Raw genomic sequence first — 54,514 nt, forward strand, 5'->3', positions numbered from 1 at the left:
GGCACGCCGAGCTTCGCCGCGAGCGGCTTGGCGGCGCCGCAATGATCGATATGGCCGTGCGTGACGAGGATCTTCTCCACCGTCACGCCGGCGCGTGCGATCGCCGCCTCGATCCGCTCGATATCGCCGCCCGGATCGACGACGGCGGCCCGCATCGTCGCGGTACACCATAGCAGCGTGCAATTCTGCTGGAGCGGCGTGACGGGAATGATGGCGGCGCGAAGCGGAGGCTCTGACATGCGGTGGGAATAGGCGGTGCGCAGGAACGGCACAACCGCCCGGCTTGCCCTGAAGCGCGCATGGCGTCAGTGCTGGAGCCGATGTCCTTCACCGCTCCTTTCGTGCTGCTCGACGATGCCCGGCCGGGGGGGGCGCCGCCGCGCTTGTATCGCGATCCTGTGCGCGTGCTTGCCGCGACACATATCGAGGAAGTGCCGCCGCTGCTCGATGAATTGCGCGGCGCGACGCGTGCCGGCCTGCATGCGGCGGGCTATCTCGCCTATGACGCTGCCGCCGCGTTCGAGGCCAAGGCCCCCCTACCGCCCGAGGACGGCGCGCCGCTCGCTTGGTTCGGCCTGTTCGAACGACACGAGCCTTTCGATCCCGCCACATTGCCCGATCCGCGCGGCGCGTGGATCGGCGCGCTTGCGCCCGACATCGCCTATCCCGCCTATGCCGCGCAGCTTGCCGAGGTGCAGGCGCTGATCGCCGCGGGCGACCTGTATCAGGCCAATCTCACTTTCGGCGCGCGCGTGCGCGTGGCGGGCGATCCGCTGGCGCTCTATGCGCGGCTGCGCGCGGCATCAGGCGCCGGCTGGGGTGCGGTAGTGGCCGACGGGCGCACTGTGCACCTGTCGCTGTCGCCCGAACTGTTCTTCGCGCTCGAAGGCGGGCGTATCACCGCCAGGCCGATGAAGGGGACCGCCCCGCGCGAGGCCGATGCCGCGGCTGACGATGCCGCCGCCCGCGCGCTCGCCGCCGACCCCAAGCAGCGCGCCGAGAATCTGATGATCGTCGATCTGCTGCGCAACGATCTGTCGCGCGTCGCGGCGCCCGGCAGCGTGCGCGTGCCCGCGCTGTTCGAGGTCGAGCGCTATCCGACGGTGCAGCAGATGACCTCGACCGTCATCGCCGATCTGGCGCCGGGCCGCGACGCGGTGAATTTGCTTGAGGCGGCGTTTCCGTGCGGGTCGATTACCGGTGCGCCCAAGGTGCGCGCGATGCAGGCGATCGCCGCGATCGAGGCGCGGCCGCGCCGGCTTTATACCGGATCGGTGGGCGTGATCGAACCGAATGGCGACGCGCAGTTCAACGTGGCGATCCGCACGCTGACGCTGAACGGGCAAGGCGAGGCTGTACTGGGTCTGGGATCGGGCATCGTCGCCGATTCGCAGGCACCGGCCGAATGGCAGGAATGCCTCGACAAGGGCGCCTTCCTCGCAAGCGGCGCCCGCGCGTTCGACCTGATCGAGACGATGCGCTTCGATCCGCGCGAGGGCGTGCTGTTGCTCGAGCGCCATCTCGACCGGATGAAGGCGACTGCCACGACCTTCGGCTTCCCGTTCGACCGGCACGCGCTGCGCAACGAATTGCAGGCCGCGACCTTCCGCCTGCGCGTGCCCTCGCGCGTGCGGCTGGTGCTCGGGGCCGGGGGCGCGATCGCCATCGAGACGGCACCCTTGCCCCCCGCCCTGCCCGCGCCGCTACGCGTGGCGCTCGTGGCGCATCAAGTCGTGCCGGGCGACTTCCGCCTTGCGCACAAGACCAGCGATCGCGCCTTCTACGACGAACCCCGCCGCGCCTCGGGCGCCGACGAGGTAGTGTTTATCGATCGCGAAGGCGGCATCACCGAAGGCAGCTTCACGAATGTGTTCGTCGAGCGCGACGGCATGCTCCTGACGCCGCCGCTCGCGCGCGGGCTGCTGCCCGGCGTGCTGCGTGCCGAGCTGCTCGCCACCGGCCGCGCGATCGAGCACGCGCTGACGCCCGACGACCTAAAGCAGGGCTTTATGCTCGGAAACGCATTGCGCGGGCTGATGCCTGCCGTGCTGGTTGCCCAAGCCGAAGCGCGCGGCGTATAGCGCCGCATCCCGCCGCCTTCGAGGACCCGAAGATGACGCCTTCCGACGCGCTCGGCCGCATCCAGCCTTCCGCCACGCTCGCGATGACCACGCGCGTGCTGAACCTCAAGCGGCAGGGCGTTGACGTGATCGGGCTGGGCGCGGGCGAGCCCGATTTCGACACGCCCGATTTCATCAAGGATGCCGGGATCAAGGCGATCCTCGACGGACGCACCAAATACACCAATGTCGACGGCACCGCCGAGCTGAAGGAAGCCGTTGCCGCCAAGTTCGCGCGCGACAACGGCCTTGCCTACACGCCCGACCAGATCACGGTGAATGTCGGCGGCAAGCACACGCTGTTCAATGCCATCGTCGCGACGGTGAACCCCGGCGACGAGGTCATCATCCCCGCGCCCTATTGGGTGAGCTACCCCGATGTCGTGCAGTTCGCCGGCGGCAAGCCGGTGTTCGTGGCCGCCGGCGCCGACCAGAACTACAAGGTGACGCCCGATCAGATCGAGGCGGCGATCAACCAGAACACCAAATGGCTGATCCTCAACAGCCCGTCGAACCCCACCGGCGCGGGCTATACCGCCGACGAGCTGCGCGCGATCGGCGCGGTGCTCGATCGCCATCCGCATGTGTGGGTGTTCGCCGACGATATGTACGAGCATATCGTCTATGACGGGTTCGAGTTCGCGACGATCGCGCAGGTCTGCCCATCGCTGTACGAGCGCACGCTCACCGTGAACGGCTGCTCGAAGGCCTATTCGATGACGGGCTGGCGCATCGGTTTTGCCGGCGGCGCTGCCTGGCTAGTGAAAGCGATCGCCAAGCTGCAATCGCAATCGACCTCGAACCCATGTTCGATCGCGCAGGCCGCCGCCACCGCGGCGCTGACCGGCGACCAGTCGTTCCTGAAGGAGCGCGCGGCAGCGTTCCAGCGCCGCCGCGACCTGGTGGTCGGGCGGCTGAACGCGATTTCGGGTATCACCTGCCCCACGCCCGAGGGCGCCTTCTATGTCTATCCCGATTGCAGCGGCCTGATCGGCCGGACGATGCCCGACGGCCAGACGATCGACAGCGACGAGACGCTGGTGAGCTATCTGCTCGACGAAGCGAAGGTAGCAGCGGTGCATGGCGCGGCGTTCGGCGTGTCGCCGGCGATGCGCATCAGCTACGCCACCAGCGATGAGTTACTCACCGAAGCGTGCGACCGGATCGCCGCCGCGGTCGACCGGCTTCGATAACGCTGCGATGAACGGCGGCTCCAGCCGTCGTTCAGTCGCCATCCCTATAATCGTCACCGTCATGCCGGCGCCGCCGGCCTGACCGGGTTTGTCAGTGGATGGTTCCGATGCCTGCGCGCATCGCGGATATCCGAACAGCAAGCGAGAATGGCGATGTTCAAGTTCCTTCGCGCCGGCTTCGTCCGGCACTTCCTCAGCGGCTTCGCGATCGGCGCGGTCGGCCTCGTGACCTTCCAGGCCAACCAGCCTGCCGATCCGCCGCTGTTTCCCGATAGTGCCGCTGTAACCGCAAGCCGGGGCTGATCGAACCTGTCGTCGACCCTATATCGGGGTCATGCGCCGTTTGATCGAGGAATGCCCATGTGGAAACTGCTGATCCCCGCCGGCCTTGCCGCCGGTGCGGCGCTGATCGTCGCCGCGCCCGGCCATGCCGAGCGCGCGGTGCCCATCCCTGCCCCCGCGCTCGACGTGCGACCGCAGGGCAGCGAGGCGGTGGCGGTATTCGCCGGCGGCTGCTTCTGGGGTACCGAGGCGGTGTTCGAGCAGGTGAAGGGCGTGAAGGCAGTGACCAGCGGCTATGCTGGCGGCACCGCCGATACCGCCAACTACGCCGCGGTATCGCGCGAGACGACGCGCCACGCCGAGGCGATCCGCATCGTCTATGATCCGCGCGTGGTGAGCTACGGCACGCTGCTGCGCGTGTTCTTCTCGGTCGCGCACGATCCGACACAGCTCAACCGGCAGGGGCCCGACACCGGCCCCAGCTATCGCTCGGCGATCTTCCCCCAATCGCCGCAGCAGAAGCTCGCCGCCGCGCGCTACATCGCGCAGCTCGGCAAGGCCGGCGCCTGGGATCGCCCGATCGTGACCCGCATCGAAAGCGGGCGGTTCTTTCCGGCCGAGGCCTATCATCAGGATTTCTACCGGCGAAACCCGACGCACCCCTATATCGTGCGCTGGGACAAGCCCAAGGTCGCTGCCTTCCGCGCGGCTTTTCCCGCGCTCGCGCGGAGCTGAGGCAACCAAGCACGCTGCCTGCGCGTATCTGCCGCAAGCACCGTCCGCCGCTCCCAAGCCGGCGGGCGGTGCGTCCGTTTGGCAGCAGGAGTATATGCCGTGAACCGCAACATCATCGAAGGCACCGGCCGCGACATCGGCGGGGCGATCAAGGCCGCGACGGGCGATCTCATCGAGGATCGCGAGCTTCAGGCCGAAGGCAACAGCGATCGCGTCGCCGGCCGCACGCAAAAGGCCGCAGGCCATCTGGAGGAGTCGATCGAGCAGTTCGCCGGCCCCGTGCTCGATTTCGTGCGCCGCCAGCCGCTGCTCGCCGCCGGCATCGCCGGGCTTGCCGGGTTCCTGCTGTTCCGCGGCGGCCGCAACGGCTGATTTCGAAGCCGTTTCAGCGTAGCTTGAAACAACCCTAAAGCAGCGCCAGCGCGCTCAGCCGCCCGACGAGTTCGGGCGGCATCGCGGCGGTCGCCAGCCCCGCCTCGCCCAGATCGGGCGGGGCGTCGGCGGCTTCGAGATAGCGCCAGCCCTGATGCGCACGCCGCGGCCGGCCCTGGACGAGGATCAGCCGCGGCGACACCTCAATCGCGACGCGGCCGTTCTCTGCCTCGCCGAACCCCAGGATCGGCGATCGCGCTACCAGCGTGTGGCGGTGGATCCAGTATAATGAGCCCTGCCCGGCAATCTCGTCGTGCCGTTTGGGCATGTAGCGCGTGGTGACGCGCGGCGTGCCTTCGGCAAACCAGCGTTGCAGCTCGTCGAGACTGTCGGCGCCGTACGCGACCTTGGTGATGTGAAGCGCCATCGCCCCCGAATTGGGCAGCGCCGCCGCGCCGATCAAGCCGCCGCGACGAGTCCGCTCACCACTGCCAGTCCCAGAAACGCCAGAAAGCCCATCGAATCGGTCACCATCGTCACGAACACCGACGATGCGACCGCCGGATCCTGCCCCAGCCGTTCGAGCGCCACGGGCACCAGCACGCCCGCCAGCCCCGCCACCAGAATGTTGACGAGGATCGCGGCGGCGATCACCCAACCGAGCAGCGGCGTCGCGAAGATGAGCGCCGCGCCGATGCCCAAAAGCGCCGCGATCGTCGCGCCGTTTAGCAATGCGACGACGATCTCGCGGCGGATCGTGCGGATCGTGTTCGATCGCGTCAGCTGGTTGGTGGCGAGCGCGCGCACCGCGATCGCCATCGTCTGCGTGCCGGCATTGCCGCCGATCGAGGCGACGATCGGCATCAGCACGGCAAGTGCCACCATCTGCTCGATCGCGCCGCCGAACGCCGCGATGATCGCCGAGGCGACGAGCGCGGTGAACAGGTTGGCGACCAGCCAGCGTACGCGCGCGCGGTAGCTGTCGATGATCGGTTCGTTGATGTCGCCGTCGCCCGCGCCCGACAGCAAAAGCGCGTCCTCGCCGGCTTCCTCCTGGATGATGTGCACCACGTCGTCGACGGTAATCATGCCCACCAGCCGCCCCGACCCATCGACCACCGCGGCCGAGATCAGCGCATATTTCTGGAAGCGCAGCGCGACTTCCTCCTGATCCATGTCGACGGGGATCAGCGTCTGCTCGCGCGCCATCACGTCGCTCATCTTGACGACGCGGGGGCTGCGCAGCACCCAGGAGAGGTTGCAGGTGCCGATCGGCTTGTGCTGCGGATCGACGACGAAGATTTCCCAGAAGTCGGTCGTCAGCCGGTCGTCGGCGCGCAGATAGTCGAGCACGTCGCCGACCGACCAGTGCTCGGGCACCGCGATCAGCTCGCGCTGCATCAGCCGGCCCGCGGTTTCCTCGGGATAGCTCAGCGCTTCCTCGATCGCGGCACGATCGTCGGGGTCGAGCGCGCGCAGCACCGCGCGCTGGTCGGCCTCGTCGAGATCCTCGATGATCGCGACCGCATCGTCGGTATCGAGATCGCCCGCTAGATCGGCGAGCTGGCGCGGCTCGAGCGCGTCGATCAGCGCCTCGCGCACCCAGTCGTTCATCTCGGCGAGCACGTCGCCGTCGATGCGCTCGCCGATCGCCGCGACCAGCGGCTTGCGCTGCTCGGCGGGCGCCAGCTCGATCAGGTCGGCGATGTCGGCGGGATGCAGCGGCTCGACCAGCGCGCGCGCTTCCTCGTCGTCGCCGCGATCGACGGCGTCGAGCACGGCGCGGACATATTCGGGCTTGAGCCGGTCGTCGGCATCGAGATTGGTCTCGGCGGGCGCCGCCTCGCCGTCGCGCAATTCGGTCTCGCTCATGGTCCGACCTCCGTTGCAGGCTTTAGGCGTTGCGGGCTTCAGGCGCCTTGCCTTAGCGGCCGCGGCGCTGCCTGCCAATCGGCAGGCTGACGGGCATTGTCAGCAGCGCCGCGGCGCCCGCGCTGCTACTCCTGAGGCGGTCCTCGCTACGGGCCGGACGGAGGGGCGTATCCGCGACCCGCGCTCCTCCGTCCAACCCGGCCGAGGTTGCGCCGCCGCCATCGGCGGACTAGGCCCCGGGCATCCCCCCTCCCCCAGGAGCAATTTGATGTCCGAAGCCCCGTCCACGCTCGTCCTGTCGCTCGATGGCGGCGACGTGCGCATCCGCCTGCGCCCCGATCTGGCGCCCCAGCATGTCGAACGCATCGCGACGCTCGCCGATCGCGGCTTCTACGACGGCGTGGTGTTCCACCGCGTGATCGACGGGTTCATGGCGCAGGGCGGCGATCCCTCGGGCACCGGCACCGGCGGTTCGGACGAGCCCGACCTGCCCGCCGAGTTTAGCCGCGAGCCGCATGTGCGCGGCGTGTGCTCGATGGCGCGGACGATGAACCCCAATTCGGCGAACAGCCAGTTCTTCATCTGCCTCGACGACGCGACCTTCCTCGACGGGCAATATACCGTCTGGGGCGAAGTGACCGAGGGCATGGAACATGTCGACGCGCTGCCCAAGGGCGAGCCGCCGCGCAGCCCCGGCAAGATCGTCAAGGCGCGTACCGAATAATCATTCCGGACGGCGGCGGGGCGGAAGGTCCGCCTCGCCGCCGGTCATTCCCCGCTCTGGGGCAGCGCGGCGATCAGCCAGTCGTGGAACAGCTTCACCGCTGGCATCGACAGCGCGCGCGGGCGGCAGACGAACCAGTAGCTGTAATCGCTGTCGACGGGCGGAAACAGCCGCACTAGCCGCGGATCGGCGGCGCTTTCGTAATGCGATTCGAGCATGAAGGCGACGCCGAGCCCCTGCGCGGCGGCTTCGAGCATCAGCGGCCCCGAATCGAAATAGTCCATCGCCAGCGGCTCGAGCTCGGGCAGCGCCATCGCGCGGCGCCACTCGAGAAAGGTGTCGGGCATGTCGCGATGGACCAGCGCGGTGAGCTGCGCGAGCTGCTCGGGCCGCATCACCGGATCGTCGCCTTCGATCAGCTCGCGCCGCCCGATGACGTAGACGCGGTTGCGATCGAGCCGCCGGGCGTAGAAATCGGCGTCGATACCGTGCGCCAGCGCGATCGCGGCATCGAGCGTATCCCCCAGCCGCGCCAGCCGTTGGCCGGCGGTATCGATGTCGATATGCAGCTCGGGATGCGCGCGCTTGAGCTCGCCGAGCCGCGGCATCAGCCGTTGCGAGGCGAACAGCGCCAGCACGCCAAGCCGCAGCCGCAGCAGCCCCGGCCCGCTGGTCATCGCCTCGACCGCGTCGCTCATCGCATCGAGCGCGGGGGCGATCTGCGCGAGCATCCGCTCGCCCTCGGCATTGAGCACGATCGCCTGGTGCCGCCGCTCGAACAGCGGCTTGCCGATGAAGCGCTCAAGCGACTGCACGCGGCGACTCAACGCGGGCGACGATAGTGCCAGCTCGGCCGCCGCGGCCTTGATCGATCCCAGCCGCGCGACCTGCACAAAGGCTTCGATTGCCGAAAGAGGAGGAAGACGCCGCATTGCAGCACCGATTGTGCATCGCGGCAGCGCCGAAATCCACGATTTTCAGCCGGCGGAAGTTGAATGGTCACTCAGGTTGCAGCTTTTGCAACCGGTGGCGCGCTTTTCGCACTTGCAGCAAATCATGCCGCACTGCACATAGAGCAGGCCTTTCAGGCATCCTCTCCTAAAACTTTCACGGCCGGTCCTTCGGGATCGGCCTTTTTTTTCGCCTCGCCGGTATCGCCCTCGCAGCGGCGCGGACCCATGCCTATGTCGCCCCCTCAGGAAATGAGGAAGCCCGATGGCCGACGAGGAACCCAACAACGCCCGCAAGCTCCAGGTCGCGAATTCACGCGCCGAGGACAGTGGCCGCGGTGTCGCGCATGTGCCGCGCGCGATGATGACCGCGCTCGGCTTGCAGGAAGGCGACGTGATCGAGATCGTCGGCAAGCGCACCACGCCCGCGCGCGCGGTGTTGCCCTATGCCGAGGACGAAGGCCTCGAGATTCTGCGGATCGACGGATTGCAGCGCGCCAATGCCGGCGTCGGATCGGGCGATTTCGTCGAGGTCCGCAAGGCCGAATCGAAACCCGCGACGCGTGTGGTGCTGGCGCCCGCCGCGCAGAATCTGCGCCTCCAGGGCTCGGCGCTCGCGCTCAAGCGCACCTTTCTCCAGCGGCCGCTATGCCAAGGCGATATCGTGTCGACCGTCGGCCAGCAGCGCGTCTCGAACATTCCGCCCAGCGTCGCCCAGCATCTGCGCGCGCCCGCCTATGCCTTGCAGGAAATCCGCCTCGCGGTGATCTCGACCACGCCGCGTGGCGTGGTGCACATCGACGAGGGCACCGAGATCGAGCTTCGGCCCGATTACGAGGAGCCCAAGGAATCGCGCCGCGCCGACGTCACCTATGACGATATCGGTGGCATGCACCAGACGATCGACCAGTTGCGCGAGATGGTCGAGCTGCCGCTGCGCTACCCCGAACTGTTCCAGCGCCTGGGCGTCGATCCGCCCAAGGGCGTGCTGCTGCACGGCCCCCCCGGCACCGGCAAGACGCGCCTCGCGCGCGCCGTCGCCAACGAGAGCGATGCCGAATTCTTCCTCATCAATGGTCCCGAGATCATGGGATCGGCCTATGGCGAGAGCGAGAAGCGGCTGCGCGAGGTGTTCGAGGCGGCGAGCAAGTCGGCACCCTCGATCGTCTTCATCGACGAGATCGATTCGATCGCCCCCAAGCGCGATCGCGTGCAGGGCGAAGCCGAAAAGCGCCTCGTCGCGCAGCTGCTCACGCTGATGGACGGGCTTGAGGCACGCGCCAATCTGGTGGTCATCGCCGCCACGAATCGGCCAGAGGCGATCGACGAGGCGCTGCGCCGGCCCGGCCGCTTCGACCGCGAGATCATCGTCGGCGTGCCCGACGAGCGCGGGCGCCGCGAAATCCTCGGCATCCACACGCGCGGCATGCCGCTCGCCGAGGATGTCGACCTCAAGGAATTGTCGCGCACCACCTATGGTTTCGTCGGTGCCGATCTGGCCGCGCTCACGCGTGAGGCGGCGATCGATGCGGTGCGGCGGATCATGCCCAGGCTCAACCTTGGCGAACAGACGATCCCTGCCGAGGTGCTCGACACATTGTCGGTGACGCGCGACGACTTCGTCGAGGCGTTGAAGCGCGTGCAGCCATCGGCGATGCGCGAGGTGATGGTGCAGGTGCCGCAGGTGCGCTGGAGCGACATCGGCGGCATCGACGAGGCGCAGGAGCGGCTGCGCGAAGGCGTCGAGCTGCCGATGAAGGAGCCGATGGCGTTCCGCCGCATGGGCATCCGCCCCGCGCGCGGTTTTCTGCTCTACGGCCCGCCGGGCACGGGCAAGACGTTGCTGGCCAAGGCGGTGGCGCGCGAATCGGAGGCGAACTTCATCGCCACCAAGTCGAGCGACCTCCTGTCCAAATGGTATGGCGAGAGCGAGCAGCAGATCGCCAAGCTGTTCGCCCGCGCGCGCCAGGTGGCGCCGTGCGTCATCTTCATCGACGAGCTCGATTCGCTGGTGCCCGCGCGCGGCGGCGGCATGGGCGAGCCGCAGGTGACCGAGCGCGTGGTCAACACCATCCTCGCCGAGATGGACGGGCTGGAGGAATTGCAGTCGGTCGTCGTCATTGGCGCCACCAACCGGCCCAATCTAGTCGACCCCGCGCTGCTGCGCCCCGGCCGCTTCGACGAGCTGATTTACGTGCCGGTGCCCAATGCCGAGGGTCGTCGCCGCATCCTCGAGATCCAGACGCAGCGGATGCCGCTGGCCGACGATGTCGACCTCGCGGCGATCGCCGAGCGCGCCGAGCGGTTCACTGGTGCCGACCTTGAAGACATCGTGCGGCGCGCCGGCCTGATGGCGCTGCGCGAATCGCTCGACAGCACGCGCGTCGAGATGCGGCATTTCGAGCGTGCGCTCGGCGAATCGCGCGCCACCGTGACGCCCGAGATGGAGCAGGAATATGAGCAGATGGCGGCACGGCTGAAGCAGGATGCCGTGGCGCTCCAGCCCATCGGCTTCATCGCGCCGGGCATGCTCGAAGGACGAGGCCCCAAGGGGTGAGCATGGTTGCGGGAACGGTCAGCGCCGTTCCCGCAATGCCCAAAGCGCATAGCCGAGCAGCAGCGCCAGCGCCGCGCCGGCGGCCAGATAGGGCAGCGGCCGCCACAATTCGTACATGCCGACGCCGATCGACGGGCCGAGCACGAAGGCGGCGCCGTTGACCGACGTCACCTTGCCCGCGACCGATCCCTGCGCTTCGGGCCCTACCGCAAGCGAGGCGCCCGCCGTGAATCCCGGCCGCAGGAAGCCGAAGCCGAGCGACGCGAGCGCGAAGCCCGTGGCGATGCCGTAGAGCGACGTTGCCGATGCGGTGGCGATGCAGCCTGCCGCACCGATCGCGCAGCCCGTCAGCACCAGCGGGCGCGGCGTCAGGTTGAGCAGCGGAATCAGGCCCCATTGCACGAGCAGCGAGGCGCCCGCCCCCATCATCAGCACGATGCCCGTGGGCGCCAGCGCCTCGACCGGCGGCACGGCGAGCCGGTCGATGACAAGGAAGCCGATCGCTTGCCCGATCATCGCCTGCGCATGCCCCATCACCAGCCCGATGACGATCCAGTGGCGGATGCGCGCGTCGAAATAGCCGACCGGCGCGCTCAGGCGCGGCATCGTCGCGGCGGTGACGCTGGCGCCCGATGCCTGCCCGCCGATCGACGGATAGCTCTGTGCCGCGCCGTGCGTGCCGGCGCCGGGCGCGGCATCGGGCAGCACGCGCGCCACCACGATGGTGATCGCAAGGCCGAACAGCGTGAAGATGAACGCCGGGCCCGCCAGTCCCACCTCGATGCCGCCGATCGTGCCGAGCAGCAGATAGGGGGCAAGCGCGGGGCCGATGATCGTCCCCAGCCCGAACGCCGACCCCAGCAGCGCCAGCGCGCGCGTGCGCTGCTCGCGCGTGGTGGTTCCGGCCACCATCGCCTGCACCGCCGGCGGCGCCGCCGAGCCCATACTGCCATAGATCAGCCGCCCGCCGATGAACGCGACGAACGCGGCCGTGGGCGCGATCCAGCCGTTGATGCCGGCCAGCAGGAACACCGCGCAGACCGCGAGCGAGGCGGTGAAGCCCGTCATCCCCAGCATCACCATCGCCTTGTGGCCGCTGCGATCAGAGCGGTTCGCCCAGATCGGTGCCGCGATCACCCACAAGAGCGCCGACGCCGAAAAGGCGGCGGCGACCGCGCTGTCGGCGACGCCGAGCGAACGCCCGAGCGCCGGCAGCACCGATTGCAGCCCGGTATTGCCCGCCGCGATGGTGAACATCACGAGGAACAGCAGCGAAAAGGTGCGATCGGGCCGGCTCACCCGACGGGATTAGGCCCGGTACGCGCAAATACAATGTGCAACCCGGCAGCCGCGCCGACCGTTACAACTTTACGACGCGGCAATGACACGCCATGGTCACCGCCTTTTCCCCGATATGAGTGTTCGATGACGCCTGTTTCGACGACGCAACGCCGCCGCGCCGCCCGCCTCGGGGCCAAGGACGCCGCGCCATCGCCATGGGGCATGTTCCTGCGCGGGTTCCTGAAGCACCCGGTGATGGTGGGGTCGATCGTCCCGTCGTCGCAGAAGCTGATGAACCGCATGCTGGCGCCCGTCGACTGGGCGAACTGCCGGCTGTTCGTCGAATACGGGCCGGGCGTGGGCAATTTCTGCCGGCCCATCCTCGAACGCATGGCGCCCGACGCGACCTTCGTGGCGATCGACACCAACGACGATTTCGTGCGCTATCTGCGCCGCACGATCCGCGACCCGCGCTTCCACGCCGTGCACGGCTCGGCGGCCGATGTGCGCCAGATCGTCGCCGATCATGGCCATTCGCATGCCGATTACGTGCTCTCGGGCCTGCCCTTCTCGACGCTGCCCGCCGGTGTCGGCGAGGCGATCGCGACGGCGACCGCGCAGGTCATCCGGCCGGGCGGCGCGTTCCTCGTCTATCAGTTCTCGCCCAAGGTACATGATTTCCTCAGCCCGCATTTCGAACGCATCGACCACGCGATGGAATGGTGGAACGTCCCCCCCGCGCAGCTATATTGGGCCTGGGCCGACGACGTCGCCGAGCTGGCGAGCGCTGCCTGATCGAGCGGGCATCGAACCGGCTCGACAGGGTGAGGGTGCGTGACGGTCGATAATGCCTGTATCAACGCGGTCGCGACGGCGGTTCCCGATCACGACATCCACGCGGCGTTCGTCGACTGGGCGGCGCGGCGCTTTCCCGAACGGCGCGATGCGGTGCTGTTCACGCGCATGGCGGAGCGTGCCGGCATCGACCATCGCTGGTCGGTACTGCCGCGCACCGATAGCGGCGGGTCGCCCGTCGCGAGCGGTGGCTTCTACGCGGGCACCGCGCTGCCCGGCACCGCCGATCGCATGGCGCTCTATGCCGAGCACGCCCCCGCGCTGGGGCTCGCCGCGATCCGCAGGCTTGGCGAACGCGTCGACCTGAGCGGCATCACGCATCTCGTGGTGGCGAGCTGCACCGGCTTCGTCGCTCCGGGCATCGATCAGATCATCGCGCGCGCATTGCCGCTGGCGCCCGAGGTCGAGCGGCTGCTGATCGGTTTCATGGGCTGCTATGCCGCCGTCGCCGCGTTGCGATCGGCACGCCATATCGTGCGCTCGGACCCGAAGGCCCGCGTGCTGGTGCTGTGCGTCGAGCTGTCGACGCTGCACCTGACCGAGACGACCGCGATCGAGCCGATGCTCGCAATGCTCCAGTTCGGCGACGGCGCCGCCGCTGCGCTGGTAAGTGCCGAGCCGCGCGGCCTGGCGATCGAGGCGCCGTTCGCTGCGACGCTGCCCGACAGCGAGGCGCTGATCCGCTGGACGATCACCGACCAGGGCTTCCTCATGCACCTGTCGGGCGAGGTGCCCGGCCGCATCGCCGCGGCGCTGGGCGAGCCTGCATTCGTCGAGACGATGACCGGCGGCATCGCGCCTGCCGCGATCGATGGCTGGGCGGTGCATGCCGGCGGCCGCTCGATCCTCGACGCCGTGGCGCGCGCGCTGGCGCTCGATGCGCACGCGCTCGATGATTCGCGCAGCGTGCTGGCGCAGAACGGCAACATGTCGTCGGCAACGCTGATGTTCGTGCTCGAGCGCATGATGGCGCGCCCGATCGAGCGCGGCGTCGCGCTTGCCTTCGGCCCGGGCCTCGCGGCCGAGGGTTTCGCGTTCCGGAGCGTCGGGTGAGCCTCGCGACGCGCAGCCTCGCCGAAGAAGCGATGGATGCGCCCGATCTCGATGCCGCGACCTATGCCGCGGTGCTGCGCGATCTGGCGCGCGTCAACGCGCTGACGCTGGCGGCACGCCCGACGCTCGCCTTCCTCGAGTCGCTGCGATGCACGCGGCTGCGCCTGCTCGACGTCGGTTATGGCGATGGCGACATGCTGCGGCGGATCGCGCGCTGGGCGGCGCGACGCGGCATCGAGGCCGATCTGGTGGGCATCGACCTCAATCCGCGCAGCGAGGCAGTGGCGCGCGCCGATACGCCGCCCGATCTGCCGATCGCCTATCGCACCGGCGACTATGCCGATTGCGCGGGCGAGGGATGGGACGTGATCGTCTCGAGCCTCGTCGCGCATCACATGACGCACGCGCAGCTTATCGCTTTCCTGCGCTTCATGACGGCGGAGGCGCGGCGGGGCTGGTTCGTCAACGACCTGCACCGCCACGGCTTCGCTTATGCCGGCTATCCGCTGCTTGCCACGGCGATGCGCTGGCACCCCATGGTGCGCGCCGACGGACGTCTTTCGATCGCGCGATCCTATCGCCCCGCCGAATGGCCACCGCTGCTCACCAAGGTGGGCGTGACGGGCGCGCGGATCGAACGCTGGTTTCCTTTTCGGCTGTGCGTGTCGTGGCGCCGCTGATCGTCGGCGGCGCGCCGGCGGGCTGCGCCGCTGCGATCGCGCTGGCGCGGCTGGGGCATCGCGCGACGATCATCGAGCGCGATCGCGAAACGGGCGATGCCATCTGCGGCGGCTTCCTGAGCTGGCGTACGCTCGATGCGCTGGCGGCGCTCGGCGTTGCGAGCGAACAATTGCGCGGCGCGCCGGTGTCCAGCGTTCGGCTCGTCGCGGCGCATGGCAGTGGCGAGGCCCCCCTACCCCGCCCGGCAATCGGCGTATCGCGCCGGACGCTCGACACCGCGATGCAGCGCGTTGCGGCACGCGCTGGCGTAGGGTTCGAGCGCGGCGTCGCGGTCCGCGCGATCGAGGGGCAGACGCTGCGGTTGGCCGATGGCGGCACCGTCGCCGCGCCCGCCATTTTCCTCGCCAACGGCAAGCATGATCTGCGTGGCGCGGCGCGCGATGCGGCGCGGCGGGCCGATCCGACGCTCGGGCTGCGCGTACGGCTGGCACCGCATCCCGCCCTTGCCCGCATGGTGGGCCATGCGATCGAGCTGCATCTGTTCGCCGGTGGCTATGCCGGGCTGATGCTGCACGAGGATGGCAGCGCGAACCTGTGCATGGCGATCCGGCGCTCGCGGCTGCGCGCTGCCGGTGATCCTGCCGCATTGCTCGCGGCGCTGGCGCGCGAGGTGCCGCCGCTCGCCGATCGGCTGGCGCATGCGCGAGGGCCGATCGACGCGATCGCCAACGTGCCATATGGCTGGCGTGCCACCGGCACGCAGGCCGGGCGCTTCCGGCTGGGCGACCAGGCGGCGGTGATACCCAGCCTCGCGGGCGAGGGCCTGGGAATCGCGATGGCGAGCGGCACCGCCGCCGCCGCCGCCTATGATCGCGGCGGGCCGGGTGCGGCACCCGCCTGTCAGGCGGCGTTCGCACGCGATGCCGCGATCCCGTTGCGGCGTGCCGCGCTGCTGCGCGATTTGGCCCAACATCCGCTCGGCGCGCGCATGATGCTGGGGCTGATGCGCCTCGCTCCCGGCGCCGCCGGAATCGCCGGTCGATTGACCCGGATCAAGCATCGTCCGGTTGACGACGGCACGCGCACGCAACACATCTGACACCATGGAAACGCTCAATCTCTCCGAGGCCGAATGGCGCCGCCGCCTGACGCCGGCGCAATATCATGTGCTGCGCGAGGCCGGCACCGAACGCGCCTTTTCGGGCCATTACAACGACAACAAGGCCGACGGCATTTACCACTGCGCCGGCTGCGGGAATCCGCTGTTCGACAGCGACGACAAATATGATTCGGGCTCTGGCTGGCCCAGTTTCACGCAGCCGCTGCGCGAGGAAGCGGTCTCGAACCACAAGGACACCAGCCACGGGATGACGCGCGTCGAGACGCGCTGCGCGGTATGCGACGGACATCTGGGCCATGTGTTTCCCGATGGGCCGCCGCCCACGGGCCTGCGCTACTGCATGAACTCGGTGTCGCTCGATTTCCGCGCGCGTGCGGCGGAAGGTGGCGAAGCCGCCGCCTGACGCTCTTGTGGGGCGGGGCGGCTGGCCCTATTCCGCTGGCAACCCATGGCAAAAGCCGCTTCCCGCAAACCCCGCGCCTCTCGCTGGCGCCGCATCGCCGGCTGGACGCTGATCGCCGGCATCTCGGCGGCGCTGCTGGCGGTCATCGCGCTGCTCATCGCCGTCTATACCGCGCGCGCATCGCTGCCATCGTTCGAGCAGCTGCGCTCGTCGCCCAACGGCCAGATGATCCGCGTCCATGCCGCCGACGGCACCGTCATCGTCTCGCTCGGCCCGAGCTATGGCGAATGGATCGCCTATCGCGACATTCCGCTCGTCATGCGCCAGGCGATGGTCGCGGTCGAGGATCGGCGATACCGCTCGCACTGGGGCGTAGATCCCATCGGCATCGCGCGGTCGGTGAAGGTGGGGTGGGACAATTACGGCAGCGACCGGCGGTTGCAGGGCGCCTCGACGATCACGCAGCAGGTCGCGCGCACGGTATTCCTGTCGAACCGCTACGACCTTGGCCGCAAGCTGCGCGAGATGATCCTGGCTCTCGCGATGGAGCGCAAGTTCACCAAGGACCAGATTCTCGAGCTCTATCTCAACAAGGTGTATTTCGGCGGCGGCGCCTATGGCATCGATGCCGCCTCGCGCCGGTTCTTCGCGCATCCCGCCACCGATCTGTCGCTGTCCGAGGCCGCGGTGATCGCCGGGCTGGTCAAGGCCCCGTCGCGCTACTCACCCACCGCCGATGCGCAGGCCGCGGTCGGCCGTGCCGGCGTGGTGCTCGACGTCATGGTCGATGTCGGCGCGATCTCGGCCGCCGAGGCTGCCGCCGCCGAACCGACCGAGGTCAAGCTCGCGCCCGAACCGCGCCGCAACAGCGTGCGCTATTTCACCGACTGGGCGCTGCCGCAGCTCGAGATGCTGATCGACGAAACGCAGGCGCCGCTCGATGTCTGGACCACGCTCGACCTGTCGGCGCAGGCGGCTGCCGATCGCGCGATCCAGGCCAACACGCCCGCCGGCGTGCAGGGCGCGCTGGTGGCGCTCGACCGTGACGGCGCGGTGCGCGCGCTGGTGGGCGGCAAGGACTATGTCAGCTCGAACTACAACCGCGCGACGCAGGCCAATCGCCAGCCCGGATCGGCGTTCAAGCTGTTCGTCTATCTCGCCGCGCTCGAAGCCGGCTTCAAGGCCGACGATACCGTGGTCGACGAGCCCGTGACGATCGACGGCTGGAGCCCGCGCAACAGCTCGGGCCGGTTCTCGGGGCCGATCAACATCCGCTCGGCGTTCGCCTATTCGGTCAACACGGTGGCGGCCAAGCTGGGGCAGGAAGTCGGTTTCGGCACTGTCGCCGACATGGCCCGCCGCTTCGGCATCACCACGCCCGTAGGCACGCGGCCGGCGATGGTGCTGGGCACCAGCGAAGTGCGACTGATCGACATGACGCGTGCCTTCGCCAGCGTCGCGCAGAAGGGCGTGGCGGTGACGCCCTATGGCATCACGCGCGTCACCGCCAACGGATCGGTGATCTACAGCCACGAGGTCGATACCTCGCGCGTGCTCGTGGCGCCCTATGTGGCCGCGCAGATGACCGACCTGTTGCAGACCGCGGTCGCGACGGGCACCGGCCGCGCGGCGCAGATCGGCCGGCCGGTCGCGGGCAAGACGGGCACGACGAGTTCGAACAAGGACGGCTATTTCGTCGGCTTCTCGAGCGGGCTGACTACCGGCGTGTGGATGGGCCGCGACGATTCGCGCGCCGTCGGCGGGTTGCAGGGCGGCACCGCGCCGGCGCGCGCCTTCGCCAGCTTCATGCGCAGCGCCGTCGCCAAGCGGCCGGTCGAGCAGTTCGACACGCAGGTGACGCTGCCCGAGTGGCAGCTCGAGCCCGACGAGGAATCCTATTTCGGCGAGCCCGACAACGGCCTGTTCGTCGACGAGGACGGCTATCCGATCGGCGAGCGCGATCCTGTCTATGTGACGCCCGGCGAGGAAGGCGAGATCGTCCAGCCGCTGCCGCCGCGCCAGCCGCCCGGCGCGCCGCCCGAGGGCGAGCAGCTCGACCGCGACTGGATCGAGCGCGTGCTGGGCCGCGACGAAGCCGCCCCGCGCGATCCCGACGATCGCCGACCGCAACCGGGACAGGGCCGGCTACGCGAGCCGCCGCCGCCAATCCGCGAGCGCGACACCCCGCCGCCGCCCCGTCGCGAAGCCTATCCGGGCGATTTCCCGAACCAGTGAAGCCCGGCGCCGTGGCGACGCAGCCAAGCCATCGCCGGCGCGGGATCGCTACCGAGGATTTCGGCGACGGCAGCGTGAAAGGCCGGTCCGTGGTGCATGTGCAGCCGGTGCGCCACCTCATGCGCGACGGTCGCCTGCCGCACGAAGCGCGGCGCCAGCAACAGCCGCCAGCTATAGCGGATTGCTCCCGACGCGGCGCAGCTTCCCCAACGCGAGCGTGGATCGCCGATGCCGACGCTGCTAACCGTCACGCCCGCACGCAGCGCCGCCGCCTGCGTATCGGCTTCGAGCACTGCCCGCGCCTCGCGCTTCAGCCACGCCTCGATGCGCGCCGGAAGCCGCTCGGCAGGCCCGCCACAGCATAGCCGATCGCCGATGCGCGCAGGCGCACGCGGATGGTCCGGCGCCCATTCGATCACGACGTCGCGGTCGTCGACGGGCAGCTTTGTGCCCGGAACGAAGGGTATCGCCGCCGGAAGCGTCGCGCGCTGCGCGGCGATCCACCCCTGCTTCTCACGCGCCCATGCGAGGCCCCGCTCGACGCGTACGCGCGGCGGCAGCGTAAGGCGCACTTCGCCGCTGGCGGGATCGACCGATAACCGCATCCCGCGCGCGCGCGGATGGCGCACGATGCGGATCGCGGCGGCGTCGCTCACAACTCGCGGTCAATCAGATGATGCTCGAAATCACCGGCATCATCCTCGGAAACGGTCCAGCCGCGCACCGATTCGCCCGCGCGGTGCACGGCCTCGCGATCGCCGCAGTTGAGATAATGCCAGTCGGGCAGCGGCAGCCCCTCGCCGCGCAGCCGATAGGCGCAGGTCGCGGGCAGCCAGGCGATGCTGTGCACCGAACGCGGCGTCAGGCGGACGCAGTCGGGCACATAGGCGCGCCGGTGCCGGTAATCGCTGCACTGCGCACTCTGCCGGTCGAGCAGCCGGCAAGCGATGTTGGTCGCGGCGAGATCGCCCGTATCCTCGTCCTCGAGCTTGTGCAGGCAGCATTTGCCGCAGCCGTCGCACAGTGCCTCCCATTGTGCGCGATCGAGCTTCTCGAGCGGTAGGTCCTCCCAGAAGCGGATCTGGCTCACGATACCCAGCGTGCCAGCGTCGCTGCCACGGCCTCGGCGCTCTCCTCGGCGGGGACGAGCGCGATCGGCCGGCCTTCGGGGTCCATCAGATAGGCGATGCGGCTGTGATCCATCAGATAGGCGTCGGGATTGCCCGTCTCGCGCTTGGCGGCGAAGCCCGCATAGGCCTTGAGCGCCGCGTCGATCGCCTCCTGCGAACCGGTGAGCCCCACTGCGCGCGGATGGAAGTTGGCGACATACTCGCCGACGACCGCGGGCGTGTCGCGTGCGGGGTCGATGGTGATGAAGATCGGCACGACCTTTTCGGCGCGCGCCGCATCGGTCTTGGCGAACGCCGTCAGCCCCGCGCCGATGTTGCGCATGTCGACGGGGCACACATCGGGGCAGAAGGTGTAGCCGAAATAGACGATGCGCCAGCGTCCGGCGAAATCGCTGTCGCGCACGGGCTGGCCCTGCGATCCGACGAGCGTGAACGGACCGCCGATGCGCGCGCCGGCAAGCGGCGGTTCGGCGTCGGGCGCCGGGGCGGTGCCGCCACAGGCCGACAGCAACAGCGCGAGCGCGAAGGGAAACAGGATTTTGTGGTTCATGGCGCGGCCAGCCTTGATATGGTAGCGCACCAGACGCAAGCCATAGGCCGCAAGGCCGATCGTTCGTAAGCAACAAGGACTGCCCGTGAAGCTTTCCCACCGCGCCGCTGGCCTCGCCGCTGCCGCGCTCCTGTCGGCGGGTGTGCCGGCGTCAGCGCAGCAATATTCCGAAGGCTACAAGTTCCTCGAAGCCGTGCGAAAGGCCGAGGGCAACGACGTCAACCGCATCCTCAACGAGCCCGGCCAGACGATCATCAACACGCGCGATCGCAGCTCGGGCGATGGCGCGCTGCATATCGTCGTGCGCCGCAGCGATCCCACCTATCTGCGCTTCCTGCTGCAGAAGGGTGCGAACCCCAATATGGGCGATGCGCGCGGCAACACGCCGATGATGCTCGCGGTCGATGCCGGGTTTCTCGACGGCATCGACATCCTGCGCCGCTACAAGGCTAATGTGAACCAGGCCAATGCCAGCGGCGAGACGCCGCTGATCCGCGCGGTGCAGCTGCGCAACTATGAGATGGTGCGCGATCTGCTCGCGGCTGGCGCCGACCCCGACCATACCGATGTGATCGCCGGTCTGTCGGCGCGCGATTATGCCCGGCGCGACGGCCGCTCGCCCGCGATCAGCAAGGCGCTGGCCGATGCACCCAAGCGCGGAGCGGCCCCCTCGCGTGCTGCGGGACCGAAATTCTAGCGGCCGAAGCGCTTAGAGCCCGCTGCCCAGCGCCACCGCATCGGGATCGGTAAGCCCCATCACGCGCATCGCGGCGCGCCGCGCGAAGCCCAGCGTGCATTTGCGCCGCGTCGCGCTGGCGAGCGGATGCGTCGCGGCTTCGCGCAGCACCCCGGCATCGTAGCGATCGGCGACGAGGATGCCGGTACGCTCGGGCAGAAAGGCCTCGCCCGCGAGCGGCGTCACGTCGAACCCTTCGGGCACTGCCCAGAAGAAGCGGTCGCAATGCGCCAGATAGTCGGGCCATTTGGCATCGCCGAGAAGATCGGCGCGCGACACCTTGATCTCGACGATGACGATGCCGCCATTGGCATCGAGCGCCATCAGATCGGCGCGCCGGCCGCCCGAAAGCGGCACTTCGGCGATCGCCACGCAGCCATGCCGAAGCAGCATCCGCGACACGCCGCGCGCCACGTCGACCGCGAGCATCGGCGCATCGGCAAGCGGCAGGGCGGACGATCGGGAGGCCATGCGCCTATCCTAGAACAATAGGCGAACGATGGGAAGCCGGCGACGCGCTCGCCCGATCGTCATTCGTAGAAGATATGGTTCCCGAGCGCGGCGATCCGCGTGCGGTTCCAGCCAGGCGACACATAGCGCGCGTGGAAATGCAGCGCGTTCGACACCTTGCTTTCCCACAGCCCCGCACGCGCGACGCGCGCCACCGCGACCGCGGTGCGCCACGCGCTGTGACCCGTCGAAACTGCCGGCAGACGCCCGCGGCGCACGAACGAGAATTGCTTGGGCTGCGTCAGCACCCCGCAAACCGTCGAAGGATAGCGCCCCGAGCGCGCGCGGTTGAGAATGACCTCGGCGACCGCCAGCTGCCCGGCCAGCGGCTCGCCCTTCGATTCGAAGAAGATGCCTGTCGCGAGGCAGGCAAGCTCGCGGTCCTCGCCGGCATGGCTCGACTGGGCGGCTACCGCATCGCTGAGCGAGGCAAAGCTGTCCTGGCTGTCCGTCGTTCCGTTGTCCGCGAGCGTCGGCGGCGTCTCGCCGTCCTCGGCGGTCCATGCGGCCGGCACGATCGGTGCGGGCGGGATGGGAACCCTTTGCGGGTATGAGCGCTTGATATCGGTAGCGGTCAGGCTGGTCGGATCGAGCTCGATCGCGAAACCTGGCGTTGTCGCGCCCAGCGTTCCTGCGGCGCAAATCGTCAGTGCCGCGATGGATGCGGCACGGGTGGCGAACTTCATGTACAATCAGCATTATGCGGTGAGCGTGCATCGCGCCGTCCGCCTGGCGGCGGCACGATGGACTTACTCCCCGACTGCGTAACCGACGGAAATCGCACTTCGCGATCGGCACAACGCGTATTCGAACAGGCGGTGGCCTATCCTTGTGCGCTGCAGCAATGTCAAGCGTCGAGGATCGTTTCAGCGGCGAACCGTTCCCCGTCCGGGACATCCAACTCGATCACCCAGAGATCGGGGTCGTAGCTGCGACGACGCTGCCAATAGGCATCAACCGCCTGCGAATCGGCATCCGAGGGGCCGGTCGCGATCAGGACGGTCTCGCCATCCGCTCCAATACCGCGCTCGACAAACCGTGCATCGGCACCCCGCTCGACCAGCTGCACCAATATGCCGCCGCCCATCGCGTCGCCGCGCGCGAGCACCATCGCGCTGCCACCCGCCGCATGCACGCGGCGTAGCAGCGCCGACACGCGCGTCGCGGTGCTCAGACGCGTCATTGCTCGTCCGCATAGCCGGGCAGGCTGCTCAGCGCGATGCGCGATCGCATGAACGTGCCGGTGCCCCGCGCGGCCTCCTCGCCGCTGGCGTCGATCAGTCGCGCATCGGCGACGACCACGCGGCGCTGGCCGCTGATCCAGCGCCCCTCGGCCGTCACCGGGCCTGCCCGCAGCGGCCGCGTGAACAGCAGGTTGAACGCCGTCGTCAGCAGAAAGCGATCGGTGACAAGGCTGTTGGCCGCGTAGAACGCCGCATCGTCGAGCATCTTGAAATAGCTGGTGCCGTGCGCCGCGCCGCCGGCATGATAATGGCGCGGCTCGATCTCGAAATGGATGCGCGCCACACCGGGCTCGGCGATCTCGAGCCGCGATTCGAACAGCGTGTTGATGGGCGCGGCGGCATACAGCGCTTCGAGGGCACGATGATGCGCCTGCTCGCCACCCAGATCAGGCGGCGTCACGCGCCTCGACTCCCGTCAGCAGCGCGTAAAGCGCATCGGTCGAGCCGGCGCCCCGCAGCTTCTCGGCGAAACCGTGATCGCGCAGTCGTCGCGAGATGCGTGCCAGCGCCTTCAGATGCTCGGCGCCCGCATCGATCGGCGAGAGCAGCATGAACACCAGATCGACCGGCAGCGCATCAACGGCGCGGAAGTCGACGGGTCGTGCAAGCCGCGCGAACAGTCCGCGCACCCGGTCGAGCCCGGCAAGACGGCCATGCGGGATCGCGATGCCGCCGCCGAAGCCCGTCGAGCCCAGCCGCTCGCGATCCGCAAGCCGCTCGACCACCAGATCGCCGTCGATGCCTAGCCGGTCGTCGGCTGCCGCGCCGAGCTGGGCGAAAAGCGCCTTCTTGCTACCCGCCGCCACACCCGAAAGCACGGCTTCGGGCGCCAGAAGATCGCTCAGATCGGTGGACACGTCAGTCGCGGGCCGTCATGCCGACGGCTGCTGTCCCGGCTCGACCCAGCCGATGGTGCCGTCGTTGCGACGGTAGACCATATTGTAGCTGCCGGTGCCCGAATTGCGGAACAGCAGCGCATTGGTGTGACGCAGGTCGAGCATCATGACCGCGTCGCTGACGCTGGCGTCGGGCACGTCGACACGCGTCTCGGCGATGATGAGCGGCGCATCGGCCTCGATCTCCTCGACCTCGTCGGGCACCGATCCGAACACGGTGTAGCGCGCGTTGTCGTACGCCATGCTCTCCTCGATCGCATTGACCTTGTCGGCGTTGCGGTCCTTGAGGCGGCGCATGTAGCGACGCAGCTGTTTCTCGATCTTGTCGGCCGCGCCATCGAAGGCGCCATGCGCGTCGTTGCCGTCATTGGCGCTCTTAAGCACCAGCCCCTGCATCACATGCGCGACGATGTCACAGGTGAAGCGGTGATCGTGCGGACCCTTGCCGAACACCACCTGCGCCGAGATCGCGCGCGAGAAATACTTGTCCGCTATCCCCTGGAGCCGGCCGGTGACGTGCTCGCGCAATGCTTCGCCGGTTTCGACCTGATGGCCCGAGACGCGAACTTCCATGGGATCCTCCCTGTTGTTTGGGGGTGGCAACTAGGTACGCGACACAATAGCGTCAACCGACCGCCGCAAGACCCCAGAGCGGGTCCTTTAGCGTGGCGACGAACGCCGCGTGCCGCTCGCGCTCGGCGGGCGGCACATCGAAAACGCGCTGGGGGCGGATCGGTCGCACGGCGGTATCGACCACCGCAAAATCATCGGGCGCCGGCGTGGGATCGGCGGCGAGCGAAAGCCCGATCTGCCGGCCGCCCGACAATTCGACATAGACCTGCGCCAGCAGCTGCGCGTCGAGCAGCGCACCGTGCAGCACGCGGCGGCTGCGATCGATGCCGAAGCGCGTGCACAGCGCATCGAGCGTGTGCTTGGCGCCGGGCAGGCGCTGGCGCGCGATCGCCAGCGTGTCGACCATGCGCGTGGTGCACACCAGCGGGCGCCCGCACAACCCCAGCTCGCCATTCAGGAACGCGAAGTCGAAGCCGGCATTGTGCGCGATCATCGGCGCGTCGCCGATGAACTCGAGCAGTGCCTCGACCTCGTCGGCGAAACGGCGCTTGTCGGCGAGGAACGCGTCGGACAGGCCGTGCACCGCCTGCGCCTCGGCCGGCATCGCCCGGCCGGGATTGAGATAGACGTGGAACACGCGTCCCGTCTCGACGCGGTTGACGAGTTCGAGGCAGCCGATCTCGACGATCCGGTCGCCACCGGGAAAGCTGAGGCCGGTCGTCTCGGTATCGAACACGATTTCACGCATCGTGATGTTATCTGCGCTTGGGGGCGTTCAGGCAAGCGATCAGGTCGCGCACCGCACCGCGCGTTTCGGCCAGATCACCGCCGGTGGGGATGACATGGTCGGCACGCGCGCGCTTTTCGGCGTCGGGAAGTTGGCGCGCAAGGATATCGGCGAAGCGGCCTTCGGTCATGCCCGGCCGCGCCAGCACACGCGCGCGCTGCACCTCGGCCGGCGCCGATACGACGGCGATGCGATCGACGGCATCCCAGCCGCCTTTCTCGAACAGCAGCGGAATGTCGAGCACCACCAGCGGCGCATCGGCATGGGCGGAGAGGAACGCCGCCCGTGCCTCGGCAACCGCCGGATGCACGATCGCTTCGAGCCGGCGCAGCGCCGCGACGTTGCCGAACACTCGTGCGCCGAGTGCCACCCGATCGAGACCTTCAGCGCCCGTTACGCCGGGAAACGCCGCCTCGATCGCCGGCAGCAGCGCGCCACCTGCCGCCTGCAAGCGATGCACCTCGGCGTCGGCATCGAACACGGGCACGCCTTCGTCGGCGAACATCGCCGCTACAGTCGACTTGCCCATGCCGATCGAGCCTGTGAGGCCGAGCAGCAGCGGGCGCGTCATGCCGTCAGGCGCGCGCGAAGCTCGGCATCGCGATCGCGCGGTGGCGCAGCGCCGAAGAACAGCTCGAACGCGGCTGCGGCCTGGCCGATCAGCATCTCGAGCCCGTCGATCGTCGCGAGGTCGCGGCTGCGCGCAGCCGCCAGCAGCGGCGTCTCGAGCGGGGCATAGACGATATCGTAGACGATCGCGTCTTCAGGCAGCGGATCGAGATCAAGCTCCAGCGCCGGTTGACCTGCCATGCCCAGCGGGCTGGCATTCACCAGGAGATCGGCGGGCGGCAGCGGCGCATCGAACCCCACGACATCGCCCTTCAGCCCGAAGATGGACAGCAGCCCCGCACCCTTGAGCGGATTGCGCGCCACCAGCGTCACCCGCTCGACATCCATCCGCGCAAGCGCGAACAGGATCGCGCGCGCCGCGCCGCCCGATCCGATCACCACGGCATGACTGCCCGCGAGGTCGGTCTCGGCAAGCGGCGCATAGAATCCCGCCGCATCGGTATTGGTGCCGACGAGCGCGCCGCCTTCACCACGAAACACCGTGTTCACCGCGCCGATCGACGCGCGTACGCCGCCGGGATCGCCGACATGATCGAGCGTCGCGATCTTGTGCGGGATGGTGACGTTGCAGCCACGCCAATGCGGATCGGCCGCGGCGCGCACGAAATAGTCGCGCAGCATCGGCGGCGTCACATGCTCGGCATCATAGCGGGCGTCGATCCCCAGCGCGTCGAGCCAGAAGCCGTGGATGACGGGCGATTTCGAATGCGCGATCGGGTCGCCGATCACCTGAGCGTACGGGATCATGACGGCAATATCTTTCGCTCGCGCAGATATGCGGCCAGCGGCAGAAGCGGCAGGCCGAGGATGGTGAAATGGCTGCCCTCGATCCGCGCGAACAGCTGCACGCCGGAACCTTCGATGCGGTAGCAGCCGACACAGCCCGATATCGCGGGCCATTCGGCATCGAGATAGGCGTCGATGAATGCGCCCGACAGCGGCCGCATCGTCATGCGCGCGCGCTCGACATGCCGCCAGACCGGACGACCAGCTTCGTGGATCACCGCCGCTGACCACAGATCGTGCGTCGCGCCCGACATCGCTGCCAGATGCGCGGCTGCATCATCGCGATCGCGCGGCTTGTCGAGCAGGGTACCGTCGGCAAGCGCGACGATCGAATCGCAGCCGAGCACCAGCGGCGCGGGTCCGGCGAGCGTCGCCACCTTCGCCGCCTTGAGTTCGGCCAGCGCATCGGCGGTATCACGCGGTGAAAGCCCGCGCGCGGTGAAGCTCGCCTTGGCGGCATCCTCGTCGACCTGCGCCGCCACCGCCTCGTGCGGAATGCCCGCCGCCGTCAGCATCGCGCGGCGGCTGGCGCTCTGCGAGGCGAGGATCAGCGTCGGTGCGCTCATGCCTGCGCCGCGGCCTGCCGCCGCTCGTTGCACAGATTGATGATCGCCGCCGCCGTCTCTTCGATCGAGCGACGTGTCACGTCGATCACCGGCCAGCCATTGTCGGCGAACATCCGCCGCGCATAGGCGACTTCGCGCGCTACCGCTTCCTGATCGACATAGGGCGTCTCGGGCGCCTGGTTGAGGCTGAGCAGGCGATTGCGCCGCACCTGAATCAGCCGGTCGGCACTCGTCGTGAGGCCCACCACGAGCGGCCGTTCGAGCGCGAACAAGCTGCGTGGCGGCGGGCTTTCGATCACGATCGGAATGTTCGCCACCTTGAAGCCGCGATTGGCGAGATAGATCGACGTCGGCGTCTTCGACGATCGCGAGACGCCGGCGAGCACGATGTCCGATTCCTCCCAATCCTCGGCGCCGATGCCGTCATCATGCGCGATGGTGAACTGGATGGCGTCGACGCGCGCGAAATAGGCGGCGTCGAGCACGTGCTGGCGCCCCGGCCGCGCCTTGGCTTCCTGCCCGAGCATCCCCGACAAGGCGTTGCTCACGCTGTCGAGCGGCGCGACGGCGGGCAGCCCCATCGCCCGGCAGCGCGCTTCGAGCGTCTGGCGGATCTGGCTGTTGACGAGCGTGAACAGCACCAGCCCCGGCGCCTGCGCGATTTCCTGGAGAATGCGCTCGAGATGCGGTTCGGATCGCACCATCGGCCAGAAATGGCGCTGCGTCTCGACATCGTCGAACTGCGCGAGCGCGGCCTTGGCGATGTTCTCGAGCGTCTCGCCGGTTGAATCGGACAGAAGATGAAGGTGCAGCCGCATCGCCCGGAACCGATCTGTGGAAAACTCCGGTATGGGCGCTAGCGCAACGCGCCGGCTGCGCCAAGGCGTGGACAAGCCGGCATTTGTGCGCACGTCGTCCACAATCCCTGCCCAGCCACCCGATCTTGTCGACATGCTGTGGATAACGGGGATTGCCACGTCGAATCGGCGGCGTCGCGCAGTGCCCCGCGGGTCAAGCTGTTGGCAATCGCCGCATGGGTCGATAAGCCCCGTCATCCACGCGCCATCTTCCATCAACATCCTCTTTCAAGATTCTTCTTTAGTATGAAGGAAGGCCCGCTGACCTCGCTCACGCACCAGCCGCTGCTCGCCGCTCTCAAGGGCCAGCGCCAATCGACGCCACCGGTGTGGTTCATGCGGCAGGCGGGGCGCTATCTCCCCGAATATCGCGCCCTCCGCGAAGCGAAGGGTGGCTTCCTAGCGCTCGCCATGGACCCCGAAGCCGCGGCCGAGATCACGCTGCAGCCGATCCGGCGCTTCGGCTTCGATGGCGCGATCCTATTTTCCGACATTCTGATCGTGCCGATGGCGCTCGGCCAGAAGCTCTGGTTCGAAACGGGCGAGGGGCCGCGGCTCGCGCCCACGCTCGGCGATGCCGCCGCGATCGAGGCGCTGCCCGCCGACGATCTTTCGGTATTCGATCCCGTCTACCAGACGGTGGCGCGCGTTGCTGCCGCCTTGCCGCCCGAAACGACTTTCCTGGGCTTTGCGGGATCGCCCTGGACCGTCGCCACCTATATGATCGCGGGGCAGGGGAGCCGCGACCAGTCGGCAGCGCGCCGGCTGGCCTATGGCGACCCTGCCGCGATGCAGCGGCTGGTCGATCGCATCGTCGCCACCACGATCGAATATCTTGCGCGTCAGCATGAAGCGGGCGTCGCGGCCGTGCAGCTATTCGATAGCTGGGCGGGCAGCCTGTCGCCTGCGCAGTTCGAACGCTGGGTGATCGCGCCCAATGCGGCGATCGTCGCGGGCCTGCGCGCGCGCTGCCCCGATCTGGTCGTCATCGGGTTTCCCAAGGGCGCGGGCGGCAAGCTGCCGGCCTATGCGCGCGAGACCGGCGTCGACGCTGTCGGGCTCGACGAGACCGTCGATCCGGCCTGGGCGCATGCCTCGCTTCCCGACGACATGCCGGTGCAGGGCAATCTCGATCCGCTGGCACTCATCGCCGGCGGGGCGGCGCTCGATGCCGCGATCGACCGGATCCTCGGCGCGCTCGGCGATCGGCCGCATGTGTTCAACCTCGGCCATGGCATCCTGCCCGACACGCCGATCGTGCATGTCGAGCAGGCGCTGGCGCGGCTGCGGGGGCGTGCGGCATGATCGGCTTCATGGGGGCGGCCTATCTCTGGGCCAAGGCTGCGCACGTCATCTTCGTCATCTTCTGGATGGCGGGGTTGTTCATCCTGCCGCGCTATCTGGTGCATCACCAGGAGGGGCTGGCGATCCCCGGCGAGCCCGAGCGCTGGCTCGAGCGCGAGGCGAAGCTGCGGCGGATGATCCTTACGCCGTCGCTGGTGGTGGTGTGGGTGCTGGGACTGGCGCTGGCGGCCAATCTGGGGCTGTTTGAAGGCCAGCCGGGGCTCGGCTGGCTGCATGCCAAGCTGCTGCTCGTCGTGCTGCTGAGTGGCTATCATGGCTGGGCGGTGGGCTATGCGCGCAAGCTCGCCCGCGGCAAGCCGACGCTGGCGGCGCGGCAGTTGCGCATGATAAACGAGATTCCCGCGGTTGCCGTCACGCTCATCGTCATCCTGGCGATCGTGAAGCCCTTCTGATCGCCAGGCGACGGGGCGAAGCGCGCGCGCGACGAACTCGCGTGTCGCCGCTTTGCGTCGACTTGACTTGATCCGACGACAAATCTAGTGCGCTCGCCAGCGTCCGCGCCGTTTTTGCGGGGTGCGACGCGCCTTCCTTCCAGCTTCGATGCGGGCGTTCGCCCAGCCGATCGACGGCATTTCCCCTTCCCACCCGACACGCACGGACGCTCGCCATGCATCTGAAAGACCTCAAGAAGAAGACGCCGGCCGAGCTGGTCGAAATGGCCGAGGCGCTGGGTGTCGAGGGTGCGTCGACGATGCGCAAGCAGGATCTGATGTTCGCGATCCTCAAGGTGCAGGCCGAGAATGGCGAGCAGATCATGGGGCTGGGCACGATCGAGGTGCTGCCCGACGGCTTCGGCTTTCTGCGCAGCCCCGAGGCCAATTATCTGGCTGGTCCCGACGATATTTACATTTCGCCCAACCAGGTCCGCAAGTTCGGCCTGCGCACCGGTGACACCGTCGAAGGCGAGATCCGTGGTCCCAAGGACGGCGAGCGCTATTTTGCGCTGACCAAGCTCGTCAGCGTCAATTTCGACGATCCCGATGCGGTGCGCCACCGCGTCAATTTCGACAATCTGACGCCGCTCTATCCCGAGCAGAAGCTCACCCTCGACCCGCACGACCCGACGATCAAGGACAAGTCGGCGCGCGTCATCGACATCGTGGCGCCGCAGGGCAAGGGCCAGCGCGCGCTCATCGTGGCGCCGCCGCGCGTCGGCAAGACGGTACTGCTCCAGAATATCGCGCGCGCGATCACCGACAATCATCCTGAGGTTTTCCTCATCGTCCTGCTGATCGACGAGCGGCCCGAGGAAGTCACCGACATGCAGCGCAGCGTGAAGGGCGAGGTTATCAGCTCGACCTTCGACGAGCCCGCGCAGCGCCACGTGCAGGTCGCCGAGATGGTGATCGAAAAGGCCAAGCGCCTCGTCGAGCACAAGAAGGACGTGGTGATCCTGCTCGACTCGATCACGCGTCTGGGTCGTGCCTACAACACCGTGGTGCCCTCCTCGGGCAAGGTGCTGACCGGCGGCGTCGACGCCAACGCGCTCCAGCGCCCCAAGCGCTTCTTCGGCGCGGCACGCAATATCGAGGAAGGTGGCTCACTCTCGATCATCGCGACGGCGCTGATCGACACCGGCAGCCGCATGGACGAAGTGATCTTCGAGGAGTTCAAGGGCACCGGCAACTCCGAGATCGTGCTTGACCGCAAGGTCGCCGACAAGCGCATTTTCCCCGCGCTCGACGTCGGGAAATCGGGCACGCGCAAGGAGGAGCTGCTGGTCGACAAGGCCAAGCTATCGAAGATGTGGGTGCTGCGCCGCATCCTGATGCAGATGGGCACCATCGATTCAATGGAATTCTTGCTCGACAAGATGAAGGATTCGAAGACCAACGAGGACTTCTTCGACAGCATGAACCAGTGATCGGCGCGGCTGCCGGCCACCGCTCAATCCACCGACGGCGCGGGCTTTGCTCGCGCCGTTTTTGTTTCTAGGGAGCGCGCATGATCGATCTCATCTACAGCGCCGCCGCTGCCACGCAGGGGCTTGGCTCGCCGGCCGAAATCTGGGCGAACATCCTGGCCGATTTCTCGAACATCACCGAGCCGTCGGCGCTCGCCGCATTCATGTCGGTGCTGATGATCGATCTGGTACTGGCGGGCGACAACGCGATCGTCGTCGGTGCACTCGCCGCCGGCCTGCCCGCCGACCAGCGCCGCAAGGTGATCCTCATCGGGATCGGCGCCGCGCTCATCCTGCGCATCGCCTTCGCGCTGATCGTCAGCTGGCTGATGGGTGTCGTGGGCCTGATCTTCGCGGGTGGCCTGTTGCTGCTCTGGGTGAGCTGGAAGTTCTGGCGCGAGATCCGCGAGGGACACGGCGAAAGCACCGGCTCGCCCGAGATCGGTGGCGACGAGGATTCGGGCCTGCGCCCCGCCAAGAGCTTCGCAGGTGCCGCCTGGGCGGTCGCGGTAGCCGACGTTTCGATGAGCCTCGACAATGTGCTCGCGGTTGCCGGTGCAGCACGCGAGCATCCGGGCATCATGGTCGTCGGCCTGCTGCTGTCGGTCGCGCTGATGGGACTTGCCGCCAACTTCATCGCCAAGCTGATCGATCGCTATCGCTGGATCGCCTATTTCGGGCTGGCGGTGATCGTGTTCGTCGCCTTGAAGATGATCTACGAGGGCTGGACAGGCACCGAAGATACGCTGGGAATCATCAGCTTCTTCAGCTGATCGAGTCTGCGTGGCGACGAGAGGGGCGGGGCCGCGTGCGGCACCTGCCCTTTTTCGTTGTTCAGCCCAGATGCTCGGTGAAGAACGCCATCGTGCGGCTGTCGGCCAGCTCGGCCGCTTCGGGCGAGCGGCGCTTTCCGCTCTCGGTCGCGAAGCCGTGGTCCTCGCCCGGATAGTCGTGCAGCGTGACCTTGGGATGATCGTCGAGCCCCTGATGCATCGCGGCCTGCACCTCGGCACTCACGAAGCCGTCGTCGCCTGCGATGTGCAGCATTAGCGGATGTGCGATCGCGTGCTTTTCGCCCAGCAGATTGTCGATGCCGACGGCGTAATAGCCGACGCTCGCATCGCTGTCGGTCCGCGCCGCGCTCATATAGGCGAGGCGTCCGCCCAGGCAGTAGCCAACGACCCCAACCTTGCCGCCATCGGGCAAACGCTGGCGCGCCGCGCGGATCGCTGCTTCGATGTCGCGCACGCCCGCATCCTGATCGAAGCGGCCGAACAGATCGAGGCCCTTCTGCATTTCCTCGGGCACATCGGGATCGAGCTGGATGCCGGGAGCGATGCGCCGGAAGAGGTCGGGTGCGAGTGCCAGATAGCCTTCGGCCGCAAGCCTGTCGCACTTGCGACGGATACCGGCATTCACGCCGAAGATTTCCTGAATCACGACGATCGCCGCACGCGGCGTGCCTTCGGGCTCGGCGAGATAGGCCGCGAAGCTGCCGCTATCGTCGATACTGTCGAGGGTGATGTCGGTCATCGCTAGCTCCCATATTGCGGCCAGGGCAGCCGCGCGCGCATAGACGGCTGACCTAGCAGCCGGTTGCATCGGCGCTCAAGCGGAGACGAGACGCGATGAAGATCAATGTCGAGATCGACTGCACGCCCGAGGAGGCGCGGCGCGCGATGGGCCTGCCGGATTTCACCGCCGTGCATGATCGCTATTCGGAGAAGCTGATCGAAGCGATGGACAAGGGCATCAGCCCCGAGATGGTCGAATCGATGATGCGCAGCTGGGCGCCGATGGGCGAGGCGGGCATGAACTTCTGGCGCCAGATGTTCGACATGTCGGGCAAGCGCGACTGACGATGCACGATACCATCGTCGCCTTGTCGAGCGGAGCGCTGCCCGCGGCGATCGCGGTGCTGCGGCTGAGCGGGCCGCAGGCGCTGGCGGCCGCCGGCGCGCTGGCGGGCGATCTGCCGCCCGATCGCGAAGCGCGGCTGCGCGGGTTGCGCGATGGCGCCGGCGCGCTGCTCGATCGAGCGATGGTCATCGTCCTTCGCGCTCCCGCGACGGTGACGGGCGAGGATATGGTCGAGCTGCATCTGCATGGCGGTCGTGCGGTCGTCCGCGCGGTCGAGGCTGCCTTGGTTGCGATACCCGGCGTACGGCTTGCGGAGGCTGGCGAATTCACGCGCCGCGCGCTGATGCATGGGCGGACGACGCTCACTGAAGTCGAGGGGCTGGCGCTGCTGCTTGCCGCAGAAAGCGACGCCCAACGCCGCAGCGCGCACGCGATGGCCGATGGTACGCTGCGCCGCAACATTGCCATGCTGCAACGCGAAGTGCTGCGGCTGTCCGCGCGTGTGGAGGCGCTGCTCGATTTCAGCGATGAGGGCGACGTAACCGACGACGCCCGCGTCATCGCCGCGATTGGTGCTGAAGCGGCGGACTTGGCGGTTCAGATCCGCCGGCGCGCGGATACTCCCACGGTCGATCGGCTTCATGCCGGCTTCCGGGTCGTGCTGGCGGGACCGCCCAACGCTGGAAAATCCTCTTTGCTTAATGCCCTGGTGGATCACGAGGCGGCGATCGTATCCGACATCCCCGGCACGACGCGCGATCGCATCGCCGTACCGATCTCGCGCGGAGACTATAGCTATGTCCTTACCGATACCGCAGGCATACGCTCCAACACTGACGACCCTATAGAGCGCATGGGCATAGAGCGGTCAGTCCGTGCGATTGACGAGGCTGATCTCGTATTGTGGCTTGGGGATGATGCGCCCGTTTTCCCCTCCGTGAAAATACTGCTGGTCCATGCTCGTGCCGATCTTCCATCGCGCGGCGCAAGACCGCCTGACCGCGTTGGAGTTAGTGTGCATGATCCAGCTAGTCTTGACGATCTGTGGTGCGCCATCAATGATGCCGTAACCGATTTCATCCCGCAGCAGCTCGATACCGCGATGAACCAGCGGCAGCGTGCGCTGCTGCTTGATGCGGCGCGAGCGCTCGAAGCGGGGGGTGGCCAGACCGATGCGATTCTCCTCGGCGAACAACTCCGCGGTGCGCTTGGTGCGTTCGACCGCATTACCGGAGCCGCCGGGATCGAAGCGATGTTCGACGACCTGTTTTCAAGCTTCTGCATCGGCAAATAGGTATGTTCCACGTGGAACAACTTTGACCATGTCGCCAGCCGCCCGTAATAGGCGCTATGCATTTTGATGTAGTCGTTATCGGCGGGGGCCATGCCGGCGTAGAAGCCGCAGCGGTAGCTGCCCGCCGCGGCGCCCGCGTTGCGCTGCTCACGTTCGAGGCCCGATCGATCGGAGCCATGTCGTGCAATCCGGCGATCGGTGGGCTCGGCAAAGGCCATCTGGTACGGGAGTTGGATGCGTTCGACGGACTGATCGCCCGCGCGGCTGATGCAGCGGCGATCCATTACCGTATGCTCAACCGCAGTAAGGGGCCAGCGGTGCACGGACCGCGTGTCCAAGCAGACCGCCGCCGCTACGCCGCGGCGATTCGCGCCTTGCTTGAAGAGCATTCCAGGTTGACGGTCGTCGAAGGTGAGGCAAGCTCGATCGTACTGCACTGCGGCAAGGTGGCGGGCGTCGCGCTGTCCGATGGACAGCGGCTCGAAGCATCGTCGGTGGTTTTGGCAACGGGCACGTTTCTCGGCGGCCGCATATTTCGAGGCGACGAGGTTTGCGAAGGTGGCCGCGTCGAGGAGCGTGCGGCGACTGCGCTGGGCTACCAGCTTCGCGACCTCGCGCTGCCGATCGCGCGCCTGAAGACCGGCACTCCCCCGCGTCTCGATGGCCGGACGATCGACTGGTCTAGGCTCGCAATTCAGCCCTCGGATGCCGAGATGTGGACGATGTCGCCCGCCACTCGCGAGCGCGTCCTGCCGCAACTTTTCTGTGCGATCACGCGAACCAACGCGCAGACGCACGCGATCATCCGCGCCGCGCTCGATCGATCGCCACTATACACAGGCGCCATCAATGCAGCGGGGCCGCGCTATTGTCCCTCGATCGAGGACAAGGTCGCGCGCTTCGGCGACAGGGACGGGCATCAAATATTCCTCGAACCCGAAGGTCTCGACGACCCGTTGATCTACCCGAATGGAATTTCGACCTCGCTGCCTGTCGACGTGCAGTCGCAGATGATCGCTTCGATCGAAGGACTCGAAAAAGCGCGCATCGTAGTTCCGGGCTATGCGGTCGAATATGATCACATCGACCCACGCGCGCTTCGCTCGTCGCTCGAAGTGCGCGCGATGCCAGGCCTGTTCTGCGCAGGGCAGATCAACGGCACCACCGGCTATGAAGAAGCCGCCGCGCAGGGCCTGGTGGCCGGAATAGGCGCCGCATCCTATGCCTGCGGCCTTGCACCTCTGACGCTTGACCGATCGACCAGCTACATCGCGGTGATGGTCGATGATCTTGTTCTCCAGGGCGTGACCGAACCCTATCGCATGCTTACGTCGCGAGCCGAATATCGGCTGCGACTACGCGCGGACAATGCGCGGACGCGGCTGAGTGGCGTGGCGGCGTCGCTCGGCTGCCTCGGAGACAATGCGCTCGATCGGTACAAGCGGCGCGAAGAAGACCGGTCCGCAATCAGCGACTTTCTCGATAGCGAGCGGAGCGCGGCCGACTTGCGCATGCGGGGCGCAAAGGTGGCGATTGATGAAGGCCGAAAGAGCGGGTGGGAATGGCTGCGTTTCGCTGACGTGACCCCGAGCGTGCTAGGCGATACGAGCGCGTTCGACGCTGACCTGCTCGGCGAGGCGCATGAGGATGCCCGCTATCAACCGTATCTGGAACGTCAGGAAGCCGAGCTGGCAGCAATGCGCCGAGGCGCGGACACGCCTTTGCCTTCGACGATTGTCTACGCGGCCATACCGGGCCTTTCGAACGAGATGATTGCTCGGCTCGAGGCCGCGCGACCCGAGACGATCGGCGCCGCCGAGCGCATCCGCGGGATCACGCCAGCGGCGTTGAGCGCCATCCTGCTGTACGCGCGACGCCGGGCCGCATGACCGAAGACGACGCGCAGGCATGGATTGCGGAACTTTGGGGTGACGACCGTCTTCGTCAGTTACGCCGTTATGTCGAGCTGTTACTCGCGGAGTCTGAGCGACAAAACCTGATTGCGCGATCGACCGTCGATAGCGTCTGGGCGCGGCACATCGCCGATTCGGCGCAACTTGTGCTGCTTGCGGAGGCTCGCGATCCGATCGACGCGGCTTGGCTGGATATTGGGTCGGGCGCGGGACTGCCGGGCGTTGTCGCTGCGTTGCTTCAGAAACGCCGGGTCATCATGATCGAGCCGCGTCGTGGTCGCGTGGCATTTCTTGAGCTATGCATTGCCGCGCTTGGATTGAACGCGTCGGTCGTTCAAACAACGGTCGAACGCTTTGCTCGCTTTGAACCCGCGGCAATCATCTCAGCACGAGCAGTCGCTTCGATCGACACGCTTTTCGCCAATGCGTATCATCTTGCCGATCGCGACACAGTATGGGTGATGCCCAAAGGACGATCGTACGGCGATGAGCTGAAGGATGCGCGGTTGCGGTGGCATGGAGTGTTCCACGTGGAACAAAGCCTCACGGCGCCCGAATCGGGCGTAGTGATCGCGACAGGAGTGACACGGAAATGATCGTGGTAACGGTCGCAAATCAGAAGGGTGGGGTCGGAAAGACCACGACGGCGATCAATGTTGGTACAGCGCTAGCGGCAACGGGCTTGCGCGTGCTGCTGATCGATCTCGACCCGCAAGGCAACGCGTCTACCGGGCTTGGCGTAGGGCGAGCTGATCGAAGTTGCTCTAGCTATGATCTTCTGGTCGGAGACGTGTCGGCGGACGAAGGCGCGATCGCGACAAAGGTGCCGCGTCTCGATCTGGTCCCGGCCACGGTGGATCTTTCGGGCGCCGAAATCGAGCTGATCGAGTTCGATGCGCGCACGCACCGTCTCGATCGAGCGCTGTCGCGCGGCGCGGCGCGCTGGGACGTTGTCTTGATCGACTGCCCGCCGTCGCTCGGGCTGCTCACCATCAATGCCATGGTAGCGTCGCACGCCTTGCTCGTGCCGTTGCAATGCGAATTCTTCGCGCTGGAAGGCCTCAGCCAGTTGCTTTCTACGGTCGAGCGCATTCGCAGTCGCTTCAATCCGGGCCTGTCGATTTTGGGAGTGGTGCTGACGATGTATGATCGCCGCAATCGGCTGACCGATCAGGTCTCGGAAGATGTGCGTGCCGTACTGGGCGGTGTGGTGTTCGACACCGTCATTCCGCGCAACGTCCGGCTGTCCGAAGCACCAAGCCATGGCATGCCGGCGCTGATCTACGATTATCGCTGCACCGGATCGCAGGCCTATATCGCGCTGGCACGCGAAGTGATCGCGCGGCTGCCCGAATTGGCGAAAGCGGCATGAGCGCCGCGGGCGATGCGCCGCGGAAGGGCCGGCCGGCGGGGCTGGGGCGCGGGCTGAGCGCGTTGCTGGGCGATGTGCCCGGCAGCACCGATGCGCCCGCCGAACGGAGCAGCGCGGGCGGCGGCGTGCGGATGCTCCCCGTCACTGCGCTTGCGCCGCATCCAGGCCAGCCACGTCGCCATTTCGATGATGCTGCGCTTGATGACCTCGCCCAGTCGATCGCACAGCGCGGGCTGATCCAGCCCATCGTCGTGCGTCCGCACGGCAAGGACTACCAGATCGTCGCCGGCGAGCGCCGTTGGCGCGCAGCCCAGCGCGCCCGCCTGCATGAAGTGCCGGTGATCGTCCGTACGCTCGATGATGCCGAAACGCTCGAGATCGCGCTGGTCGAGAATATCCAGCGCCAGGATTTGAGTGCGATCGAGGAGGCCGATGCCTACGCCAAGTTGATCGAGGCGTTCGGCCACACGCAGGAGGCCCTCGCCAAACGCGTCAACAAATCGCGCAGCCACGTAGCTAACCTGTTGCGATTGCTTGATCTTCCGCTGTCGGTCCAGAAGATGGTGATCGACGGTACGCTGTCGATGGGGCAAGCCCGCGCGATCATCAACGCGCCCGATCCCGAGGCGCTGGCGCAGCAGGTGGTCGCGCGTGGCCTGTCGGTGCGTGAAACCGAGCGGCTGGCCAAGGGTGTGACCAAAAGCGGCAGTGGCGGACATCAGCGCCGTTCAGGCAGCGCAGGCCAGGAGGGTGATGCCGATATTGCTGCGCTCGAGCGCCAGCTTGGCGATGTCCTGGGGCTAAATGTCAGGATCGCGCATGGCAGCAAGGGCGGTACGCTGACGCTTTCCTACGCCACGCTCGATCAGCTCGACATGGTCTGCCAGCGGCTGAGCGGCGACCATATCTGACGCGATCAGCGCCGCCGCGCGGCCGACCGGGCGATTGCGAGCAGTTCGGTTTCGGCCAGCGCATGTCCGGCGGATCCTGCGCCGAACACCTGACGCTCGATCGCCGGCAGACGCGCGATCACCTGCGCCAGTCGTCGCTGGTCCCAACGCCGTAGCAGCTCGAGCGTCGCCGCCTGCTGCTTCCAGAAGATGCGATGGCGTTCGAGTATCTTGGCAGGTGGCCCGCCGGCATCGATGTCGCGGCGGATCTCGGCGAGCGTAAGCAGTCGACGCGCGAGCTGGCGCAGTACGGGCGACGGTGTCACGTCGGCGATCACGCCGGGCAGGTCGCGCGCCACCTTGGCCAGATCGCCAGCCACGATATAGTCGATCACGTCGAACAGCGCGCTCTCGTCGAGCGTGGCGCCCACCGCGTCGATCGCATCGGCTTCGAGGTCGGCGGGGCGGTCGGGGGCCGCGTCGAGGTACAGCGCGAGCTTGGCGATCTCGCCCGAGAGAATGCCGCGATCGCCGCCCGAAACGGCGATGAGCTGCTCGGCGGCCGCGGCGTTGGTGCGCAGCCCCGCATCGCGCGCCATGCCGATCACGAGGCGGACGAGATCGTCGCCTTCAGGCGGGTAGCAGGCACAGGCAACCGCGTCGCCCGCGTCCTCGGCGAGCTTGACGATCTTGGCCTTGGTCCGCACCGATGGCGCGATCGCTACTACGGGATTGCCCGCGCGCGGTGCGTCCAGCAGCAGCGTCAGCGCTTCGAGGCTTTCCTCGCCGGTATTGGCGATGCGGATATGGCGCGGCGTGCCGAACAGCGAAAGCGTAGCGGCTTCATCGGCCAGCCTTCCCGGCTGCGCGGCGAGTGCGGGCCCATCGAGGTCGATCCGCTCGGCGTCGGCCCCCATCGCCTCGGCAAGCACCGCGGCCAGCGCCAGTGCGCCCGCCTCGTCAGCGCCGTGAAGCAAGTACAGCCGCGTCGTGGCATCGGGCGCGGCCATGCGTGCCCGCGCCTGGGCGGGCTTGAGCTTCACTGCGGCGCGTCGGCGGCGCGCTGCGCGTAGAGCGCCACGCGGGCGACGATCTGATCGGCGATGATGCCCGACAGCCGCTCGAGCGCCGATTGTTCGGCCGCGATCGTCGCATATTCGGAGCCGACCACGTCGATCCCGGCATCCGAACCCGCCGTCGCGTCGAGCACCACCGATCCATCGGCAAGGTCGACCAGCTGGTAGCGCGCGCGCAGGATGCGGCGCTCGCGCGTGATCGTGTCGTTGGGGCGCACGCCGAGCCCGATGATCTCGTCGTCGAGCGCTACCTGCAGGCGATAACGCGCCACCGATTCGTCGGCGATCAGGCGGTCGCGCAGCGCATTCGCGACGAGCCAGCCCTGCTGCCCCTCGATCGGCGCGACTTCGACCGCGCGCAGCGTCTGGCGCACGGCCCCGCCCTCGCCACCGCCATAGAGCGGCCGCATCCCGCATCCGGGCAACGTGGCGGCGATCGCGAGCAGAAGGGCGAGGCGCTTCATGCGACGAGGTTCACCAGCCGGTCGGGCACCACGATCACCTTGCGCGGCGCGCGACCTTCGAGGATGCGCACGACATTGGGCGCGCCAAGCGCTGCCGCCTCGATCGCGTCCTTCGCCATGCCGCGCGGCAGCACCAGCGTGTCGCGCAGCTTGCCGTTGACCTGAATCGCGATCGTCACTTCGTCCTCGACGAGCAGCGCGGTGTCGACATCGGGCCATGCCGCGTCGGCGACGAGGCCCTCGCCGCCCATCGCCGCCCAGGCTTCCTCGGCGATATGCGGCGTCATCGGTGCGACGATGCGCACCAGCGTGGCGACTGCTTCGTTGCGTGCTGCCGAAGGCGCCGCCTTCTCGATCGCGGCGACGAGTTCATAGAGCTTGGCGACGGCCTTGTTGAATTGCAGCGCCTCGATATCGGCGGCAACGCCGGCGATTGTCTGGTGCAGCTTGCGCGTGAGCGCGGCATCGTCGCCTGCGGCCGGCGCATTGCCGTCGAACAGTCTCCACAGTCGCTGGACGAAGCGCCAAGCGCCCTCGATCCCCGCTTCGGACCATTGCAGGTCGCGCTCGGGGGGCGAGTCGGACAGCATGAACCAGCGTGTCGCGTCGGCGCCGTACTGATCGACGATCGGCGCCGGATCGACGGTGTTCTTCTTCGACTTCGACATCTTCTCGACACGGCCGATGGTGATCGGCGCGCCGCTGGCTACCTCGATGCCGTCGCGCACTTCCTCGGGCGCAAGCCAGCGACCGTCCTGCGCCTTGTAGGTCTCGTGGGTCACCATGCCCTGTGTGAACAGCCCGGCGAAGGGCTCGGCGACGTCGAGCTTGCCGATATGCCTGAGTGCGCGCGTCCAGAAGCGTGCGTACAGCAGATGCAGGATCGCGTGTTCGACCCCGCCGATATATTGCGCCACCGGCAGCCATGCCTCGGCCGCCGCCTTGTCGAACGGACGATCGGCTGGCTGGCTGGCGAAGCGGATGAAATACCACGACGAATCGACGAACGTGTCGAGCGTGTCGGTCTCACGCCGCGCCGGCTTGCCGCATGCCGGACAGTCGACATGCTTCCAGCTCGGATGCCGGTCGAGCGGATTGCCGGGAATGTCGAACGTCACGTCCTCGGGCAGCGTCACGGGAAGCTGCGCCTTGGGCACCGGCACGACGCCACACGCATCGCAATGGATGATCGGGATCGGCGTGCCCCAGTAACGCTGGCGGCTCACGCCCCAGTCGCGCAGCCGCCAGACGGTGGTGCCGCGGCCCCAGCCTTCGGCCTCGCCGCGCGCGATCACCTCGGACTTGGCGGTGTCGACGTCGAGCCCGTCGAGGAACTGCGAGTTCACCAGCCGGCCCGCGCCGGTATAGGCCTCGTCACCCTCGAACACCGCGTCGGTCCGCTCGCCATCGGCGACCACGCGCGGCACCGGCAGCGCATATTTGCGCGCGAAATCGAGGTCGCGCTGGTCGTGCGCCGGCACACCCATCACGGCGCCGGTGCCATATTCCATCAGCACGAAATTGGCGATGAACACCGGCAGCGCCGCGCCGGTGAAGGGATGACGCGCGGTCACGCCCAGGCGGTAGCCGAGCTTCTCCTGCGTCTCGATCTCGGCCGCCGTGGTGCCGCCGCGCTTGCATTGCGCGATGAATGCCTCGGCCGCGGCATCACCGGCAGCGGCAGCCTGTGCAATCGGGTGATCGGCGGCAACGGCGACGAAGCTCGCGCCGAAGATCGTGTCGGGCCGCGTCGAGAACACCTCGACATGGCCGCCATCGGACAGCGTGAAGCCGAGCTGCATCCCGCGGCTCTTGCCGATCCAGTTCTCCTGCATCAGCCGCACCTTGTCGGGCCATTTGTCGAGGCTATCGAGCCCCGCCAGCAGCTCGTCGGCGAAATCGGTGATGCGCAGAAACCACTGGTTGAGCTTGCGCTTCTCGACCGGCGCGCCCGATCGCCAGCCGCGACCGTCGATCACCTGCTCGTTGGCGAGCACCGTCATGTCGACGGGGTCCCAGTTCACCGCCGATTCGCGGCGATAGACGAGGCCGGCGGCATGGAGATCGAGGAACAGCGCCTGTTCATGCCCGTAATAGGCCGGGTCGCAGGTGGCGAGCTCGCGGCTCCAGTCGAGCGCGAAGCCCAACCGCTTGAGCTGTGCCTTCATCGCGGCGATGTTCTGGTAGGTCCATTCACCCGGATGGACGCCCTTTTCCATCGCGGCGTTCTCGGCGGGCATGCCGAAGGCGTCCCAGCCCATCGGATGCAGCACTTCCATACCCTGCATCCGGCGGAAGCGCGCCAGCACGTCGCCCATCGTGTAGTTGCGCACATGGCCCATGTGAATCTTCCCCGAAGGATAGGGGAACATCTCGAGCACATAGCTTTTGGGGCGCGGCGAATCGTCGCGCACGGCAAAGGTCTGGCGATCGTCCCAGACCTGCTGCCAGGCGGCATCGGCCTTCAGCGCGTTGAAGCGCGACATGCGTGTGCGAACTCCGGTTGTCGGCGCAGCCACCGGCCGCGCTGGAATGCGATCAGCCGATCACCGAGCCGCGGCGCAGGTCGCGCGCGGTGGTGAGGATGATGTCCTCGAGCTTCTGGACGGTGGCGGCCTGCACCGGCGCCGATACCCATTGGCCGTTCTGGTTGACTTCGCGCAGCGCGGCGACGCGCACCGCATCGGCGCGCAGGTCGGTATCGAGGATCGTCACCGTCACCTTCATGCGCTCGCCGGGCGTGTTGGGGTTCACATACCAGTCGGTGACGATGACGCCGCCGTTCGAATCGGTCTGCAGCAGCGGCATGAAGCTCAGCGTCTCGAGGCTCGCACGCCACAGATAGCTGTTGACGCCGATCGTCGTCACCTGGCTGGCGGCGATCTCGCGCGGCCGGTCGCCGCCGCCGCACGCGGCAAGCATCAGGACGAGCGGTAGGGTAGGGGCCAGACGACGCAACATCGGCGGAAATCCTGCTAGGGGAACGCAACACCCCCTCTCTATAGAAGCTGCCGCCCGCCCCGCAAGCGCGCGCCGATTGTGGGCGATGTGCAACAGGTGCGCAAAAAGCGAATCTTGCGGTGGAACGCGCGGCGCGAATCATGGTAGTCCGCCTGACGGGTCGAGAGGATCGCATGCTATTGGGTCGCGCGATGATCGGGGTTGCTGCCGGGGCGCTTGTCGCCGCGGGGGTGACGTTCGCGCCCGCATTCGGCGCGCCCGGCGAAGCGCCTGCCCGGCAGATCAAGCGGATATCGGCTGCACGCGCGGGCATCGGATCGTTCACGCCCGCCTCGGCCGATCCGCGCCTCGCGGCGGCGCTGGCGCGCGGTGGCCTCACTGCCACCGGCTTCCGCTTCACGCCCGCCGAATCGAACAGCAAGCGGCAGGAAGTCACCGTCGCGGTCCGCGCCCGCAGCGCGACGCGTTCGGGCGAGGGGACGCGCGTGGCGAGCGTCGCGGGCGCAGCGGCGCCGGCGGTCACGCTGCAGCCCATCGCCTATAACCTCGGCATGTCGGTCGGCTGGAAGCGTTTTGCGCTGACGGGCGACGTCGCGCGGCTCGATCTCGCGGGTATGCCCGGCAGCCGCGAGACCGTCGATGTCGGCGTGAGCTATGCTGGCCGTCGCATGAGCGGACGCGTCCAGGCGGGTGCCGATCGCCCCACCGCGAACACGCCGGCGCTGATCGCCGACGTGCCGAGCTACTCGATCGACGTCGGCACTTCCTATTCGCTCACGCGCAATCTCGATGTGACCGCCGGCGTGCGCTACCGCACCGAGCAGGAGCGTGCGCGCCTGCCGCAACTCACCGACAACCGGCGTGACAGCCAGGCCGTCTATGTGGGCACCGCTTTCCGCTTCTGACCGCTGCTCCAGGCGTCGATAGCTGCCCAGCGCCTGACACCAAGCTTGACGATGCAGCGCGCTCGGGTTGCGTCCATCCCGCCGAGCGCGACGACCCGCTCCTCGATCCCGCGTACCATCGTGGCGAAGCGCAAGACGCCGAGCGCCCTTGCACCCGGATGCGACTGCGTGGCGAAAACCGGCGATACGAACACCAGCTTCGCCCCCGCACGCAAGGCTGCCAGTGCCTCGATGCGCGAATGCGCTGCCCGTGTGACGATACAGCGGCCGGCGCGTCGTGCGGGGTTGTGCATACCGTCCGCGCCCGAAAGCCGTGTGCCGGCGCTCAGCACGATCAACCCGCGTCGTCGCGCGACGACTAGGATACGCGCGAACAGCCGCCGCCGTTCAGCCTCAGGCGTGGCATAGTGGCGGAAGACGATGCCGCCGCCGCGCGGCAGCCGCTCGATCGCCGGCCACAGCGCATCGCCCATGCGCTCGTCGGTCATCAGCCAGACGCGGGGCAGGGCTTTGGGGTGGCGGCGGCGCATCGGCGTTCCTATAGCGCATGCGATGGCGATCGATGAAGCAGGTGAAGCGGCGGCCGAAGCACGCGCGGCGGTGATCGGCGGCATTGCGCGCGCGGCGAAGCTGGCGCAGCGCGATTCCGCAGGAGTCACGCTGATCGCGGTGTCGAAGACGCACGATGCCACCGCGATCGCGCCGCTGATCGCGGCTGGCCAGCGCGATTTCGGCGAGAATCGCGTGGCCGAAGCGCAGGCGAAATGGCCCGATCTGCGCGCCTTGCATCCCGACATCGTGCTGCACTGCGTCGGCCAGCTCCAGTCGAACAAGGCCGACGATGCCGTCGCGCTGTTCGACGTGATCCATTCGGTCGACCGCCCCTCGCTGGTCACGGCGCTGGCGAAAGCGATCGACCGTCAGGGCCGGCGGCCCGACTGTTTCGTGCAGGTCAATATCGGCGACGAGGCGCAGAAGGGCGGCTGCACGATCGCCGACCTGCCGAAGCTGCTCGAAACCGCGCGCACCGCGGGCCTGCCCATCGCCGGCCTCATGGCGGTGCCCCCCTTCGATATCGAGCCCGCGCCCTATTTTGCGCTGTTGGCGAAGCTGGCGCGCGACCATGGCCTTCAGGGGCTGAGCATGGGCATGTCGGGCGACTATGAAACCGCAGTCACGCTCGGCGCCACGCATGTCCGAGTCGGCACCGCGCTCTTCGGGAGCCGCTGATGCGCTTCGACGCACTGATCTTCGATTTCGACGGCGTGCTGCTCGAGAGCGAATATGAAGGCAATCGCCACCTCGCCGACTATCTGACCGAGGCTGGCTTTCCCGCGACAACCGCGCAGGCGATGGAGCGGTTCATGGGGCTGTCGGGCGCCGATTTCATCGGTGCGGTCGAGGCGCATATCGGCGGCCCGCTGCCGGAGGACTTTCACGCAGCGCGCGAGGCCGAGAATGCGCGTGTGCTGCGCGATGGCGTAGGCGAAGTGGCGGGCGCGGTGGCGTTCGTGCGCTCGCTGCCGCCTGCATTGCCTCGCGCCATCGCGTCGTCGAGCAGCACGCACTGGATCGCCACGCATCTCGATCATCTGGGGCTGCGCGCGGCGTTCGAGCCGCATCTCTATTCGGGCAAGGAGCATGTCGCGCGCGGCAAGCCGGCGCCCGATCTGTATCTGCATGCCGCAGCCCAACTGGGCGTTCCGATCGAGCGCTGCGCGATCATCGAGGATTCGCCCGTCGGCGCCACCGGCGCGGTGGCATCGGGCGCCACCGTCATCGGGCTGTGCGCCGGCAGCCATTGCCCGCCAGACCATGCCGAACGGTTGCGCGCGCTGGGCGTGGCGCACATCGCCGCCGATTTCGAGGAAGTGGCGCGCCTGCTCGAGCGCGCCCCGATGCAGGAAGCCGTGCGATGACCGAGGCGGCGATCGATATCCGGGGCCTGTCCAAGACCTATCAGGGCGGCAAGCGCGCGCTCGACGATGTGAGTTTCGACGTGCCGCGCGGACAGATCTTCGGGCTTCTGGGGCCGAACGGCGCGGGCAAGTCGACGCTCATCAACATCCTCGCCGGGCTGGTGAACAAGACCGCGGGCCGCGCCGCGATCTGGGGCTTCGACATCGATGCCCATCCGCGCAACGCCAAGGCCTCGATCGGCATCGTCAACCAGGAAATCACCTTCGATCCCTTCTTCACGCCGATCGAGACGCTCGAAATCCAGGCCGGGCTCTACGGCGTGCGCAAGGCCGATCGCCGCAGCATGGAACTGCTTGTGGCGATGGGGCTGGGTGACAAGGCCAATGCCTATTCGCGCACTTTGTCGGGCGGCATGAAGCGGCGGCTGATGGTGGCCAAGGCGATGGTGCACGCGCCCCCCGTGCTGGTGCTCGACGAGCCGACCGCTGGTGTCGATATCGAGCTTCGCCAGCAGCTCTGGGCCTATGTGCGCGGGCTCAATGCCGAGGGCGTCACGGTGGTGCTCACCACGCATTATCTCGAGGAAGCCGAGCAGCTGTGCGATCGCATCGCGATCATCAACCAAGGCCGGCTGATTGCGAACGAGCCGACGCGTACGCTTGTCGGCATGGCGCAGGAGAAGCTCGTCGCCGTGACCGTCGATCGCGATATCGCCGCAGTGCCCGAGAATGTCTGCTTCCAGAAGATCGAGCGTACCGACCCCCGGACGCTGGCGATCACCTATCGCAAGGACGAGGTGAATGCCGGCGAGGTGCTCGCCGCGATCGGGCGCGAGGGCTATGGCATCGTCGACGTATCCACGCGCGAAGCCGATCTGGAAGACGTGTTCCTGAACCTCACGCGCGCGGCGCGCTGATCGGCAGGTCTAGCCCGGCGCCGAGATCAAAAAAAGGCCGGTGCGTTTCCACACCGGCCAAGGGGTCCGCAGGAGGAACCAGGGGAGGGGGCCGGCCCGTTTCGGCCGGCCTCCAAGCTCAGTAATTATAGGCGCGCTCGCCATGCTCGCCGAGGTCGAGGCCTTCGCGCTCGACTTCCTCGGTAACGCGCAGCCCGGTGACGGCCTTGGCGACGAAGAAGGCGATGGCCGATCCGATCGCCGCCCAGCCTGCGCAGATCACCACCGCGATCACCTGCGTGACGAGCTGCGGGCCAAGCGCATAGTCGGCCGCACCCGGTCCGCCGAGGCTCGGCAGCATCGTGAACGCGGTGCCGATCGAGCCGACGATGCCGCCGATGCCGTGGATACCGAACGCGTCGAGCGAATCGTCGAGAGCGAGCCTTGGCTTCATCGAAACCACGAACCAGGCGCAGATCATCGAAGCGACGGCACCCAGCAGGATCGCGCCGAACGGCCCCGAATTGCCTGCCGCGGGCGTCACCGCGACGAGGCCGGCGATGGCACCCGAACAGGCGCCCAGCAGCGATCCCTTGTGCCCCAGCATCCGCTCGGTCAGCATCCAGAACAACACACCGGCCGCGGTGGCGACGAAGGTGTTGAGCAGTGCCAGCGTCGCCGATCCATTGGCCTCGAGCGCCGATCCTGCGTTGAACCCAAACCAGCCCACCCACAACAGGCCCGTACCGATCAGCGTCATCGTCAGCGAATGCGGCGCCATGATCTCCTTCTTGTAGCCGATGCGCGGCCCCAGGATGATCGCCCCCACCAGTGCCGAGACGCCGGCGTTGATGTGCACGACGGTGCCGCCCGCGAAATCGAGCGCGGCGGGCTCCCAGTTGAACAGCAGGCCGTTGCCCGCCCACACCATGTGCGCGATCGGGAAATAGACGATAGTGAGCCACACCAGCGCGAACAGCATGAGCGCGCTGAACTTGAGCCGTTCGACCAGCCCGCCGACCACGAGGCTGACGGTGATCGCCGCGAACGTCATCTGGAAGGCGATGAACACATATTCGGGGATCGCCACGCCCTCGCTGAAGGTGGCTGCGGTCGAAGCGGTGGTGACGCCTGCCAGGAACAGCTTGCCGAAGCCCGCGATGAACGCGTTGCCGCCGTCGCCGAACGCCATGGTGTAGCCATAGATGACCCACAGGATCATCGCGAAGCTGGCCACCGCGAGGATCTGCGTCAGCACCGACAGCATGTTCTTGGTGCGCACCAACCCGCCGTAAAACAGCGCAAGGCCCGGCACGATCATCGACATCACCAGCACGGTGGCGACGATCATCCAGGCGGTATCGCCCTTGTCCACCGTCGGCGCGACGGCTGCGGCTTCCTGCGCCCATGCAGGCGTCGCGGCTGCCAGCGTGGCCATAACTCCGGCGCCGGTGGCGGCGAGCGTCTTGATCGGTCGCATCATTCTGTCCCCCCTCGTCACAGCGCGGTCACGTCGGTTTCGCCGGTGCGGATGCGCACCGCCTGCCCGACATCGAGCACGAAGATCTTGCCGTCGCCGATCGCGCCGGTGTTGGCCGCGGCCTGCACCGCCTCGACCACGCGCGGCGCCAGATCGCCGTCGCAGACGATCTCGATCTTGAGCTTGGGCACCATGTTGGTCGAATATTCGGCGCCGCGATAAATCTCGGTCTGCCCCTTCTGCCGACCGAAGCCCTTGACCTCGGTCACGGTCATGCCCGCGACGCCGACATCGGCGAGCGCATCGCGCACCTCGTCGAGCTTGAACGGTTTGATGATGGCGATGACGAGTTTCATGGATCCCCCTCGGCCGTTTCCCGCCACCACCCAGCAAGCGACGTGCCAGTTGATGAACGAAGCGTTACGACGGGAAAGGCAGCGATACGCCTCGCAGGCGCAGCATAAATCTTGTGCAGTCGCGAAGCGGTGCCGTATTTTCAGGCAGCGATCGGGCAGTTCCAAGAGGTCAGGCGACCGGAGCCGTCAACAGCGAACGCGCTTCGAGCATCGCGCGCACATCGACACGCGCACCCAGCCTTGCCGCAAGCATCGCCGTGCCGCTGATCTTGCGCTGGACGAACAGCGTCTCGATCGGCGGGATGTGCCACGTCGATCGATCGGCGGCCATTTCCATTGCCTGTTCGCGCAGCACGCCCACGAACGCGCGATCGCCGAAGTCGAACGCGCCAGGGCGACCCAGTTCGGCGATCACGATGTCGATCATCCGGTCGATCAATGCGCGATGCCCCGCTACCGCCGCAGCGCCCAGAAACCCGGAAGCCACCGCCGCCTCGCGTGCGCCATCGCGATCGCCCGCCAGCCCCGTGCGCAGCAACGCCGCATAGGCATCGCGGGTCGAGGGCTCGACCGGTCGCGCCGCGCCGAAATCGAGCAACACCAGCCGGCCGTTGTCACCGGCCGCGCCATCCTGCCAGCGATAATTGGCGAAATTGGGATCGGTCTGCATCCAGCCGAAGTCGAACAGTTCGGCGAGCACCAGCGCGATCAGCGCGCGCATCGCGGTGTCGCGCACTTCCTGCGGCGCGTCGACCAGCGCCTCGACCGGCCGGCCCTCGACATATTCCATCGCAAGCACGCCGCGCGTCGAGAATTCGGGCTCGAAGCCGGGGACGACGTAGCGGCGGTCGTCGGCGAGCAATTGGCCGAAGCGGCGAAGCTGCTCGCCCTCGCGGACATAATCGGCTTCCTCGTGCAACTGGCGCTTCGCCTCGGCGAGCAGCGGCGCCACGTCCAGCTCGCGCGGCACCAGCCCCGACACGCGCAACAGAGTGAGGACATTGTCGACATCGGCGTCGATGCTCGCCGCGACGCCCGGATATTGCACCTTGATCGCGAGCACACGCCCGTCGGGCAGCGTCGCGCGATGAACCTGGCCGATCGACGCGGCGGCCATCGGGTGCGCTTCGAAATGCCGGAAGCGCCGGCGCCAGTCGCTGCCCCATTCGCGCGCGAGCACCGCCTGCAACTGCGCCGGCGGCATGTGCTGCGCGCGTTCGCGCAGCCGCGCCATGATCGCGCTCAGTTCGGCGGGCAGCATGTCGCCCGCATCCATCGAGATCATCTGGCCGAGCTTCATCGCCGCGCCGCGCAGATGCGCGAGCTGGTCGGCGACGCGGCCCACGTTGCGCGGCGTGAGCGCCAGATCGCGCATGCTCGGCCGCTCGCCGCTCGCCATTCGGCGCGCACCCTCGGCCATCATGCCGCCCGCCAGGCCGCCCGCCAATCGCCCGAACGCGCCGATGCGCGAGAGCCGTGTCGACGGGACGGCCCTGCCGCTGCGTTCGCGATCGTCGGTCATGCAGGCGATATGGCGGTGCGTTGGGGCGGCGCAACCACGGGCGATCTACGGTATCACAGCGCGTCGATGATCGCGCGGGCGGCGGGCAGGTCCTCGTCGAGCACCATCACGCGCACGGGGATCAGCAGCGCGCTGCCTTCGCCCAGGCTCATCTCGCCGTCGAAGCTCACCGCATCGATCCCTTCGGATTCGAGCCGCCCGACGATGATGTGCGCCTCGATCCGGTTGTAGCGCCCGAGCTCGACCAGTGCCATCAGCGGCAAATCCTATTCATGGCGCAGCGCATCGATGGGATTTAGCGAGGCGGCGCGGCGCGCGGGAAAGAAGCCGAACACCACGCCGATGATCGCCGAGATCGCGAAGGCGATCAGGTTGATCTGCGGATCGAACACGAACGGCACCTGCATGATCGGCGTCAGCACGACGATGACGATCTGCGCCAGCACCAGCCCGATCAGCCCGCCCAGCATCGACAGCACGATCGCCTCGACGAGGAATTGCAGCAGCACCTCGCGCGCCACCGCGCCGATCGCAAGGCGGATGCCGATCTCGCGCGTGCGCTCGGTCACGCTCACCAGCATGATGTTCATGATGCCGATGCCGCCCACGACCAGGCTGATGCCCGCCACCGCCGCGACGATCGAGGTCAGCAATGTGGTCGTGCCCGTCAGCGTTGCCGATATCTGCGCGGTGTCGAAGATGTTGAAATTGTCCTCGTCGCCTTCCTCGAGGCGCCGGCGCTCGCGCAGCACTTCGGTGAGCGATTCCTGCACTTGCGCGGTATCGTAATTGTCGTCGACGCCTACCAGCATGAGTCGCACGTCGCGATTGCCGGTGAAGCGGCGCTGTACCGTCTTGATCGGCATGATGACGACATCGTCCTGATCGCCGCCGAAGCCTGCCTGCCCGCGCGTCTCGAGCGTGCCGATCACGTCGCACGACACGTTGTTGAGGCGGATGCGCTCGCCGACTGCCGGCTGCTCGCGAAACAGGTTCTGGCGCACGGTGTTGCCGATGATGCACACCGCACGTCCGGCGGCTTCCTCGGCGGGCAGGAAGGTGCGCCCGCCCGTCAGGTTCCAGGGCTGGACCTCGAAATAGTCGTTGGTGGTGCCGTTGATCGTCGTCGACCAGTTGGCGCCGTTGTAGATCGCCGTTGCGGTCGACTGCGCCTGCGGCGCCACCGCCTTCACGCCCGCCACCTGCTCGACCACCGCATCGACGTCACGCTGGTCGAAATCGGGCGGGCGCGCGCCGCCGCCGCCGCGGCCGAAGCCCTGGCCCGGACGCACCTGGAGAATGTTGGTGCCGAGACTCGCGATCGACTGCTGCACCGCCGCCGTCGTCGCCTGCCCCAGCGTCACCATCGCCACCACCGCCGCGACGCCGATGACGATGCCGAGCACCGTGAGGAACGAGCGCAGCAGGTGCCGCCGGATCGAGCGCAGCGCGAGCGTGAAGGTGGTTGCCAGCATCTACACGCGCTCGCCCTGGTGATGGTTGCGATCGATGCGCTCGACCAGCCCGTCCTTGAAATGGATGACCGTCCGCGCGAACGCCGCCATCTCGGGCTCGTGCGTGACCATCAGCACGGTGATGCCGCTGTCGCGATTGAGGCCGGTGAGCAGCTGCATGATCTCGACCGAGCGCTCCGAATCGAGATTGCCCGTGGGTTCGTCGGCCAGCAGAACGTCGGGGCTGGTGACGATCGCGCGCGCGATCGCCACGCGCTGCTGCTGGCCGCCCGAAAGCTCGGCGGGCGTGTGGTCCCACCATTTGTCGAGCCCCACCTTCTCGAGCGCCGCCATCCCGAGCCGCTGGCGCGTCTTGCGGTCCTCGCCCCTGTAGACGAGCGGCAGCTCGACATTCTCGAGCGCGGTGGTGCGGCTGAGCAGGTTGAAGCCCTGGAACACGAAGCCCAGATAGCGCCGCCGCAGCAGCGCGCGCTGGTCGCGGTCGAGCGTCTCGACATGGACGCGCTTGAACCGGAACTGTCCGGCGCTCGGCACGTCGAGGCAGCCGAGGATGTTCATCGTCGTCGACTTGCCCGAACCCGAAGGACCCATGACGGCAACGAAATCGCCGGGGTCGATGTCGAGGTCGACGCCCTTAAGCGCCTCGAACGCCGTCGGTCCCTCGCCATAGACCTTGGTGACGCCGCGCAGCGCGATGATCGGCTCATCCGCCACGCTGGCCGCCCCCGCCGCTGCCGCCGCCACCTGCCGCGCCGCCGGATCGCGCACGCTGGCCGCCCTTGGCCTGCGCACCGTCGCCGCTTGCAAGCTGACCGGTGATGACCTGCATGCCGGGCCGCAGATTGCCGCCGATGACCTCGGTCACCTGTCCGTCGCTCTCGCCGACGCGAATCTGCACCGGCTGCGGCGTGCCGCCTTCGCCGACGATGTAGATCGTCTGTTCGGATCCGCGCCCGATCGTCGCCTGGCGTTCGGGGCGATTGCCGCGGCGCCGGCCGCGTGGCACGATTGCGCTCGCAAGACCGCCGCCCTCGTCGGCCCCTGCGGCTGAGGGGCGGAACCGCAGCGCGGCATTGGGCACGAGCAGCGCGTTCTGCCGCTCGGTCGTGACGATCTCGGCAGTCGCGGTCATGCCGGGGCGCAGCCGCAGTTCGGCGTTGGCCACCGTCAGCGTCGCCGCATAGGACACGACCTGCCCGGTGGTGCTCGTCGTCCCCGTGGTCGAGGACGAGGTGGCTTCCTGCGCCGAGAGGTTCGATCCCACATCGACGCGCGTGATCGTGGCGGGGAAGGTCTCGCCCGGAAACGCATCGACGGTGAAGGTCGCGCGCTGGCCGTTTTGCACCGCCCCCACATCGGCCTCGTCGATCGCGACCTCGAGCTCCATCTGGCTCAGATCCTCGGCGATGACGAACAGCGTCGGCGTGTTGAACGAGGCCGCAACGGTCTGGCCGGGATCGACCTGCCGGGCGAGCACCACGCCGTTCACCGGCGAGCGGATGATGGCGCGGTCACGCTGCGTCTGGCTCGCCGACAATTGCGCGCGGCTGGCAGTGACGTTGGCCTGCGCGGTGCGCACGCCCGCGACTGCCCGCGCGACGGCGGCGCGCGCGGTGTCGAGCTCGGTCTTGGCAGGCACGCGCCCGCCCGACAGGCGGCTGACTTCCTCGAACCGGTTGAGCGTGGCGCGCGCCTCGGTCAGCGTCGCCTGCGCCTGCTCGACCGTGGCCTGCTGCGCCGCCAGATTGGCGCGGTTCTGTTCGATCTGGTCGTCGAGCTGCTCGGGGTCGATGAGCGCCAGCGCCTGCCCCGCCGAGACGCGATCGTTCACGTCGACCACCACCTGCGTGACCAGCCCCGAAAGCTGCGAGCCCACCGTGACCTGATTGGTGGGAGCCAGCCGACCGGTCGCCGATACCGTCACCTGAAGATCGCCCTGCCGCGCCGGCGCGGTGGCATAGCCCGGCGCTTCCTCGGTCGCGAAGAAGCTGCGCGCCGCGAGCGCCAGCAGCACCACGCCCAGCGCGACGAGCGCCCATTTGGCATAGCGCTTCCACTTGGGTTGGGATGTCGCGCCGAGAAACGCGTCCAGATCGGGATTGGGCTGATCGGCCATCGGGCGTCCTATCGGGCGGGTTGTGGAAGCGCGGCGGGCGCGGGCACGCTTTCGGCAGTGGGCGCGGCGCCGCCATCCCAGCCGCCGCCGAGCGCGGTGAACAGCTGGACGATCGCGGTCGTTTCGTCCGACTGCGCGGTGACGATGCTGTTGCGTGCGCTCAACAGCTGCGTCTCGGTCTGGTTGAGCGTAGTGAAATCGGTGAGCCCCGCGCGATACTGGCTGCGCGCGAGGATCGCCGAATTGTTCGCGGCATCGAGCGCAACGGCGAATTCGCGCGAGCGCGTGCGCGCGCTCTGCAACGCAACGATGGCGTTCTCGACTTCCTCGAGCCCGAGCAGCACCGTCTGCTTGTAGGCAAGGAACGCGCCGTCGGCGACGGCCTGCTGGCTACGCACCTGCGCGCGCGTGCGGCCACCGTCGAAGATGAGCTGGCTGAGGCCGGCGAACAACGTGCCGGTGATGATGTTGCCCAGATTGCCGATCGCGCCCGCCGCGGTATCGATGCCGCCCGAGATGCCGAGCGCGGGATAGAGCTGCGCCTGCGCCACACCGATCTGCGCGACGGCGCCGGCAAGCTGGCGTTCGGCGGCGCGCACATCGGGGCGCTGGCGCAGCGTATCGGCGGGGATGCCCGGGCCGATGATCGCCGGTCCGCGGGGAATGCGCTGCGCCGTCGCCAGCGTCGCCTTGAGCGCGCCGGGCGCGCGGCCGGTCAGCACGCCGAGGCGCGAGACTGCGCTGTTGTAGCTCGCTTCGATGCTGGGAATGCTGGCCGCAGTCTGCGCGCGTTGCGCGCGTGCCTGCTCGGCATCGAGCGAAGACACCAGCCCCGCCTGCACGCGGAATCCCGCTATCTCCAGATTGTCGTCCTGCAGCGCCAGACTGTCGCGCGCATTGGCGAGCTGTGCCTGTGCTGCGCGCGCCAGCACATAGTTGCGCGCGATCTCGGCCTGGATCGAGACCAGCACCGCGGCATAGTCGAAGCCGCTCGCGGCATAGCCCGCGCGCGCGGCGTCGACGCCGCTGCGCACGCCGCCGAACAGATC

General features: G+C 67.8%; 61 protein-coding genes (2 of these 61 running past the window's edge). 28 read left to right on the plus strand and 33 right to left on the minus strand.

Annotation, left to right across the window (positions count from 1 at the left end):
• Positions 1-239, minus strand: partial view of an MBL fold metallo-hydrolase gene (locus tag FBR43_RS14960; RefSeq protein WP_136943832.1) — the start only. 424 nt of this gene lie to the left of the window's left edge; only the first 239 of its 663 coding nucleotides appear in the window; it begins with the start codon at positions 237-239; the stop codon falls past the left edge of the window.
• 60 nt (positions 240-299) lie between these two features.
• Between FBR43_RS14960 and pabB the strand changes: the two genes are divergently transcribed.
• From pabB to FBR43_RS14980, 5 genes are all read left to right on the plus strand, one after another.
• A complete protein-coding gene (pabB, locus tag FBR43_RS14965; protein WP_249276623.1) occupies positions 300-2,081 on the plus strand; it encodes an aminodeoxychorismate synthase component I in 1,782 nt (593 codons plus the stop codon).
• A 32-nt stretch (positions 2,082-2,113) separates the two neighbouring features.
• Positions 2,114-3,313 carry a pyridoxal phosphate-dependent aminotransferase gene (locus tag FBR43_RS14970; RefSeq protein WP_136943833.1) on the plus strand — a complete coding sequence of 400 codons (1,200 nt, stop codon included), beginning with the start codon at positions 2,114-2,116 and terminating at the stop codon, positions 3,311-3,313.
• A 147-nt stretch (positions 3,314-3,460) separates the two neighbouring features.
• Complete coding sequence (locus tag FBR43_RS16255; RefSeq protein ID WP_212611973.1) at positions 3,461-3,616, plus strand: hypothetical protein; 156 nt, start codon at positions 3,461-3,463, stop codon at positions 3,614-3,616.
• 57 nt (positions 3,617-3,673) lie between these two features.
• Complete coding sequence (msrA, locus tag FBR43_RS14975; protein WP_136943834.1) at positions 3,674-4,330, plus strand: peptide-methionine (S)-S-oxide reductase MsrA; 657 nt, start codon at positions 3,674-3,676, stop codon at positions 4,328-4,330.
• 99 nt (positions 4,331-4,429) lie between these two features.
• A complete protein-coding gene (locus tag FBR43_RS14980; RefSeq protein WP_169542637.1) occupies positions 4,430-4,702 on the plus strand; it encodes a CsbD family protein in 273 nt (90 codons plus the stop codon).
• 34 nt (positions 4,703-4,736) lie between these two features.
• Here the strand turns inward: FBR43_RS14980 and FBR43_RS14985 are convergent, their stop codons facing one another.
• Both FBR43_RS14985 and mgtE read right to left on the minus strand, forming a co-directional pair.
• The gene (locus FBR43_RS14985) at positions 4,737-5,129 is read right to left on the minus strand and encodes a DUF1489 family protein (RefSeq protein WP_136943836.1); all 393 of its coding nucleotides are present in this window, start codon (positions 5,127-5,129) and stop codon (positions 4,737-4,739) included.
• A gap of 32 nt (positions 5,130-5,161) precedes the next feature.
• On the minus strand, positions 5,162-6,574 hold the full coding sequence (gene mgtE, locus FBR43_RS14990) for a magnesium transporter (protein ID WP_136943837.1): 1,413 nt from the start codon (positions 6,572-6,574) through the stop codon (positions 5,162-5,164).
• 268 nt (positions 6,575-6,842) lie between these two features.
• Between mgtE and FBR43_RS14995 the strand changes: the two genes are divergently transcribed.
• Entirely contained in the window at positions 6,843-7,298 is a 456-nt protein-coding gene (locus FBR43_RS14995) for a peptidylprolyl isomerase (protein ID WP_136943838.1), read from the plus strand.
• Positions 7,299-7,342: 44 nt separating this feature from the next.
• On the opposite strand, the gene FBR43_RS15000 is transcribed toward FBR43_RS14995, so the two are convergent.
• Entirely contained in the window at positions 7,343-8,230 is an 888-nt protein-coding gene (locus tag FBR43_RS15000; protein ID WP_136943839.1) for a LysR substrate-binding domain-containing protein, read from the minus strand.
• A gap of 283 nt (positions 8,231-8,513) precedes the next feature.
• Between FBR43_RS15000 and FBR43_RS15005 the strand changes: the two genes are divergently transcribed.
• On the plus strand, positions 8,514-10,805 hold the full coding sequence (locus FBR43_RS15005) for a CDC48 family AAA ATPase (RefSeq protein ID WP_136943840.1): 2,292 nt from the start codon (positions 8,514-8,516) through the stop codon (positions 10,803-10,805).
• Positions 10,806-10,823: 18 nt separating this feature from the next.
• On the opposite strand, the gene FBR43_RS15010 is transcribed toward FBR43_RS15005, so the two are convergent.
• The gene (locus FBR43_RS15010) at positions 10,824-12,062 is read right to left on the minus strand and encodes an MFS transporter (RefSeq protein WP_136944267.1); all 1,239 of its coding nucleotides are present in this window, start codon (positions 12,060-12,062) and stop codon (positions 10,824-10,826) included.
• Positions 12,063-12,230: 168 nt separating this feature from the next.
• Between FBR43_RS15010 and FBR43_RS15015 the strand changes: the two genes are divergently transcribed.
• From FBR43_RS15015 to FBR43_RS15040, 6 genes are read left to right on the plus strand one after another with little or no spacing between them, the layout of a single operon-like run.
• Positions 12,231-12,881 carry a class I SAM-dependent methyltransferase gene (locus FBR43_RS15015; RefSeq protein WP_249276624.1) on the plus strand — a complete coding sequence of 217 codons (651 nt, stop codon included), beginning with the start codon at positions 12,231-12,233 and terminating at the stop codon, positions 12,879-12,881.
• A gap of 39 nt (positions 12,882-12,920) precedes the next feature.
• Complete coding sequence (locus FBR43_RS15020; RefSeq protein WP_136943841.1) at positions 12,921-13,994, plus strand: type III polyketide synthase; 1,074 nt, start codon at positions 12,921-12,923, stop codon at positions 13,992-13,994.
• Complete coding sequence (locus FBR43_RS15025; protein ID WP_136943842.1) at positions 13,991-14,674, plus strand: methyltransferase domain-containing protein; 684 nt, start codon at positions 13,991-13,993, stop codon at positions 14,672-14,674. Before FBR43_RS15020 ends, FBR43_RS15025 begins: the two co-directional genes overlap by 4 nt.
• Positions 14,662-15,774, plus strand: a complete 1,113-nt coding sequence (locus tag FBR43_RS15030) for an NAD(P)/FAD-dependent oxidoreductase (RefSeq protein ID WP_249276625.1) — start codon at positions 14,662-14,664, stop codon at positions 15,772-15,774. Before FBR43_RS15025 ends, FBR43_RS15030 begins: the two co-directional genes overlap by 13 nt.
• 4 nt (positions 15,775-15,778) lie before the next feature.
• Positions 15,779-16,198 (plus strand): peptide-methionine (R)-S-oxide reductase MsrB, encoded by a 420-nt coding sequence (msrB, locus tag FBR43_RS15035; protein WP_136943844.1) that lies wholly within the window; start codon positions 15,779-15,781, stop codon positions 16,196-16,198.
• 45 nt (positions 16,199-16,243) lie between these two features.
• On the plus strand, positions 16,244-18,433 hold the full coding sequence (locus FBR43_RS15040) for a transglycosylase domain-containing protein (RefSeq protein ID WP_136943845.1): 2,190 nt from the start codon (positions 16,244-16,246) through the stop codon (positions 18,431-18,433).
• Here the strand turns inward: FBR43_RS15040 and FBR43_RS15045 are convergent.
• Genes FBR43_RS15045 through FBR43_RS15055 form a run of 3 tightly spaced genes read right to left on the minus strand, consistent with a single transcriptional unit; the run spans position 18,406 to position 20,113 of the window.
• Positions 18,406-19,038: a M48 family metallopeptidase gene (locus FBR43_RS15045; protein WP_136944270.1), complete on the minus strand. Its 633-nt coding sequence runs from the start codon at positions 19,036-19,038 to the stop codon at positions 18,406-18,408. The two genes, FBR43_RS15040 and FBR43_RS15045, sit on opposite strands and share 28 nt — an antisense overlap.
• A 47-nt stretch (positions 19,039-19,085) precedes the next feature.
• Positions 19,086-19,514, minus strand: coding sequence for a YcgN family cysteine cluster protein (locus FBR43_RS15050; protein ID WP_136944269.1), 429 nt, complete (start codon positions 19,512-19,514; stop codon positions 19,086-19,088).
• A gap of 5 nt (positions 19,515-19,519) precedes the next feature.
• Positions 19,520-20,113, minus strand: a complete 594-nt coding sequence (locus tag FBR43_RS15055; RefSeq protein ID WP_136943846.1) for an SCO family protein — start codon at positions 20,111-20,113, stop codon at positions 19,520-19,522.
• 85 nt (positions 20,114-20,198) lie between these two features.
• Here FBR43_RS15055 and FBR43_RS15060 point away from each other — a divergent pair, with 85 nt between their 5' ends.
• Complete coding sequence (locus FBR43_RS15060; RefSeq protein ID WP_136943847.1) at positions 20,199-20,810, plus strand: ankyrin repeat domain-containing protein; 612 nt, start codon at positions 20,199-20,201, stop codon at positions 20,808-20,810.
• A 12-nt stretch (positions 20,811-20,822) separates the two neighbouring features.
• On the opposite strand, the gene FBR43_RS15065 is transcribed toward FBR43_RS15060, so the two are convergent.
• The 11 genes from FBR43_RS15065 to FBR43_RS15115 all read right to left on the minus strand — a co-directional run bounded on the left by FBR43_RS15065 (position 20,823) and on the right by FBR43_RS15115 (position 27,659).
• Positions 20,823-21,320 (minus strand): MmcB family DNA repair protein, encoded by a 498-nt coding sequence (locus FBR43_RS15065; protein ID WP_249276626.1) that lies wholly within the window; start codon positions 21,318-21,320, stop codon positions 20,823-20,825.
• Positions 21,321-21,379: 59 nt separating this feature from the next.
• Positions 21,380-22,045 carry a cell wall hydrolase gene (locus FBR43_RS15070; RefSeq protein WP_136943848.1) on the minus strand — a complete coding sequence of 222 codons (666 nt, stop codon included), beginning with the start codon at positions 22,043-22,045 and terminating at the stop codon, positions 21,380-21,382.
• A 161-nt stretch (positions 22,046-22,206) separates the two neighbouring features.
• On the minus strand, positions 22,207-22,542 hold the full coding sequence (locus FBR43_RS15075) for a DUF1491 family protein (RefSeq protein WP_136943849.1): 336 nt from the start codon (positions 22,540-22,542) through the stop codon (positions 22,207-22,209).
• A complete protein-coding gene (locus tag FBR43_RS15080; RefSeq protein WP_136943850.1) occupies positions 22,539-23,003 on the minus strand; it encodes a PaaI family thioesterase in 465 nt (154 codons plus the stop codon). Before FBR43_RS15080 ends, FBR43_RS15075 begins: the two co-directional genes overlap by 4 nt.
• Positions 22,990-23,460: a PTS sugar transporter subunit IIA gene (locus FBR43_RS15085; protein WP_136943851.1), complete on the minus strand. Its 471-nt coding sequence runs from the start codon at positions 23,458-23,460 to the stop codon at positions 22,990-22,992. The genes FBR43_RS15080 and FBR43_RS15085 overlap by 14 nt, the downstream gene beginning before the upstream one ends.
• Positions 23,461-23,475: 15 nt before the next feature.
• Complete coding sequence (gene hpf / locus FBR43_RS15090; protein WP_136943852.1) at positions 23,476-24,072, minus strand: ribosome hibernation-promoting factor, HPF/YfiA family; 597 nt, start codon at positions 24,070-24,072, stop codon at positions 23,476-23,478.
• A 52-nt stretch (positions 24,073-24,124) separates the two neighbouring features.
• Positions 24,125-24,820 carry a DNA polymerase III subunit epsilon gene (gene dnaQ, locus FBR43_RS15095; RefSeq protein ID WP_136943853.1) on the minus strand — a complete coding sequence of 232 codons (696 nt, stop codon included), beginning with the start codon at positions 24,818-24,820 and terminating at the stop codon, positions 24,125-24,127.
• Between the two features lie 7 nt (positions 24,821-24,827).
• Positions 24,828-25,430, minus strand: a complete 603-nt coding sequence (gene coaE, locus FBR43_RS15100) for a dephospho-CoA kinase (RefSeq protein WP_136943854.1) — start codon at positions 25,428-25,430, stop codon at positions 24,828-24,830.
• Complete coding sequence (gene aroE / locus FBR43_RS15105; protein WP_169542639.1) at positions 25,427-26,236, minus strand: shikimate dehydrogenase; 810 nt, start codon at positions 26,234-26,236, stop codon at positions 25,427-25,429. The genes coaE and aroE overlap by 4 nt, the downstream gene beginning before the upstream one ends.
• Positions 26,233-26,841, minus strand: a complete 609-nt coding sequence (locus FBR43_RS15110; protein ID WP_136943855.1) for a Maf family protein — start codon at positions 26,839-26,841, stop codon at positions 26,233-26,235. The genes aroE and FBR43_RS15110 overlap by 4 nt, the downstream gene beginning before the upstream one ends.
• Complete coding sequence (locus tag FBR43_RS15115; RefSeq protein WP_136943856.1) at positions 26,838-27,659, minus strand: pyruvate, water dikinase regulatory protein; 822 nt, start codon at positions 27,657-27,659, stop codon at positions 26,838-26,840. Before FBR43_RS15115 ends, FBR43_RS15110 begins: the two co-directional genes overlap by 4 nt.
• A 285-nt stretch (positions 27,660-27,944) precedes the next feature.
• Between FBR43_RS15115 and hemE the strand changes: the two genes are divergently transcribed.
• From hemE to FBR43_RS15135, 4 genes are all read left to right on the plus strand, one after another.
• Positions 27,945-29,003: a uroporphyrinogen decarboxylase gene (gene hemE, locus FBR43_RS15120; RefSeq protein ID WP_136943857.1), complete on the plus strand. Its 1,059-nt coding sequence runs from the start codon at positions 27,945-27,947 to the stop codon at positions 29,001-29,003.
• Positions 29,000-29,455: a CopD family protein gene (locus FBR43_RS15125; RefSeq protein WP_136943858.1), complete on the plus strand. Its 456-nt coding sequence runs from the start codon at positions 29,000-29,002 to the stop codon at positions 29,453-29,455. Before hemE ends, FBR43_RS15125 begins: the two co-directional genes overlap by 4 nt.
• Positions 29,456-29,670: 215 nt before the next feature.
• Positions 29,671-30,927 carry a transcription termination factor Rho gene (gene rho / locus FBR43_RS15130; RefSeq protein ID WP_136943859.1) on the plus strand — a complete coding sequence of 419 codons (1,257 nt, stop codon included), beginning with the start codon at positions 29,671-29,673 and terminating at the stop codon, positions 30,925-30,927.
• A gap of 80 nt (positions 30,928-31,007) precedes the next feature.
• Entirely contained in the window at positions 31,008-31,739 is a 732-nt protein-coding gene (locus FBR43_RS15135) for a TerC family protein (RefSeq protein WP_136943860.1), read from the plus strand.
• Between the two features lie 61 nt (positions 31,740-31,800).
• Here the strand turns inward: FBR43_RS15135 and FBR43_RS15140 are convergent, their stop codons facing one another.
• Positions 31,801-32,499 (minus strand): dienelactone hydrolase family protein, encoded by a 699-nt coding sequence (locus FBR43_RS15140; RefSeq protein WP_136943861.1) that lies wholly within the window; start codon positions 32,497-32,499, stop codon positions 31,801-31,803.
• 95 nt (positions 32,500-32,594) lie between these two features.
• Between FBR43_RS15140 and FBR43_RS15145 the strand changes: the two genes are divergently transcribed.
• From FBR43_RS15145 to FBR43_RS15170, 6 genes are read left to right on the plus strand one after another with little or no spacing between them, the layout of a single operon-like run.
• A complete protein-coding gene (locus FBR43_RS15145; protein WP_136943862.1) occupies positions 32,595-32,825 on the plus strand; it encodes a DUF6489 family protein in 231 nt (76 codons plus the stop codon).
• 2 nt (positions 32,826-32,827) lie between these two features.
• Complete coding sequence (gene mnmE / locus FBR43_RS15150) at positions 32,828-34,120, plus strand: tRNA uridine-5-carboxymethylaminomethyl(34) synthesis GTPase MnmE (RefSeq protein WP_136943863.1); 1,293 nt, start codon at positions 32,828-32,830, stop codon at positions 34,118-34,120.
• Between the two features lie 56 nt (positions 34,121-34,176).
• Entirely contained in the window at positions 34,177-36,009 is a 1,833-nt protein-coding gene (gene mnmG / locus FBR43_RS15155) for a tRNA uridine-5-carboxymethylaminomethyl(34) synthesis enzyme MnmG (protein WP_136943864.1), read from the plus strand.
• Positions 36,006-36,629 (plus strand): 16S rRNA (guanine(527)-N(7))-methyltransferase RsmG, encoded by a 624-nt coding sequence (rsmG, locus tag FBR43_RS15160; protein WP_136943865.1) that lies wholly within the window; start codon positions 36,006-36,008, stop codon positions 36,627-36,629. Before mnmG ends, rsmG begins: the two co-directional genes overlap by 4 nt.
• Positions 36,626-37,405: a ParA family protein gene (locus tag FBR43_RS15165; protein ID WP_136943866.1), complete on the plus strand. Its 780-nt coding sequence runs from the start codon at positions 36,626-36,628 to the stop codon at positions 37,403-37,405. Before rsmG ends, FBR43_RS15165 begins: the two co-directional genes overlap by 4 nt.
• Positions 37,402-38,316, plus strand: a complete 915-nt coding sequence (locus FBR43_RS15170) for a ParB/RepB/Spo0J family partition protein (RefSeq protein ID WP_136943867.1) — start codon at positions 37,402-37,404, stop codon at positions 38,314-38,316. Before FBR43_RS15165 ends, FBR43_RS15170 begins: the two co-directional genes overlap by 4 nt.
• 5 nt (positions 38,317-38,321) lie before the next feature.
• Here the strand turns inward: FBR43_RS15170 and holA are convergent, their stop codons facing one another.
• Genes holA through FBR43_RS15190 form a run of 4 tightly spaced genes read right to left on the minus strand, consistent with a single transcriptional unit; the run spans position 38,322 to position 42,796 of the window.
• On the minus strand, positions 38,322-39,305 hold the full coding sequence (gene holA, locus FBR43_RS15175; protein WP_136943868.1) for a DNA polymerase III subunit delta: 984 nt from the start codon (positions 39,303-39,305) through the stop codon (positions 38,322-38,324).
• 29 nt (positions 39,306-39,334) lie between these two features.
• Complete coding sequence (gene lptE, locus FBR43_RS15180) at positions 39,335-39,835, minus strand: LPS assembly lipoprotein LptE (RefSeq protein WP_136943869.1); 501 nt, start codon at positions 39,833-39,835, stop codon at positions 39,335-39,337.
• Complete coding sequence (leuS, locus tag FBR43_RS15185; protein WP_136943870.1) at positions 39,832-42,321, minus strand: leucine--tRNA ligase; 2,490 nt, start codon at positions 42,319-42,321, stop codon at positions 39,832-39,834. The genes lptE and leuS overlap by 4 nt, the downstream gene beginning before the upstream one ends.
• Positions 42,322-42,373: 52 nt before the next feature.
• On the minus strand, positions 42,374-42,796 hold the full coding sequence (locus FBR43_RS15190; RefSeq protein WP_136943871.1) for a DUF3576 domain-containing protein: 423 nt from the start codon (positions 42,794-42,796) through the stop codon (positions 42,374-42,376).
• Positions 42,797-42,987: 191 nt separating this feature from the next.
• On the opposite strand from FBR43_RS15190, the gene FBR43_RS15195 reads away from it, so the two are divergent.
• On the plus strand, positions 42,988-43,701 hold the full coding sequence (locus FBR43_RS15195; protein WP_136943872.1) for a hypothetical protein: 714 nt from the start codon (positions 42,988-42,990) through the stop codon (positions 43,699-43,701).
• Here FBR43_RS15195 and FBR43_RS15200 read toward each other — a convergent pair.
• Positions 43,674-44,189 (minus strand): thiamine phosphate synthase, encoded by a 516-nt coding sequence (locus FBR43_RS15200; RefSeq protein ID WP_249276627.1) that lies wholly within the window; start codon positions 44,187-44,189, stop codon positions 43,674-43,676. The genes FBR43_RS15195 and FBR43_RS15200 overlap by 28 nt on opposite strands.
• Before the next feature lie 64 nt (positions 44,190-44,253).
• Between FBR43_RS15200 and FBR43_RS15205 the strand changes: the two genes are divergently transcribed.
• The 3 genes from FBR43_RS15205 to FBR43_RS15215 are packed head-to-tail and all read left to right on the plus strand — an operon-like array spanning position 44,254 to position 46,537.
• Positions 44,254-44,931, plus strand: coding sequence for a YggS family pyridoxal phosphate-dependent enzyme (locus FBR43_RS15205; protein WP_136943874.1), 678 nt, complete (start codon positions 44,254-44,256; stop codon positions 44,929-44,931).
• Entirely contained in the window at positions 44,931-45,620 is a 690-nt protein-coding gene (locus FBR43_RS15210) for an HAD family hydrolase (RefSeq protein ID WP_136943875.1), read from the plus strand. The genes FBR43_RS15205 and FBR43_RS15210 overlap by 1 nt, the downstream gene beginning before the upstream one ends.
• Positions 45,617-46,537, plus strand: a complete 921-nt coding sequence (locus FBR43_RS15215; RefSeq protein ID WP_136943876.1) for an ABC transporter ATP-binding protein — start codon at positions 45,617-45,619, stop codon at positions 46,535-46,537. Before FBR43_RS15210 ends, FBR43_RS15215 begins: the two co-directional genes overlap by 4 nt.
• Before the next feature lie 118 nt (positions 46,538-46,655).
• On the opposite strand, the gene FBR43_RS15220 is transcribed toward FBR43_RS15215, so the two are convergent.
• The 8 genes from FBR43_RS15220 to FBR43_RS15255 all read right to left on the minus strand — a co-directional run.
• A complete protein-coding gene (locus tag FBR43_RS15220; RefSeq protein WP_136943877.1) occupies positions 46,656-47,999 on the minus strand; it encodes an ammonium transporter in 1,344 nt (447 codons plus the stop codon).
• Positions 48,000-48,013: 14 nt separating this feature from the next.
• On the minus strand, positions 48,014-48,352 hold the full coding sequence (locus FBR43_RS15225) for a P-II family nitrogen regulator (RefSeq protein WP_136943878.1): 339 nt from the start codon (positions 48,350-48,352) through the stop codon (positions 48,014-48,016).
• Between the two features lie 169 nt (positions 48,353-48,521).
• Positions 48,522-49,874, minus strand: a complete 1,353-nt coding sequence (locus FBR43_RS15230) for an ABC1 kinase family protein (RefSeq protein WP_136943879.1) — start codon at positions 49,872-49,874, stop codon at positions 48,522-48,524.
• A gap of 53 nt (positions 49,875-49,927) precedes the next feature.
• Positions 49,928-50,128: a putative signal transducing protein gene (locus FBR43_RS15235; protein ID WP_136943880.1), complete on the minus strand. Its 201-nt coding sequence runs from the start codon at positions 50,126-50,128 to the stop codon at positions 49,928-49,930.
• Between the two features lie 12 nt (positions 50,129-50,140).
• Positions 50,141-51,349 (minus strand): ABC transporter permease, encoded by a 1,209-nt coding sequence (locus FBR43_RS15240; protein ID WP_136943881.1) that lies wholly within the window; start codon positions 51,347-51,349, stop codon positions 50,141-50,143.
• Positions 51,350-52,063: an ABC transporter ATP-binding protein gene (locus FBR43_RS15245; protein WP_136944273.1), complete on the minus strand. Its 714-nt coding sequence runs from the start codon at positions 52,061-52,063 to the stop codon at positions 51,350-51,352.
• The gene (locus FBR43_RS15250; RefSeq protein WP_136943882.1) at positions 52,053-53,465 is read right to left on the minus strand and encodes an efflux RND transporter periplasmic adaptor subunit; all 1,413 of its coding nucleotides are present in this window, start codon (positions 53,463-53,465) and stop codon (positions 52,053-52,055) included. Before FBR43_RS15250 ends, FBR43_RS15245 begins: the two co-directional genes overlap by 11 nt.
• An 8-nt stretch (positions 53,466-53,473) precedes the next feature.
• Positions 53,474-54,514 carry the 3' portion of an efflux transporter outer membrane subunit gene (locus FBR43_RS15255; protein WP_136944274.1) on the minus strand. The gene runs 444 nt beyond the window's last position, so only the last 1,041 of its 1,485 coding nucleotides appear in the window; the start codon falls outside the window, past its right edge — the gene reads right to left on this strand; it ends in the stop codon at positions 53,474-53,476.

It is taken from the genome of Sphingomonas baiyangensis (genome assembly GCF_005144715.1).
Lineage (GTDB): Bacteria > Pseudomonadota > Alphaproteobacteria > Sphingomonadales > Sphingomonadaceae > Sphingomonas > Sphingomonas baiyangensis.

Excerpts from the sequence above, each read along its gene's own strand:
- FBR43_RS15140 (WP_136943861.1), bottom strand. The coding sequence starts at position 32,499 with ATGACCGACATCACCCTCGACAGTATCGACGATAGCGGCAGCTTCGCG.
- FBR43_RS15220 (WP_136943877.1), bottom strand. The coding sequence starts at position 47,999 with ATGATGCGACCGATCAAGACGCTCGCCGCCACCGGCGCCGGAGTTATG.
- FBR43_RS15040 (WP_136943845.1), top strand. The coding sequence starts at position 16,244 with ATGGCAAAAGCCGCTTCCCGCAAACCCCGCGCCTCTCGCTGGCGCCGC.
- aroE (WP_169542639.1), bottom strand. The coding sequence starts at position 26,236 with ATGATCCCGTACGCTCAGGTGATCGGCGACCCGATCGCGCATTCGAAA.
- msrA (WP_136943834.1), top strand. The coding sequence starts at position 3,674 with ATGTGGAAACTGCTGATCCCCGCCGGCCTTGCCGCCGGTGCGGCGCTG.
- mnmG (WP_136943864.1), top strand. The coding sequence starts at position 34,177 with ATGCATTTTGATGTAGTCGTTATCGGCGGGGGCCATGCCGGCGTAGAA.
- FBR43_RS15195 (WP_136943872.1), top strand. The coding sequence starts at position 42,988 with ATGATCGGGGTTGCTGCCGGGGCGCTTGTCGCCGCGGGGGTGACGTTC.
- FBR43_RS14985 (WP_136943836.1), bottom strand. The coding sequence starts at position 5,129 with ATGGCGCTTCACATCACCAAGGTCGCGTACGGCGCCGACAGTCTCGAC.
- FBR43_RS15205 (WP_136943874.1), top strand. The coding sequence starts at position 44,254 with ATGGCGATCGATGAAGCAGGTGAAGCGGCGGCCGAAGCACGCGCGGCG.
- FBR43_RS15225 (WP_136943878.1), bottom strand. The coding sequence starts at position 48,352 with ATGAAACTCGTCATCGCCATCATCAAACCGTTCAAGCTCGACGAGGTG.
- FBR43_RS15200 (WP_249276627.1), bottom strand. The coding sequence starts at position 44,189 with ATGACCGACGAGCGCATGGGCGATGCGCTGTGGCCGGCGATCGAGCGG.
- FBR43_RS15065 (WP_249276626.1), bottom strand. The coding sequence starts at position 21,320 with ATGGCCTCCCGATCGTCCGCCCTGCCGCTTGCCGATGCGCCGATGCTC.
- FBR43_RS15215 (WP_136943876.1), top strand. The coding sequence starts at position 45,617 with ATGACCGAGGCGGCGATCGATATCCGGGGCCTGTCCAAGACCTATCAG.
- hpf (WP_136943852.1), bottom strand. The coding sequence starts at position 24,072 with ATGGAAGTTCGCGTCTCGGGCCATCAGGTCGAAACCGGCGAAGCATTG.
- FBR43_RS15230 (WP_136943879.1), bottom strand. The coding sequence starts at position 49,874 with ATGACCGACGATCGCGAACGCAGCGGCAGGGCCGTCCCGTCGACACGG.
- FBR43_RS15070 (WP_136943848.1), bottom strand. The coding sequence starts at position 22,045 with ATGAAGTTCGCCACCCGTGCCGCATCCATCGCGGCACTGACGATTTGC.
- rho (WP_136943859.1), top strand. The coding sequence starts at position 29,671 with ATGCATCTGAAAGACCTCAAGAAGAAGACGCCGGCCGAGCTGGTCGAA.
- dnaQ (WP_136943853.1), bottom strand. The coding sequence starts at position 24,820 with ATGCGTGAAATCGTGTTCGATACCGAGACGACCGGCCTCAGCTTTCCC.
- FBR43_RS15125 (WP_136943858.1), top strand. The coding sequence starts at position 29,000 with ATGATCGGCTTCATGGGGGCGGCCTATCTCTGGGCCAAGGCTGCGCAC.
- lptE (WP_136943869.1), bottom strand. The coding sequence starts at position 39,835 with ATGAAGCGCCTCGCCCTTCTGCTCGCGATCGCCGCCACGTTGCCCGGA.
- holA (WP_136943868.1), bottom strand. The coding sequence starts at position 39,305 with ATGGCCGCGCCCGATGCCACGACGCGGCTGTACTTGCTTCACGGCGCT.
- FBR43_RS15135 (WP_136943860.1), top strand. The coding sequence starts at position 31,008 with ATGATCGATCTCATCTACAGCGCCGCCGCTGCCACGCAGGGGCTTGGC.
- FBR43_RS15190 (WP_136943871.1), bottom strand. The coding sequence starts at position 42,796 with ATGTTGCGTCGTCTGGCCCCTACCCTACCGCTCGTCCTGATGCTTGCC.
- FBR43_RS15075 (WP_136943849.1), bottom strand. The coding sequence starts at position 22,542 with ATGACGCGTCTGAGCACCGCGACGCGCGTGTCGGCGCTGCTACGCCGC.
- FBR43_RS15015 (WP_249276624.1), top strand. The coding sequence starts at position 12,231 with ATGACGCCTGTTTCGACGACGCAACGCCGCCGCGCCGCCCGCCTCGGG.
- hemE (WP_136943857.1), top strand. The coding sequence starts at position 27,945 with ATGAAGGAAGGCCCGCTGACCTCGCTCACGCACCAGCCGCTGCTCGCC.
- FBR43_RS15055 (WP_136943846.1), bottom strand. The coding sequence starts at position 20,113 with ATGAACCACAAAATCCTGTTTCCCTTCGCGCTCGCGCTGTTGCTGTCG.
- leuS (WP_136943870.1), bottom strand. The coding sequence starts at position 42,321 with ATGTCGCGCTTCAACGCGCTGAAGGCCGATGCCGCCTGGCAGCAGGTC.
- rsmG (WP_136943865.1), top strand. The coding sequence starts at position 36,006 with ATGACCGAAGACGACGCGCAGGCATGGATTGCGGAACTTTGGGGTGAC.
- pabB (WP_249276623.1), top strand. The coding sequence starts at position 300 with ATGGCGTCAGTGCTGGAGCCGATGTCCTTCACCGCTCCTTTCGTGCTG.
- FBR43_RS15010 (WP_136944267.1), bottom strand. The coding sequence starts at position 12,062 with ATGTTCACCATCGCGGCGGGCAATACCGGGCTGCAATCGGTGCTGCCG.
- coaE (WP_136943854.1), bottom strand. The coding sequence starts at position 25,430 with ATGACGCGCCCGCTGCTGCTCGGCCTCACAGGCTCGATCGGCATGGGC.
- FBR43_RS14970 (WP_136943833.1), top strand. The coding sequence starts at position 2,114 with ATGACGCCTTCCGACGCGCTCGGCCGCATCCAGCCTTCCGCCACGCTC.
- FBR43_RS15240 (WP_136943881.1), bottom strand. The coding sequence starts at position 51,349 with ATGCTGGCAACCACCTTCACGCTCGCGCTGCGCTCGATCCGGCGGCAC.
- FBR43_RS15115 (WP_136943856.1), bottom strand. The coding sequence starts at position 27,659 with ATGCGGCTGCACCTTCATCTTCTGTCCGATTCAACCGGCGAGACGCTC.
- FBR43_RS15005 (WP_136943840.1), top strand. The coding sequence starts at position 8,514 with ATGGCCGACGAGGAACCCAACAACGCCCGCAAGCTCCAGGTCGCGAAT.
- FBR43_RS15210 (WP_136943875.1), top strand. The coding sequence starts at position 44,931 with ATGCGCTTCGACGCACTGATCTTCGATTTCGACGGCGTGCTGCTCGAG.
- FBR43_RS15235 (WP_136943880.1), bottom strand. The coding sequence starts at position 50,128 with ATGGCACTGGTCGAGCTCGGGCGCTACAACCGGATCGAGGCGCACATC.
- FBR43_RS15110 (WP_136943855.1), bottom strand. The coding sequence starts at position 26,841 with ATGAGCGCACCGACGCTGATCCTCGCCTCGCAGAGCGCCAGCCGCCGC.
- FBR43_RS15045 (WP_136944270.1), bottom strand. The coding sequence starts at position 19,038 with ATGCGGTTATCGGTCGATCCCGCCAGCGGCGAAGTGCGCCTTACGCTG.
- FBR43_RS15250 (WP_136943882.1), bottom strand. The coding sequence starts at position 53,465 with ATGGCCGATCAGCCCAATCCCGATCTGGACGCGTTTCTCGGCGCGACA.
- mgtE (WP_136943837.1), bottom strand. The coding sequence starts at position 6,574 with ATGAGCGAGACCGAATTGCGCGACGGCGAGGCGGCGCCCGCCGAGACC.
- FBR43_RS15165 (WP_136943866.1), top strand. The coding sequence starts at position 36,626 with ATGATCGTGGTAACGGTCGCAAATCAGAAGGGTGGGGTCGGAAAGACC.
- mnmE (WP_136943863.1), top strand. The coding sequence starts at position 32,828 with ATGCACGATACCATCGTCGCCTTGTCGAGCGGAGCGCTGCCCGCGGCG.
- FBR43_RS16255 (WP_212611973.1), top strand. The coding sequence starts at position 3,461 with ATGGCGATGTTCAAGTTCCTTCGCGCCGGCTTCGTCCGGCACTTCCTC.
- FBR43_RS15000 (WP_136943839.1), bottom strand. The coding sequence starts at position 8,230 with ATGCGGCGTCTTCCTCCTCTTTCGGCAATCGAAGCCTTTGTGCAGGTC.
- msrB (WP_136943844.1), top strand. The coding sequence starts at position 15,779 with ATGGAAACGCTCAATCTCTCCGAGGCCGAATGGCGCCGCCGCCTGACG.
- FBR43_RS15170 (WP_136943867.1), top strand. The coding sequence starts at position 37,402 with ATGAGCGCCGCGGGCGATGCGCCGCGGAAGGGCCGGCCGGCGGGGCTG.
- FBR43_RS14995 (WP_136943838.1), top strand. The coding sequence starts at position 6,843 with ATGTCCGAAGCCCCGTCCACGCTCGTCCTGTCGCTCGATGGCGGCGAC.
- FBR43_RS15145 (WP_136943862.1), top strand. The coding sequence starts at position 32,595 with ATGAAGATCAATGTCGAGATCGACTGCACGCCCGAGGAGGCGCGGCGC.